Origin of the sequence: Gordonia sp. UCD-TK1 (assembly GCF_001691435.1) — a bacterium.
GTDB lineage: Bacteria > Actinomycetota > Actinomycetes > Mycobacteriales > Mycobacteriaceae > Gordonia > Gordonia hongkongensis.
Window position 1 is genome coordinate 57,672 of the sequence record NZ_LZMP01000004.1, and the last position, 57,671, is coordinate 115,342.

Here is a 57,671-nt window from a genome sequence, read left to right on the forward strand (position 1 = left end):
GGCCGTGCTCGTGAACCTCGTTGATCAGCGATGTCAGCACGTACTCCTCGGCACGATCGCCGTGTTCCTCGACCGCCGCCGCGAGGTCGCCGACGGCGTCCGGGGCCGCCCGGCGCAGTGCCTCGACGAGGTCGGCGAGAAACCGTGCGACGTCGTTGTCGGTGTCGTCGACCGTTAGCCACGCCACCGGCACGCCGTCGACGGCGAGTTCATCGGCCCACTGCGCCGCGACCGTGGTCTTTCCGTAGCCGGTGGGTGCGTGGATGAGCGTGAGACGGCGCAGCTTCCCGTCGCGCAGTGTCTTCAGGAGTCGGGCCCTGGTGACCTGTGCCCGAGGCCGGACGGGTGGGCGGAATTTCGTCGACGGCATGGGCAGCGTCATCGTCGTCCGCCGCCGCGGCGTCGTCGTCGTCGTCGTCGTCGAGGTAGCAGGTACCGTGGCCCCGTCTGGCAGCGCCATCCCGTCGAGTGGCACCCCGAGCCGCCGCTGCGCGTTCCGCAGTTCCTCGCCCAGCTCTGCCGCCGACCCGGGGCGGTCGGCGGGTTCGCGCGCCATCGCATGTTCGATGCAGCCGGACACCTCCGCGGGGAATCCGGCCGACGTGAGATCGGGGACTCCTTCGCTCGCGACGCGGAGGAAGTGCGCGACCACTTGCTCCCCGCTGCGCCTCTCGAACGCCGCGTGGCCGGTCAGCGCACAGAACAGGGTCGCGCCCAGCCCATAGACGTCGGAGGTCACTGATGGCGTCGCACCGGCGAGGAGTTCGGGCGCGGTGGAGGCGGGCGAACCGGTGACCAGATCGGCGTCGGTCTCGAAGCCGCCGGAGATACGGGCGATGCCGAAGTCGGGTCAACTGGGGTTCGCCGTATTCGGTGAGCAGGATGTTCCCCGGCTTGATGTCGCGGTGCAGGGTGCCCGCCCGGTGGGCCGTCTCGAGCGCACCGGCCACCTTGATGCCGAGCCGGAGCACGTCGCGCCAGTCGAGCGGACCGTCCCTGCGGATGCGCAGATCCAACGATGCGTGGGGGTGGTATTGCATCACGATGAACGGAAAGCCCTCGGGCGTGGACCCGACCTCGAGGATGTTGACGATGTTCGGGTGCCCGGAGAGTCGTCCCATCGCACGCTGCTCACGCACGAACCGCTCGAGGTTCTGCGCGTCGAGGTGGTCGGTCAGCACCTTGACCGCGACATCGCGGTCCAATGCGGGCTGGCGGCAGCGATATACGGCACCGTAGCCACCACGACCGATCTCGACCGGATCGGCGAAACCTGCTTCCACCAGTTCACCGGCGACGTCGCGGACGGCATCGCGTTGTGTGGTCAGCGGATCGTTCTCGGCCATGACGTGCCTCGATCGCAGGTCGATCGCGTGGTGCCCTGTCCTGTCTACTCACGCAGACCCCGAACACCCGGGTTTCGTTCTCGAACGGGGTACCCGCGCAGCGGACCGCCCACAACGATTGCGCCCTGCGTTTCCTAACGGTCCTCATCTGTGACAGAGTTGACGGGCGGCCATCGGTCTTGGTGGTTGCGCACACTGAAGAAAGAAGTACAGCAGTATGGCACAGGGAACCGTCAAGTGGTTCAACGGCGAAAAGGGCTTCGGCTTCATCGCTCCCGACGACCAGGGCGCAGATGTCTTCGTCCACTACTCCTCGATCCAAGGTAGCGGCTTCCGCAACCTCGAAGAGAACCAGCGCGTCGAATTCGACGTCGAGCAGGGCGCCAAGGGCCCCCAGGCTACCAACGTCAGCGCGCTCTGAGCTCCTGACTTGCGCGAAACGCCCCGGACGGCCACTCGGTCGGATGGGGCGTTTCGTCGTCTCCGGACCGAACATCATCTGGCCGGACCGGTTACACACGAAAGTCCTCGCGGCGCGTCGGTCGTCCTGACGAAAACCACCCCCCCTCGGCGTAGTCCACGTCACAATTAGGCGGGGCCGGACCCCAGAGACGTGAGGGTGATGCAGGTGACCGATCCGGTGGTGGTGCTGACCAAAGCCCGTACGTCGTGCGAGATGCGGGCGGTACGCGAGTGGACGGCGGCGAACTATCCGGACGCGACGATCTCCCGATCGGCGGAGATCGACTTCGACGGCATGGCGCCGGAGACGTTGCTCGTGCCTGTCCGGGCGGTCTGGCTCCCGGCGGTCCGGCAAGGTGAGCGGCGGGTCACGCTGGGCGACGTCCTGGTGCTGTCCAATCCCCGGCGGCCGCTCGGAGCGGTCCAGCCGCTGATCCGGAAGAGACGTCCGGACAGTCTCCGCGTCGTTGCCGGTGCACCCGCCACGATCGAGGAACTACGCACCCGGTATGCCCATCACCAGGCGCAGGGTGCGCCGTTCGCCCAGTTCGTCCTGTTCCAGGCGTCGGTGTCGGCCGAGCGAGCCGAACGCCAGATCGTCGGTGATCGCTACAAGGTCCCCCGGCTGGTCGCCGAGCAGATCAGCAGTTCGTCGCGATTCCAGACGTCCGCGGCCAAACTCGCAGCCGAACTGGGTCGGCCCACCGATGCGGTGGTCGCCGAGGCCACCGACAAACTCTCGACCTTCGTCGCCACCCAGAGCCGGCTCATGGACGACGTGTTCTCGGCGACCTTCAACCGACTGCACGAGCGGGCCTGGAACGTCACCGTCGACGTCGAGAACCTCAACACCTTGCGCACCCTCAACAGGTCCACCGGCCTGATCTTCCTGCCCTCCCACCGGTCCTATGTCGATCCGCTGGTCCTGGCGAAAGTGCTGCGCAACAACGACTTCCCACCCAACCTCGTGCTCGGCGGGAACAATCTCTCGTTCTGGCCGGTGGGCCCGGTGGCCCGCCGCGCCGGCATGATCTTCATCCGACGCAAGTTCGGCGCGGACCCGGTCTACAAGTTCGCGATGCGCTCCTACCTCGCCTACATCGTCGAGAAGCGCTTCAACCTGGAGTGGTACATCGAGGGCGGTCGCAGCCGGACCGGCAAGCTCCGGAAGCCCAAACTGGGACTGCTCACCTACGTCGTCGACGCGGTGGGGCAGCTCGACGAGGCCGACGTGACGATCGTGCCGACCTCGATCGTGTACGACCAGCTCCAGGAGATCGGCGCGATGGCGGCCGAGGACGCCGGTGGCACGAAGAAGCCCGAGGGCGTCGGGTGGTTGTTGCGCTACGCGAAGGCGCAGCGCGCCTACCTGGGCGAGGCCCGGGTGCGATTCGGGACCCCCATCTCGCTGCGGACCGCTCTCGCCGACGCCGGCGAGGGCCGCGCGCGACTGGAGAAGGTCGCGTTCCGGGTGATGGACGAGATCAATTCCGCCACCCCGATCTCGGCGACCTCGCTGGCCGGTTTCGCCCTCCTCGGCGCGCACGACAGGGCGTATACGCTCGCGGAGATCGAGGCCATCCTGGCTCCCCTGCTCGACTACATCCGCCGGCGCGAGCTACCCGGCCCGGACCCAGCCCTGTGCCGCGGGGTCGGGCTGACCCAGACTCTCCGGGTCCTCGCCGGCAACGGCGTGGTGAGCTGCTTCGACGGCGGTTCCGAACCGGTGTGGTCCATCGTGCCGGACAACCACGCGGTCGCGGCCTACTACCGCAACGGGGCGCTCCATCACTTCGTCGACCGCGCGATCGTCGAGGTCGCCATGCTCGCCGTGGCCGACGGTGACGTCCGGGCCGACGACATCCCGCCGGACGAACACCCCGTCGGATACGACGAGACGGCCGACGGTCCGCTCGCCGACGAGGGGCTGCTCGCGGCGTCGCAACGGGAGGCCCTGCGAATCCGCGATCTGCTCAAGTTCGAGTTCTTCTTCCCGGCCAAGACCGAGTTCCTGCACCGACTCGGTCTCGAACTCGATCTGCTGGCCCCGGGCTGGCGTGCCGTGACGCCGACGCAGGAGTGGACCTACGAGATACTGCACGGCCATACCGGCGGACTCCTCGCCCGACGCACCCTGCAGCCGTTCTTCGACGCCCAACTGGTCTTCGCGACCAAACTCGTGGAACTCGGCACCGCATCGCGCGACAAGGAGGACCTGATCGTCGAATGCCTCGGTCTGGGACGCCAGCTGTCCCTGCAAGGTGTTGTGCGCAGCAAGGACTCGGTTTCCAAAGACCTCTACGACGGCTGTTATCAGCTCGCCGACAACCGCCACCTGATCCACGGCGAGGAGGTCGCGGACCTCGCGACCGCCCGCCGGGACTGGCTCGACGAGGTCGAATCGATGCGCGAGCGGCTGGCCCGGATCGCGTCGATCGAGGATCTCCAGCGTGCCGTGGGCGGAGCCGACACCATGGACACGGTCTGGTCGGAGGGGACACCGTGAGTGCCTTCACCGACCGGATGCGGGCCATCCGGTCGGCACCCACCGGTAAGAAGGTCGCCGCGCTGTTCGACTACGACGGCACCCTGATCGAGGGCTTCTCCGCCGCCGCCATCATGCGAGCACGCTTGCGCAGCATGGAATTCGGTTTCGGCGAACTCGCCGACTTCCTGCTCATCGGATTGCGCGGCGTCGTGTCCGAACAGGACTACGCAGAAGTGCTCGACGCCACGCGTCCCACGTTCGCCGGCAAGACCTACGCCGAGCTGATCGAGTTCGGCGAACACCTCTTCAAATACGAGACGGCGGCCAAGCTGCGGCCGCAGATGTGGCAGATCCTGCGCGCGCATCGGGAGATGGGACACACCATCGTCATCGCGTCGTCGGCGACCCGATTCCAGATCGAACCCATCGCGCGGGAGATCGAGGCCGACTTCGCACTCGCCACCGATGTCGAGGTCGTCGACGGGGTGGTCACCGGCAACATCCGGGGACGCCCGCTCTGGGGTCCGGGAAAAGCCGCTGCGGTACGCACCCTCGCCCGTGAGCACGGCATCGACCTCGACGCCTCCTTCGCCTACAGCGACGGCAACGAGGACATCCCGTACCTGGAGTCGGTGGGCAACCCGGCGGCGGTCTCCCCGCGCCGAATACTGCGGGCGGAGGCCGAATCCCGCGGCTGGCCGATCATCGACCTGAAGAACCCCACGTACAACCGGCTCGGGATGCTGGCCCGAACCGGCGCCTTCTACGGTTCGTTTCTCGCCTCCGCCGCGGTGGGCGTCACCACCGGGCTCGTTCGACGCGATCCCGCCGCACTCGTCGAGGCCCTGCCGACCGGTACCGACGTCGGGCTGTCACTCGCCGGGATCCACGTGCAGGTCCTCGACGGAGGCGAGTACCTCACGTCGGCGCGGCCGTGCGTGTTCCTGTTCAACCACCAGTCGAAACTCGACCTGCCGGTGATGATCAACCTCGTGCGGTCCGAGGCCACGGGGGTGGCCAAGAAGGAGGTGCAACGGGTTCCGGTGGTCGGGCCGATCCTGCAGCAGGCCGGGTTGGTGTTCATCGATCGCGCCGACCCGGGCCGCGCGATCGAACAGCTGGCGCCGGCCGTCACAGCTCTGCGGGACGAGGGAATGTCGCTCGTGGTCGCGCCCGAGGGCACCCGGTCGCCCACACCACGTGTGGGCAGGTTCAAGAAGGGTCCGTTCCACATCGCGATGCAGGCGGGTGTCCCCGTCGTACCGGTGGTCCTGCGTAACACCGGCGAGTTGATGTGGCGCGGTGCGCAACTCATCCGACCGGGGACCGTCGAGGTGATGGTGCTGCCGCCGGTGGACACCAGCGACTGGTCGCCCGACGAGATCGGCGACCGCGCCGAGGAGGTCCGGCAGATGTACATCAGCGCCCTGGCCGACTGGCCGCTGGACTTCTTCGCCGACGACGACGCCCGGCCACCCGTCGAGGTACCGGAAGAGAGGCAAGTGTGAGCGAGGAACCGGACCTGACCGACGGGGTGGACCGACCGCTCGACTGGGCCAACGAGCCCCACATGAGCTCGGTGGACACCATCATGTGGCGAGGCGACACCGATCGCCGGATGCGCGGGACCATCTGCATGCTCGAGGTGTACGACTGCGCCCCGGACTGGGACCGGCTCGTGGCTGCCCACGAATGGGGAAGCCGAATGGCCCCGCGATTCCGGCAGCGCGTCGTCGACTCCCCGTTCGGCATGGGAACGCCCAGCTGGGCAGTCGACCCGGACTTCGACCTGCACTACCATCTGCGCCGAATCCGTCTGGGCGGCAACGGCAGCATGCGTGAGCTGCTCGTCACGTGCGAGCAGCTCGCGATGACCGCGCTCGATGCCGCACGGCCGCCGTGGGAGGGCACGCTGATCGAAGGGCTGCCGGACGGCAAGGCCGCATACTTCCTCAAAGCCCACCATGCGCTCACCGACGGCCTGGGCGCGATCATCGGACTCGCCCAGCTGCATTCGCCCACACGCGAACACAATCCGGGCAAACCCCAGCCGCCGAGTCCCGACCCGGTGAACATCACGCCCGTCGACCTGCTCCGCCGGCAGGTGGGCGAGGAGATCCGGCGGATCCCGCATCGTGTCGACACGACCTTCCGCGGCGTCCGCGCCCTGGCACATCCCCGCCAGGCACTGAGTTCCGTTCTCCGCTATGGTCGCTCGGTTCCACGCGTGGCGGGACTGGTCAGTCCCCCGGGTTCCCCGTTGCTCGCGCACCGGAGCCTGTCGTGGCGTTTCAGTGCGTTCGAGGTCCCGTTCACCGACCTCAAGGCGACCGCGACGGCGACTCGTGCGTCGATCAACGACGTCTACCTCGCCGGGCTCATCGGCGGCTTCCGCCTCTATCACGAGAAGATGGGCACCCCGATCGAGACGATGCCGGTCGCGATCCCGATCTCGGTGCGGCGTCCGGAGGATCCGGCGGGTGGCAACCGGATCGCGGTGGGACGGCTCGCCGGACCGGTCGGGATCGCCGACCCCTTCGAGCGGGTCCTCACCATCCGCGAACAGGTCCGCGTCGCCCGGCACGAACCGGCCGTCGACATCTTCAACACGCTGGGCTCGGTGATGGCCTGGTTGCCCGGATCGGTGCTCATGCAGTTCAGCGGCACGACCAGCCAGAACGATCTGCAGGCCAGCAACGTGCCGGGCATCCCGTGGGACACCTACGTGGCCGGCGCCAAGGTCGAGCGGATGTTCCCGTTCGGCCCGCTGCCCGGTTGCGCGATGATGGCGACGATGATCACCCACAACGGAACGGCCTGTCTCGGAATCAATTCCGACGGCGCCGCGGTCACCGACCTCGAGTTGTTCGCCGACTGCCTCGTCGCCGGTTTCGGTGAGGTGCTGGCTCTCGCCGCCGATGACGACGTCGTGCCGGGGGTTCTGCGACGGGTGGTGTGAGGGAACTCGTGGCCCACGTTCTGTGCATTCGAACCAGTCCGAATGGTCAGAACCGAGTAGAATCGGCTCATGAGAACCCTGAGCAGCACAGAAGCCAAGGCGCGCCTCAACGCCGTGCTGGCTGAGATCGAGAGAACCGGGGAAGAGATCACTATCACCACGCATGGCCGACCCGTCGCAGTACTCAGGCCCGTGGCACCACCTCCGCGTCGATTCGGGCAGTTCCCGGCCATGGTTGTTCCCGACGACTTCGACGCACCGCTGTCCGCCGACGACCTCGAGCGCTGGGAGTCGGGTTCGTGACCGATGTCCTGCTGGACACCAACGCGGTCCTGTGGCTGGTCAGCGAACCGGACCGGCTGTCACCCACCACCTTGGACATCCTCGCGAATCCCGGCAACGCTCTCTACGTGTCGGCTGCGTCGGCCTGGGAAATCGCCATCAAGACGCGGCTGGGCAGACTCGACGGAGCGCCGCTCCTCGCCGCGTGGGAAGAAACCCTCTCGTCCATGTCAGCGACCGACCTCGCCATCGATTCCAGCGACGCGGTGACAGCAGGACAGCTCGCCTGGGAACATCGCGATCCCTTCGATCGCATGATCGTCGCTCAGGCCACCCGCCGAGGTCTGACCATCGCGACGAGCGATCAGGTCATCCAGACCGGCACGCTGACACCTGTCATCGACACTCGCCGGTGAGTCCTCGGTGTCAGTCCCCTCCCCTAGAGAGGAACTCATGGACTTTGATGCGTTCACCACTCTGTGGGAACGCCATCCCGCGTGGCGGCTCCTGCGCGCCCACCACTCCCCGCTCATCCTGACGTTTCTCGGGACATTCTTCGTCGAGGGCAACCGTGGTGCGAGTTCAGCTGGAGAACTGGCCACCGCTCTGGATGATCTGCTCTACGACCTGAACACCTCGCTACCCACCAACGACGGTTCGGTTCGATTTCCCAAAGAACCCCGCGCCTACCTCGAGGATTGGGCCGGCACCGAGGCTGGGTTCCTACGACGCTTCTGCCCCTCCGGCGACGACGAGATCTATTACGAGGTGACGCCGGCTTTCGAGAAGGCGTACGCCTGGATCGTCTCTCTACAGGGCAGAGCGTTCGTCGGTACCGAGTCGCGACTGCACACCGTCGTCGAGCTTCTTCGGCAGATCGTGGACGGCACCGAGGTAGACCCCGAGGTTCGACTGGCAGAGCTGCGGCGGCGTCGCGCCGAGATCGATGCAGAAATCGCCGCGGCCGAGTGCGGCGAACTGACGTATCTGGATCAGACCGGGGTTCGAGACCGCTATCAGCAGGTGGCGTCGACCGCACGTGAACTGCTCGCCGACTTCCGAGAGGTAGAAGACAACTTCCGCCTTCTTGATCRCTCGGCCCGCGAGAAGATCGCGTCCTGGACCGGGCCCAAGGGCGAACTCCTCGCCGACCTGGTGGGCAGCCGATCCGAGATCGCCTCGTCCGATCAAGGTCGTAGCTTCGGGTCGTTCTACGAATTCTTGCTGTCCGATTCGCGCCAGACGGAACTGGCAGACTTGCTTGCGAAGGTGTCGTCGCTGGAGATGATCGACGTCGACGAGCGCATCCGCAGCATCCATCACGACTGGTCCGAGGCTGCCGACCGAACCCAGCGCATGGTCCGACAGATCTCTAAACAGCTACGCCGATTCCTCGACGATCAGGTCTGGCTGGAGAATCGCCGCGTACTCGACCTGGTCCGGTCCGTAGAGGCTAGCGCCCTCGAGATTCGTGGCAGGACACCAGATTTCGGGCTCACTGTGGATCAGACCGGTATCGAGATCGCGCTGCCGTTCGACAGGCCACTCTATCAACAACCCGCCTCTGCGACCGTCGAGAGTCGGGTCGAGGACGCGACCGAGAACCTGGACGCAGACCTGTTGTTCGCCCAGACGTTCGTCGACCAAGCCCGCCTGGCAGCCAACATCCGCAGCATCCTCCCGGAGAGATCGTCGGCACTGCTATCCGATGTGGTCACCATGTATCCGATAGAACAGGGTGCGGCCGAGATCGTCGGTTACCTCGCCCTCGACGATGACGATGTCAGCGTCGACATCGACGACACCGACGAGACCCTGCTCGAGTACGCCGACCCGAGTGACCCGAGCACGGTCAAACGTGCCCGGCTGCCGAGTGTCACTGTGAGGCGACGATGACCGACGACCACGCAATTTCGAGTGCCATAATCCGATTGATGCGGGGCGTGGTGTACCGCGAATCGGACGAGGACATCTGGGCCACACTCGAACGCTCGGGAGCCGGCGTACGCGATCACTTCACCACGATCGGCGTCGATGTCATCGTCGACGAGTCCGAGGGCTACGCCTATCTGCGCTCACACCCGGAAGAGGAAGGCGAAGAGCCACTTCCGCGGTTGGTCCGCAGGCGGGCGCTGACCTACAACGTGAGCCTGCTGCTCGTGCTGCTACGCAAACGCCTGCTGGAGTTCGAGATCACCGGCGGTGAAGGACGACTCGTCCTGTCAACGGATCAGATCGTGGAGATGCTACAACTCTTCCAAGCCGAATCGACGAATGAGGCGCGCCTGGTCGAACAGGCCGATAACACCATCAAGAAGGCCGTCGAACTGGGCTTCCTGCGCCAGTTACGTGGGCAGACCGACCAGTGGGAGGTGCGTCGCATCATCAAGGCGTACGTGGATGCGCAAACACTGTCGGATTTCGCGGGCAAACTGCGCCAATACGCAGGAACCGCGGGCCCCGATGACTGACGGTCTGTTCTCAGCGGTCGAACTCGGGGGTGCCGGAGGCGCCGGGTTCCGATTGCAGCACGTCGAGGTGTTGAACTGGGGCACCTTCGACCGACAGGTGTGGCGGCTCACCCCCGACACAGACACCGCACTACTCACCGGCGACATCGGGTCGGGCAAGTCGACGCTGGTGGATGCGGTGACCACACTGCTGATGCCCGCACACAAGATCGCTTACAACAGGGCCGCGGGAGCTGAGGCCAAGGAACGCACGCTTCGCTCCTACGTCGAAGGCCACTACAAGTCCGAACGACAGGAAGCAACCGGCCGCTCTCGCGCCAAAGGCCTTCGGCAGGAGCGCAATACATACTCGGTCATCCTGGGCGTCTTCAGCAATCGGGGATATGACGAGACGGTCACCCTGGCGCAGGTTTTCCAGCAGCGCGACACCGCCGGACAGCCCTACCGGTTCTACGTCACCGCAACCAAACAACTCGCCATCACGACGGACTTCGCCGATTTCGGTTCAGATTTGCGCGACCTTCGTAAACGCCTACGGTCCGGCGGGGCCGAGGTGGTCGACGAGTTCCCGAAGTACTCCACTTCGCTGCGCCGATTGCTAGGCATCCGATCAGAGCAGGCGTTGGAGCTACTACATCAGACCGTGTCGATGAAGTCCGTGGGCAATCTGAACGATTTCGTGCGCAACCACATGCTCGAGCCGAGCGACGCCGGCGAACGTGTCCGCGACATCATCGACCATTTCGACAATCTCACGAAGTCGTACGACGCGGTCAAACGCGCCCGCGAACTGCTCGAGGCGCTGGATCCCATCGTGGTCGCCACAGAGAAGTACGATGCCGCACTTGCCGAGCGCGAGGCTCTCGACGTACAGCGTGCGGCCATACGCCTGTTCATAGCCGAGAATCGCTCGCGCCTGCTGGCAGACGACATCGCCACCTATACGAGCCAGGGCGAGCAGCTCCTCCGCAACCAGGATGCGGCCAGAGGACGGCTACGCGAGTTGGCCCGCGAACGCGAGTCTCTGATCGAGGAGCGGGCAAGAGCCGGCGGCGATCGAGTCGGCGAACTCGAGCGACTCGCCGCCGTTGCCCGTGACGACGTGGAGAAGCGCCGTCACGGACGATCCCTCTTCGACGCCACCGTCACGGCTGCAGGCTTCGCCCCCGTCACAACGGTTGAGCAGTTCACTGATCTTCACGGCTTCATCACCCGCGAGACCACTACTCGTCGAGGCGAAGAGATCGCTCGATGCTGCAAGCGCCGACGCCATCGGCCGAGAGAAAGAAGCGGCCCGACGTCAGGAGACCATCCGGACCGAGCTCGACGATCTGCAGAAACGCACCAGCAACCTGCCACCCGACCAGGTCCAGATACGCGAACAGCTGGCCACCGACACCGGCCTGACACCTGCCGACCTGCCCTACGCGGGTGAACTGATCGACGTCGTCGAAGACACAGCGAGTGGCGTGGCGCTGCCGAACGTGTCTTGCGTGGCTTCGCACTGTCGCTACTGGTACCGCAGCAGCACTACGATGCCGTGACGAACTGGGTCAACTCCCGCCGACTCACGTTCCACAATCACGGCGGCCGGACTGTCGGTGCCCGGCTCGTGTACGAACGAGTGCCGATCCGTCGAGTTCCCCTGCAGAGAAATGGCTCTGATCTACCGATTCTCGCTGACTGCCTCGAGATCAAGAGCGGGTCGTTCGAGGGCTATCTGCGCGACGAACTCCTCCGGCGCGCCGAACATCAGCGGGCCGCCACCATCGAGGAGTTCCGCGCTGCCAAGCGCGCCGTCACCCGCGAAGGTCAGGTGCGGTCCGGTGGCCGTCACGAGAAGGACGACCGACACCGGGTCGACGACCCACGCCGATGGGTGCTCGGATGGGCCAATGAGCGCAAGATCGCGGTCCTACGAGAGGATCTCGACGAGTCCGACCGCGAGCGCGTGGCTGCTTCGGCGGAGGTGGTGGCGCTGTCGGAGGAACGCGACGCCACCCAGAATCGCAGCGAGTCCCTGGCGCGGCTGGAAGGATTCCATTCCTGGGCCGAGCTCGACATCGAGGAAGCACAACGACGCGTCGCCACCCACGAGGCCGAGCGCGCCCGGCTCGAATCGGGGTCCTCACGCCTTCGCGAGATCACCACGGCGCTGGAGCAGAACGCCGCGCTCGCGGATTCCACGGCTGCCGCGATCGACGACCTCACCGGCAAGCTCGCAACCACCGCCGCCGCGAGTCATCGGGCCGAGCAGGACAAGAAAAGCGACGACGAGTTCGTCGCGGACCACCCGGAGGCTGAACTCGACGCCGCACGAGCATGCTACGACGCTCTGGAACGTCGGCTGGACGGCGGTGTTCCGGCAAGGGCAGCAGACTGCACCACAGCTCAAACGACACTGACCGCGACGCTTCATCAACGGATCGAGCGCCTCACCCGCGAGCTCGGCGGCTTCGGACAGCGCCTAACGCAGCACATGACCGAGGTTCTCCGCCGGTGGCCGGACCTGCGATCGGACATGGATGCCGACGTCGATGCCAGGGCGGATTTCGTCGCCCTCCGCGAACGGGTCGCGACCGACGATCTGCCGCGCTTCGAGTTCGAGTTCAAAGAACAGCTGAACAAGAACGCCATTCAAGAACTCGCCGGCTTCAACAACTGGCTCAACCGGCAGGCCGCATCCATCGACGAACGCGTGCGACGGATCAACGAAGCGCTGGGCGCCGTGCCCTACAACCCCGGTCGGTATATCCGGTTGGAGCGCGAGTCAACCACGAATCAGGATGTGGCACAGTTCCGCTCCGACCTGCGGAACCTGACGAGCGACAGTCTCGCAGTAGACGGCGATCAGTATTCGGAGCAGCGTTTCCTCGACGTCAAACGCATCATCGAGCGTTTCCGCGGACGGGACAATCACGCCGACCTCGACAAGAATTGGACGCGGCGTGTCACCGATGTGCGCAACTGGTTCGTGTTCTCCGCATCCGAACGCGATGTCGAGACGGACGTGGAGTGGGAACACTACAGCGATTCCGACGGCAAGTCAGGTGGGCAAAAAGAAAAGCTCGCCTATACGATCCTGGCCGCGTCCCTTGCCTACCAGTTCGGACTCGAGTGGGGTGTGAAGAAGTCGCGCGACTCCCGGTTCGCCGTCATCGATGAGGCATTCGGGCGCGGCTCTGACCTGTCGACCCGTTATGCGCTGGACCTGTTCGCCAAATTGGGTCTGCAGCTCCTGATCGTCACCCCTTTGCAGAAGGTGCACGTCATCGAGCCCTACGTGAAGGCGATCGGATTCGTCGACAATCCGACGGGCACTTTTTCACGCCTGCAGACGATGACGATCGAGGAATACCGGTCACGCCGTGACGGGCGTCTGCGGTGACCGATCGTTGGACCACCCCGGCCGACATCGCCATCAAAGCCAGACGCCGCTGGGACGACGGGACGCTGCTCCGGACGTTTGCGAACCGAGAACCATTCGAGCCCATCGAGATTCCGCTGCGCGGGCCCACCGCGTCGCAGATAGGAGCAGATCTCGGCGCCGCTCGCGACTGGGTCACGGCGTTGGACGGCGGACGTCGTGGCGACACCAGGTACTCCCTGGTCTGGCAAACAATCGGCGGCCGGCACGTCGGGCGTAACACGCTTCCACGACGGGCGATCATCTCCACCTATGAGCAGGCGTGGGCACTTCTGAACGTGAAGGCAGCGGTACAGCAGTTCGAGAGGTTGCTCGAGCTCGCCGCCGACGATCCCGCGGTCCACGCGTGGCTGTTCCAGAACCCGTTTCGCGCAATAGATCTGGCATCGGAGTTTCCTCGACTGATCGACGCGCACCGATGGCTTGACACGCATCGGGACTCCCGACGCTACCTGCGTGAGATCAGCGCACCTGGGGTCGACACCAAGTTCACCGAAAGGCACCGGGGAGTCTTGGCGTCGATACTCGGAGTGTCGTCGACGGCGTCCGGTTTCGTGACCGGGCTGGGTTTGCAGACGAAACCAGAGTTCGTGAGACTACGACCGTCACCGTCGCTGGGACTTCTCGAGCACGTTTCGGAGGTGAGCCTCCGAGCTGACGAGCTCACCCGGATCGACTTGCGTCCCTCGCGCGTCCTGGTCATCGAGAACGAGATCACCTATCTCAGCGTCGATGTTCCAGCCCACGGAGCCGTGTTCTGGGGCAAGGGATTCGAGGTCGACAGAATCGGGCGCCTTCCCTGGCTGACCGACGTGCCTGTTCGGTACTGGGGTGACCTCGACACACACGGCTTCGCGATTCTCGACCGGCTACGTGCCTGGCTTCCGCAGACCGAATCGATCTTGATGGATCGCGAAACACTGTTCGCGCATCGCGATCGATGGGTTACCGAGCCGAGCCCCACCACAGCCGCACTCCGCCACCTCTCACCCGCAGAACACGACCTGTACGCCGACCTCGCGGACGACTCGCTCGGTGAGCGGGTTCGGCTCGAGCAAGAACGCATCGACTGGGCGTGGGCTCTGGAGCACCTCGAAAGGTAGACGCGTGCCGACGATCAGATCTGCCACTGCACCGGCTGGGAGATGATGTCGCGGAGCCGTCGGCGGTAGTACCGGGCGGACTCCTGGTTGAAGACGTCCATCGCGGCCGCGGTGGCCTCGACATCGCGAGCGCGCATGGCGTCGAGGATGTCCTGCTGGAGTTCGAAGGCCGCGAGCCGCGTCGCGAGGGGATGCTCGACGGGTTCGGCGTCGCGAACGAGCAGCCACAGCGTCTCCATGACCACCCGCAGTGCGGGATTGCCCGCCGCCTCGTACACCCCGCGCTGGAATGCGGCGTTGTTCTCCTGGAAGTTGGCGTGGTCCTCTGGATGGTCGCGCATCCGGTCCAGTGCCCGCTGCATCGACTCGATCTGCTCGTCGGTGACGTTCTGCGCCGCGGCCCGCGCGACCATCGGTTCGAGCATCAACCGGACGTCGATGACATCACTGATGTTCGCGCCGTTGATCTGGAGGAACAGCTTCATGATGTTGCCGAGCGAATCGAGTTCGGGCCGTTTGGCTATGGGCCCGCCGCCGATTCCCGCCTTGATCGTCACGAGGTCTCGGCTCTCGAGGAGCCGCAGTGCCTCACGCACCGTCGTGCGTGCCACGCCGAACTCGCTGACCATCTCCTTCTCGGTCGGCAGGCGCTGACCCTCGACGATGCCACCGCCGAGGATCTGGTCGGCCACCATGTTGGCCACCCGCGCGGACATCTTCTGTCCGCGCGGCTGCCGGGTGGCGGGCTCGTCGGCGACGGTCATGTGACTCCCGTGGTCGGCTGATCGGTCGGTGCCGACACCTTACCCGCCCGGACCTGCCCTCCAATTCGGATCGGGGTGGCAATGGTCGTCCCCGAACGATCGGCGCGGCGGCGAGACGACCCATCGTCGTAACTGTGTACATATTTTCCTCGCTCGATTACCGTGAGTCCCGTTCCGTTCGTTCGCGCCGGGGCCCCGACCGCCCGTCGGCGCAGTCCACGACAGATAGGCACCCATGCAGACCACCTCCCCGGCCTCCGGGAACCTCTCCGTCACCGTGCACCAGCCCGGTATCGCACTCGTCGAGCTCTCGCGGGGCAAGGTCAACGCCATCGACGGGCAGATGTACGAGGACATCGCGGCGACGTTCGACGCGCTGTCCGACGACCAGGATGTGCGCGTGATCGTGCTGACCGGTCAGGGCCGCATCTTCAGCGCGGGCAACGACATCAACGAGTTCCGGACGATGTCCACCGTCAGCGGCGACATCGCGATGCGGCGGGCCCGGCGGGCGCTGTTCAGCGTGCGCGAGTGTCACCTCCCCGTGGTGTCCGCGGTGAACGGCCCGGCCCTGGGAAGCGGGTTCGGACTCGTCGCGCTCTCCGACCTCGTGGTCGCGTCCGAACGCGCCACCTTCGGACTGCCCGAGATGAACGTCGGGGTCCTCGGCGGTGGTCGCTTCACCGCCCGCATGTTGCCCCAGCAGGCGATGCGCCGCATGTTCCTCACCGCCGAACCGGTCGACGCGTCGACCCTGGAGCGGTGGGGAGCACCGATAGAGGTCGTCGCCCACGACGATCTCCTGGAGATCGCGACCGCCCGCGCCCGCTCCATCGCGGAGAAGAGCAGGCACGCCATCGTGCTCGCCAAACAATCCCTGAACGGCTGCGAAGATCTCGACATCCGTCGCGGTTACGAGCTCGAGCAGTCCTTCACCGTGCGACTGTCCGAACACCCCGACTCCAAGACCGCGGTGGAGGCCCAGGTCGCCGACCTCGCACGCAAGTGACGACGTCGGGTCCGCGCCGGCACAGCGCGGACCCGACAAACGTCAGTCCGTCGCGATGGTCAGCAGGAGATCCCCGCCGTCGACCTCGGTCGATCCCGACACCGCGATACGCTGCACGATCCCGGTGACCGGCGCGGAGATCGAGGCCTCCATCTTCATCGCCTCGATCGTGCCGATCGGTTCACCCCGGCGTAGTTCGTCGCCCTCCTTCACCGACAGCGTCACCACACCGGCGAAGGGTGCGGCGAGTTGCCGCGGGAGGGCGGGGTCGGCCTTCTCCGCGGTGCGTGTCGTCGACTCGACCGAGCGGTCGCGCACCCGAACCGGCCGCAGTTGCCCGTTGAGGATGCAGAGCACGTTGCGCATCGCGGACTCGTCCGGGTCGGAGATCGCCTCGAGCCCGATGAGCAGTTCGACGCCCTTCTCCAGCTCCACGCGATGCTCTTCGTCCTGACGCAGGCCGTAGAAGAACTGGTTGGTGGACAGCCGAGACGTGTCACCGTAGGTCTCGCGGTGCTCGCGGTACTCGCGATTCGGTCCGGGGAACAGCAACCGGTTGAGCGCATCACGACGCTCCGCCGACGTACCGGCGAGCGCCGCGAGGTCGCTCTCGGTCAGGGCGGTCACCGGGCGGGGGTCGGTGCGGCCCTCGAGGGCGCGCGTGCGCAGCGGCTCCGGCCACCCGCCCGCGGGTTCGCCCAGATCGCCCCGCAGGAAGTCCACCACCGAGTCCGGGATGTCGTAGGCCGTCGGGTCGTCCGCGAACTCGACGGCGCTCGCACCGGCGCCGACGAGTGCCAGCGCGAGATCGCCGACGACCTTCGACGACGGTGTCACCTTGATCAGTCGCCCGAGCACGGTGTCGGCGCCCGCATAGGCCGCCTCGATGTCCTCGAACCGGTCCGCCAGCCCCAATGCCAGGGCCTGCTGCCGCAGGTTGGACAGCTGGCCGCCGGGGATCTCGTGGGCATAGACCCGGCCGGTGGGTGCCGGCAAGCCCGTGTCGAACGGCAAGTACGCCGCCCGGACCGCCTCCCAATATGGCTCGAGAGCGCAGCAGGCCGCGAGGTCGATCCCGGTGTCGCGGTCGGTGTTCGCCGTCGCGGCGACGATCGCCGACAACGGTGGCTGACTCGTCGTGCCGGCCAGCGGTGCGCTCGCCCCGTCCACCGCGTCCACCCCGGCCTCCCAGGCGGCGAGGTAGGTGGCCAGCTGCCCGCCGGCGGTGTCGTGGCTGTGCAGATGGACGGGCAGGTCGAACCGCCGTGCGGTCGGTTCACGGTGACGTCGGCGAGATACCGCAGGATCCGGGTACCGCGGTCGGCGGAGGCGTGCTGCTCGAGCAGGTCCGGTCGGGATTCGATGAACGAGGTGGTGACCCGCCACGCGCCGAAGTCGTCGTCGGCGAGAACCGCCTGCAGGAACGGGATGTTGGTGGCGACGCCCCGGACCCGGAACTCGGCGATCGCACGACGTGCGCGCGCCCGCGCGGTCTCCAGGTCCCGGCCGCGACAGGTCAGCTTCACGAGCATCGAGTCGAAGTGGGAGCCGATCTCGGACCCCAGTCCGACGCTCCCGTCCAGACGGACACCCGAGCCACCGGGCGTGCGGTAGGCGGTGATCCGCCCGGTGTCGGGCCGGAAGCCGTCGGTCACGTCCTCGGTCGTGATGCGGCATTGCACTGCCGCGCCGCGGATCTCGATCGAATCCTGGGTCAGTCCCAGCTCCCGCAGCGTCGCACCGGATGCGATCTGCATCTGGGTGGCGACGAGATCGACGTCGGTGATCTCCTCGGTGATCGTGTGTTCCACCTGAATGCGCGGGTTCATCTCGATGAACACGTGCCGACCGTCGGAACCGAGCAGGAACTCGACGGTCCCGGCGCAGGTGTACCCGATGTGCCTGGCGAAAGCCACTGCATCCGAACAGATCCGATCACGGACAGCCGGGTCGAGCGCGGGTGCGGGGGCCACCTCGACGACCTTCTGGTGGCGGCGCTGGAGCGAACAGTCGCGTTCGTAGAGATGGATGACCTCGCCGGTGGCGTCCCCGAGGATCTGCACCTCGATGTGCCGGGCGTCGACCACCGCCCGCTCCAGGAAGACCGTGCCGTCACCGAAGGCCGTCGTGGCCTCGCGCGAGGCCGCCTCGATCGCCCCGCGAAGCCGCGACGGCTCATCGACGCGACGCATGCCGCGCCCGCCACCACCGGCGACCGCCTTGACGAACAAGGGGAAACCGACCGCATCAGCCGCGGCCACGAGCTCGTCGACATCACTCGACGGGGTCGACGAGGTCAGCACCGGGAGACCGGCCTCGGCGGCGGCCGCCACGGCCCGGGACTTGTCGCCGGCGAGTTCGAGCACCTCGGCGGACGGGCCGATGAAGGTGATCTGTCGGGTCGCACACGCGCGGGCCAACTCGGCGTTCTCGGAGAGGAAGCCGTACCCGGGGTACACCGCATCGGCTCCGGACGTCGCCGCGACGCGGACCATCTCGTCGACCGAGAGGTATGCGCGGACCGGATGCCCGCGTTCGCCGATCTCGTAGGCTTCGAACGCCTTGGCCCGATGAACGGAGTTGCGGTCCTCGTGGGGGTACACGGCCACCGTGCTCGCGCCGAGCTCGACCGCGGCACGAAAAGCCCGTACCGCGATCTCGCCTCTGTTCGCGACCAGCACCTTCTCGAACATGGGTTTCCTTTCGTCACCGGATGCGCCGGAAGTAGCCACGCGAGAAGCGGGCGGCGCGGGAAGGATGTGACCCACATCTCTGGGTCTGGCGTCAGTTTACTCTACTCCGAGTAAAGTTACTTAGCGCCGCAACCGGCAAAGGCTTTACCTCCAAACTGCTGAGAAATATCTCTGTACATGTTTCCATCTGTCCCAGTTTCTATAGTGTGACTTGACATACAGCCTGTCACCTCGGTGAGGAGGAACACATGAGTGACGAGCAGTCCGCGGGGGCGGTCGACATCGATCGCTGGACCACCGACTGGGAGTTCAGCAGCCGATACCCGGTGTACACACGCGCCAACGCCGGCGAAGTGCTGCCCGACCCGTCGAGTCCGCTGAACGTCACGATGGTCTGGAACAAAGGCCTCAACATCGGCTGGCGCCAGGGCTACGTCGACAACCTCGGCACTCACCTTGCCGAGGAGATCGACGAGGTGATGCCCGAGATCATCGGCAACTTCGGCGGCTACCACTACACGAACTTCTCGATGACCGAGCTCAACGGCGCCCGGCTCCCGGGGCTGACCGTGCCGGTGTGGAACAGCCTGTGGGTGGGCGACCACCCCGACATCCCCGAGTACGTACCCAAGCCGGGCGACGAGAACGCCGAACTGACGGCCGGTCTCGCCGAGAAGACCGCCTGGGCTCTCACGACCGATGAGTTCCCCGAAGCCGAGGAGGCCAAGCGCCGCGCCGACCGGGCACGCGACCAGCGTCCCGATCTCGCCGCGATGAGCGATGCCGAACTCGTCGAGCACGCTCGCTCGCTGCTCCCCGACCTCATCTACTGCTACGCCTATCACCCGGTCACCACGACGCTGTCGACGATGGGTCCGGCCGTGGCCGGTCAACTCCTCGAAACCATCGGCGAGGCAGACAAACTCGGCGATCTGCTCAGCGGACTGGGCGGCGTGGACTCGGCCGCCCCGTCGTATGCGATGTGGAAGCTCGGGCGCCTCGTCGCCGGTTCGTCCGAACTGACCGGGATCTTCGACGACGGACTCGCCTCCGCCCTCGACGCGATCACCGCGAGTGACTCCGCCGACGCCGCGAGGTTCCGAGAGGAGTTCGACGACTTCCTCTACCGCTACGGCTCGCGCGCACCGAACGAATGGGACATCCGATCGGACAGCTGGGAGACCAAACCCGTGCTGGCACTGATGGCCATCAACGGGATGCGCAACAGCCCGCCGGAGGCCGATCCCGAAGCGATCCTGCGCCGCAATCAGGACAAGCGTCTCGCCCTCACCGAGGACCTCGCCGCGAAGATGCCCGACGTGGAGTCGGCCACCGCGTTCCGCAACGCGGCGAAGTCGATCACCAAGTTCATGCCGTGGCGGGAGCGCACGAAGACCGCGTGCGTGAAGATCATGGGCGAGATGCGGGCCGCCCTCTACGAACTCGGACACCGGATGGTCGGACGCGGGATCATGGACGACCATCACGACATCACGATGCTCGTCGACGACGAGCTCGATCGCTTTGTCGCCGAACCCGAGTCGTTCGCGGACACCATCAAGGAGCGACGCGAGCAGTATCTCGCCCTGTTCGATCTGCAACCGCCGTTCTTCCTGTTCGAACCGCTCCCCCTCTCGCAGTGGCCCCGGCGCACCGGGCAGCGGGTGGACCCCGCGGTGCCCGGTGACGTCCTCTCCGGAGTCGGCGGCGCCCCGGGCGTCGCCCGGGGACGTGCGCGAATCCTGCACGACCCGTACGAGGCCGAGCAGCTGGAGGAAGGCGACATCCTCGTCGCACCGCAGACCGATCCCGCCTGGACGCCGTTGTTCGTCTTCGCGGGCGGTGTCGTCGTGAATGTCGGCGCGACGATCACCCACTCGTCCATCGTGTGTCGTGAGCTCGGAATCCCATGCGCCGTATCGGTTCAGGACGCGACGGCCCGCATCCCGGACGGCGCGATGATCGAGGTCGACGGCAACACCGGGTCGGTGACGATCCTCTGATGGCGATGACTGACGGCGCCCGCGGCACGACGATCGGGCTCGCCCTCCCCCAGCTCGGCGAGCACGTCGATGCCGCGGCCGTCCGCGACTTCGCGGTGGCCGCCGAGGAACTCGGATTCACCGGACTGTGGGCGCAGGAACACCTCTTCTACTCCGAGCAGAACGCGTCGGTCTACGGTGGCCGGCACACCACGGCGGTGCACCCCGCCTACCGTTCGGTGCTCGGGGCCACCGAGCTCATGGCATTCGTCGCGTCGTGCACCCGGCGGGCGCTGATCGGGAGCAGCATCCTGGTTGCCGGGTACCACCGTCCGGTCGAGCTCGCACAGCGTCTGGCCACTCTCGACGTGCTCTCCGGCGGACGTCTCGTCGCCGGGCTGGGCGTCGGCTGGTCCGACGAAGAACATCGACTCATGGACGTCGACCCCCGGACGCGCGGGCGCCGGATGGACGAACTCGTCCGCGCCGTCCAGGCGTGCTGGGGACCGGATCCCGTCGAGTTCGACGGGGAGTTCTTCACCATCCCGACCTCCACCGTGCGGCCGAAGCCGGTCCAGACACCACATCCGCCGCTGCTGTCCGGGCTGCGGTCGGAACGCGGTCTCGCCCGCACCGCGGCACTGTTCGACATCTGGAATCCCAGCAGCGGCACAGCCGAGGCCCTGCAAGCCCAGCTCGACGGGATGGCCGCGCAGCGTCCCGCCGGACGGGCCCCGGTCCGGCTGTTCCTGCGGTCCTACCTCCAGCGCCCCACCGACCCGGTGGGATCCGGCGGACAGGGCATCGACGGTGTGGCCGCCGATATCGCCACCGCGAAGGCGGTCGGTGCGGAACACTTCATCATCGAATGCAATTTCTCCGACGACATCCGGTCGCCGGAGGACTGGGCCACCATGCCCGAGCGGCTGGCGCCGCTGATCCAACTCGTGCGCGACGACAGCTCCGCGGTGCCCGACTCGTCGGGCGCCGCCCGGCCCCAGAAGGAGAACGCATCATGAAAGCTGCTGTCTGGGAGGGCAGTACACCGACACTCACCGTCGAGGAGATCCCGCGCCCGACGCCCCGTCGTGGCGAGATCCTGCTCAAGGTCACCGCGTGCGGGGTCTGTCACACCGACCTGCACGTACTGAAGTCCGAGGTGAACTTCCCCGCTCCCGCGGTCCTCGGCCACGAGGTCTCCGGCGTGGTCGAGGAACTCGGCGACGGCGTCGACACCCTCGCGGTGGGCGATCGGGTCGTGTGCAGCTTCATCACTCCGAGGTACCGAGGCGCCCCCGCATGGACGGATCGACGCTCATGTAGCGGTTCTCGACGAGGATCTGATCGCCCCGCAGGGGACCGACCTCGGTCTCGCGGACCTCGAAGTTCTCCGGTCTCGGCACACCGTCGTCGGGTCGCTTTCGGAGAAATACCGTTCGTGTGGTGGTTGCCACGCCGCTGGTCATGAGTTATCCGCCGCGGCCGGCAGTTCGAGGATGGTGACGGTGCCCTTCGACCCGTCGACCTCGACCAGCGTGCCGTCGGGAATACGGCGGGTCGCGGCGGGAACGCCGGCAGCACAGGGAATACCGAGCTCGCGGCTGACGATCATCGCATGTGACCCCATGGCGCCGACGTCGGTGATGGCGGCGGAGGACACCATGAACAGCGGCGTCCAGGACGGATCGGTCTGGGGCGCCACCAGCACTTCGTCCACCTCGAAACTGTCCAGATCTTCCATCGAGGTGATGGTGCGGGTGCGTCCCCGAACCACACCGGGCGATGCCCCGGACCCCTGCAGGACCTCGCCGGAGGTCACCCCGTCCACCTCGACCTGGTCCTTGCGACGCAGACTCGACAGCGGCGGCAGCGGCTCTCGGGTGTCGAGGAAGGTCGGCAGGTCCAGCCCGAACAGGCCCTTCCACGCGCGATGCCGTTCGGCGAGGGTGTCGGTGAGGGCGGACGGTTCACTGGCCAGGAGACCCAGCTCTTCGTCGACCGCCATGAAGACGTGGTCGGCGGAAGCCAGGTGTCCCTGTTCGTGGAGCCGTCGACCGAGCTCGGCCAAGGGCACCCGCGCCTCGTGCAAGACCTTGATGCAGTTGGTCTTCGCCCGTTCACGCCAGGCCGCGAACCGACGTGCCGAGGCGAGCGCGGCGTCGAGCGTCGCCCGGGCCTCCGCGTCGTCGCCGACGATCGCGCGTGCCCGCTCGAGCGCGGCATCGGTGTCTCCCGCATGCTCGGCGAGGCGGGCGGTCGGTGAGGCGGAGTCGTCCTGCAGGCGCAGACGGTCGATGAGCCCGAGCACCAGTTCCGGCTTGGTCTCCCACGATGTCGAACCGAGGTCCCATTCGTTCGGCCCCCGGTAGCCGAACTCGGCGAGGAAGTCGGCGAACGAGGCGTCGAACTTCGGGTCCACCCCGGCCACCCGAGCCGCGAGGCCCTCGATTCCCTGATCGAACGCCGCGGTCAGGCGCTCGTCGGCGCGAACCATCCGCCCCAACTCCCAGAGCGCGAACGACGGCAGTGCCGAATCGACGTCACCCGCCGAACCCACGAGGGTGACGACGAGGTCTTGATTGTCGGGCCCGAGAAGCTGACCGAGCACCGACGGGCCGACGGCCGCACCGTTGGTCGCCGCCACTTCACCACGCCATGCGGCGCGCTCGAGCGGCATGACCGACCGGGCGCGTGCGACGAGTGCAACCGGGGTCAGACTCGACAGATCGGGGCGTTCCGTGCGCAACTTGTCGGCCAGTTCACGGTCCTCGTCGAGTTCGGGGAAGGTCTCGGTCGACATGATCCAGGCATTCCGAGCGGCCAACCGGGCGCTGGCATCGGCATTCTCGTCATCGGGATGCCCGACGTACTCCGGGATGTTCGGATCGCCACCGTAGAACAGCTGGTCGACGAGCTCAACCGACAGGCCACCACGTATACCCACGAGCCGCGACATCGACAGATTGATGTACAGGTGTCCGTAGAAGATCCCCGACGATGCCGCCACGTCCGGCTTCTCCACCAGCGAGTAGCTGCCGTGGAAGGCGTAGCCGGCGTTCCACCCGGGCAGGATGTTCTGAATCCACCCGAGGTCGGCGCCCAGTGGTGTGATCGGATCGGACAGCACATCGCTGGCGTTGAGCCGCGTGTAGATGGGTAGGCGGGCACTCGGTTCGGTGTCGACCAACCAGCGCTGTTCGGACATGTCGTTCTCGTCTCTCCTGGGACCGCTCGGGATAGGCGGCCATAGTTTCTTCACAGGGTATACACGTGGGCTGTGATGTGTGACGCTCTACCTGCAAGACTGTAGGCGTTGGCAAGTAACTCGTCTCGGTCTCTCGTTCAGGAATCAAGGAGACGTTCGATGAAGTTGCAGGACAGAGTAGTTGCCGTCACCGGCGGGACCCAGGGAATCGGCCGCGGGATCGCCGAGGCCGCCCTCGCGGAGGGCGCGAAGGTCGCCCTCAACGGCCGATCCAAGGAGAAGGGCGATAAAGCTCTGGCCGATCTCGGCGTCGGCGACCAGGCCGCGTTCTTCCAGGGCGACGTGACCGTGCAGGCCGATGTCGAGGACTTCATCGAGCAGACGGTGGCGACTTTCGGCCGCATCGACGTCCTGGTGAACAACGCCGGCGGTGCGAACGATCTGCAGCCCACCGCGCAGCTGTCCGACGAGGAGTGGAACCTCGTGATGAACTGGAACCTGAACTCGAACTTCTGGGCGACTCGGCGCGCCCTCCAGCACATGATCCCCAACTCCTACGGACGGATCATCAACATCTCCTCGGTCGAGGGCAAGCAGGGCAAGCCGGTGTTCACCGCTTACGTCGCCGCCAAACACGCGATCAACGGGATGACGAAATCCATTGCGCGCGAGGTGGGTACACAGGGAATCACGGTCAACGCGATCTGCCCGGGGCTCGTGATCACCGACATCATCAAGAACAACGGCCCGCAGACCGCCGCGGCGATGGGCATGAGTTTCGAGGAGATGGTCGACCTGTTCTCACAGGAATCGTCCATCAAGCGCCCCAACACCGTCGAAGAGGTCGCCGCAATGGCGATGCTGCTCGCCTCCGATGCGGGCGCCGGCATCACCGGTGCCATCCTCAGCGTCGACGGTGGTACCGCGTCGTACTGATCGAGATCGTTGCTCCCTTATCCGAAAGAGCCATACACCCCTTGGTCCCTGAGGTGCGAGGAGCGCTAGCGACGAGCCACGAAGGGCCTGGTGAGGCCCTTGCGAGGCCCTTCGTGGCTCGCTTCGCTCGCACCTCAGGGAGCATGGAGTTTTGGCGCTCACGAGCGTCTTTCGTGGTCCACGACGGCCGCCAGGCCGCAGATGCTGAGGAGTGAGCTTGCGACCGTCACGAGGGGTCTCACCACCTCGGTCGCCGGACCCTTCGTGACGCGCCCTCCGCAAGCTCCGGGCGCTCCTCAGGGAGCAGAGGGGTGCCGCGCCTCAGGAGGTGTAAGTGTTTGGCCCTCAGAACGTCCCGCGTACCACCCACGCCACGCAGCGGCCGAGGATGGTCCGGTACTCCGGCACCTCCCAGCTCCCCCGGTCGACCCGTCCGAGATCGTCGATACCCAGGTCTTGGACATCGAACCGGCCGCGGCAGTGCCCGAGCGTGAAGTAGCAGACGGTTCCGGCGTCATGTCTCTTGAGATAGAGCACCGGCAGCGGATCGTCGGAGGTGGTGTGTCCCTCCGCGAAACCCGTTGACTCGCCGACAAACCGGGTGTGCGCGAGAACCTCGATCGGCTCGAACAGTTCGCTCACGTAGAGCTCGTCGACGGCATCGAAGGCCTCGACACCGACGACGAGCGGATGGTCGGGGTCGCTGATCTCGACCCGGTACGGCGCGATCGGTGGATGCCCGAGGAATTGACTGCCGACGAGCTGGGGCAACACACCCATGGTGCGTGGCGTGACGTACTTGCTCGGCGACCCGGGCGGCGTCGGCTCGATAGCGGAGTTGGTGGCGTGCAACGCCAGCCATCGACCGCCGCGCGCGAGGAACTCGGTGAGCGACCGCTGCGCGGCCTCGTCCGGAATCCGGTTGCACGTGTAGGTGATCAGCAGATCCGCGTCGTCGATGGCCGGGATCGCAACCGCGTAGTCGTCGAAGACTCGCGTTCGCACCACTTCGTGATCGGCCAGCAGCGTGAGGATCTGCAGTCTCGCGTAGTCGAAGTCGTGCCATTGCCCACCGCAGATGACGACCGCGTCGAGGCGGCCGGCGGGTCCGGACATGTCGCTCCTCGAGATCTCAGGCGTGTGCGTGCAGGGGTTTGCCCGCCAGCGCGAGGTGGGCTTCGCCGAGCGCCTCGGCCTGGGTCGGATGCGCGTGCACCAGGTTCGCGACGTCGTCGGCGGTCGCCTCCCAGTTGTAGATCAGCTGTGCCTCACCGATGAGCTCACCGACCCGATCACCGACGAGATGGATTCCCACGACGGGTCCGTCGGACCCGGCACGGACAAGCTTCACCCCACCCGGCGTCTGGAGGATGCGGCTCTTGCCGTTGCCACCCAGGTCGTAGATGGCGGTGGTGACGTCACCGTGCCGTTCGACGGCCTCGGCCTCGGTCAGCCCGATCGACGCAACCTCGGGGTGGGAGTAGGTGACGCGGGGAATCCCGCTGTCGGCGACCGGCACACAATCGAGGCCGGCCAGTTGCTCCGCCACGAAGATCCCGTTCGCGAACCCGCGATGGGCGAGCTGCGGTCCCGGCACGATGTCGCCGACCGCGTAAACGCCCGGCACAGTGGTCTGCAGCGCATCGTCGACCTCGACGAACCCGCGGTCGAGTCGGATGCCCGCCTCCTCGAGCCCGAGACCGGACGTCCGCGGACCACGCCCTACCGCCACCAGCAGGATGTCGGCGTTCAGCGACTCGGAGTCGCCGAGGTCGACGGTGACCCCGGCATCGGTCACGCGCGCGGCGGACAGCATGGCCGCGGTCCGAACCGTGATGCCGCGCTTGCGGAACGCTCGGGTCAACTGCTTCGACGACCACTCGTCCTCGGTCGGGACCAGTCGTGGTGCCGCCTCCACGACCGTGACCTCGACGCCGAGGGACGCCCAGAGACTGGCGAACTCGCAACCGATCACGCCGCCGCCCAGGACGATCGCCGACCTCGGGATCGAATCCAGCTCCAGCGCACGGTCGCTGGTCATGATCGGACCGCCGATGTCGATGCCCGGCAGGATCCGCGACTGCGATCCGGTGGCAAGGACAAGGGCCTCACCCCGGTGTCGCGAGGTCCCCCCGTCCGCGAGATCGACTGCGACCGTTCGGTCCCCGACGACGCGGCCGTGACCCCGCACCACGCGGATCGCCCGCGAGGCGATCAGTCCCTCGAGGCCGCGGTATAGACCGTCGACGACCTTCTGCTTGTACGCATGCACCGCGGTGATGTCGACACCGTCGAGCGAGGCCTTGATTCCGAAATCGGCTGCAGAGCGCACGGAGTCGACGATCTCCGCGGCATGCAGCAGCGCCTTGGTGGGGATACAACCGTTGTGCAGGCAGGTACCGCCGAGCTTGCCGGACTCCACCAGGACGACCGACATGCCGAGCTGCGCGGCGCGCAGGGCACACGAGTACCCGCCCGAACCGCCGCCGAGGACGACGACGTCGGCGGTCTCGGTGGAGTCCGCGCTCATCTCAGAAGTCGAATCGGTTGGTGAAGCCGCCGTCGACGACCAGGTTGGTGCCCGTGATGTGACCGGCGGCGGGCGACGCCAGGAACGTCACCGCGTTGGCGACATCCTGGGCGGCGGCCAGCTTGCCCAGCGCGGCGGACGACAGCGCCGCGTCATAGAGTTGCGGGCGCTGCTCCTTGATGGTGTCCCAGGGTCCGCCTTCGAAGTAGACCGGACCGGGCGACACCGCGTTGACGCGAATCCCCTTGGCTCCCAGGACACGTGCCTGCGCCGAGGAGTGCTGCAACACGGCGGCTTTGAGCGCGCCATAGCTGTTGGCGGTGGTGATCGGGCCGGCCTCGATGGCCGATGTCGTACTGATCGTGACGACCGACGCGGCCGAGCTCTTCTCCAGGTGCGGTGTGGCTGCCTCGATGAAGCCGACCAGGCTCATCAGATCGACGTTGAAGCTGTTCTCCCAGGCCTCGCGCCCCTTGCCGGTCATGGCCGATGCGTTCACGATGACGATGTCGATCCCGCCGAGCGACTCGGCCGCGTCGTCGACGAAGGACGTCACAGCCGCGTAGTCGCCGACATCGACGGACTTCCAGAACACCGTGCCGGACTCGGACAGCTCGTCGGCGACGGTCTTGAGTTGGGCTTCGCCGCGGGCGCAGATGCCCACCGATGCACCCTCGGCGAGGAGGGTCTTGGCGATGGCGAGGCCGATCCCCTTGCTCGCGCCGCTGATGAGGGCGCGCTTTCCGGTGAGGTCGAGATCCATGTCTGGTCCTTCTTCTTTCGGTCGTGCTGGCGGTTCGGGGCTGGTTGTTCTGGCGGGGTCGGACTAGAGGTTCATCGCGCCGACGGAGGTCTGGAAGTCGAGCACGTGTGTGAAGTCGTTGACGGACTGCACCGCACGGCGGGTGTCCGCGCCGCGCAACACGTTGACCGACGTGTGGTGAACGCGGACCGGCATGTCGAAACCGCTTCCGAGCGCGTCGGCGAGCACGGCATTGATCACCCCGCTGTGGCAGGTGACCACCACGCGCTCGCCGAGGTGCGCGTCGACGATCCGGCCGATCTCGCCGAGCACTCGCGCACGGAAGGCCACCGGGTCCTCCGCGTACGGGAACGGTTCGTAGCTGCGGGTCCTGATGTGTTCGCGGAAGATCCGGGATATCTCGTCGTGCGGAAGGGTCTCGAACGGCGATTCGTCGGCAGGGAAGGACTGCCACGGCTCGTACTCGGTCAGGGTGTCGCGGACGATCGGTTCCAGACCGTGATGGGCGGCGATGGCCCGGCCGGTGTCGAGGGCCCGGCGCAGCGGCGAACTGTAGACGGCATCAACGGTGTGGGTGGCGAGCCGGTCGGCCACGGCGCGCACCTGTCGCTGCCCGAGGTCGGACAGAGGCGGATCGACGGTCTCGGCTGCGCTGAGCTCCTTGCTCAGCGCCTGCTCGCCGTGGCGGATGAGCACGAGTTCGCACAGTCCGGCCAGCGGCGCGAACGGGTTGTCGAGATCGATCGAGCGCGCACGAGTCTGGTTGGGCACGGCTCCAGTGAACCACAAACTAGGTTCTCTATAAAGATACTATCGCGAACCGCCTGCTCAGGTGAACGATCACACGTCGAAGCTATAGGTTCGAGGGTGTCACATCACACGCTGGCGATGTCGGCGGCGAGCTCACGCACCTCGTCGGAGAAGCGCCGGCGCCCCAGGTTCGCGAGGACGACGTCCTCGGTGAGCCACGACGACGCGGACACCTCGAGGAGGCTGGACAGTGCCGTCGCCGCAGCGGCCTGCTTGGCCTTGGACGTGATGCGGTCCCGCACCCGCAACTCGGCGGAGAAGATCGCGAGCATCTCGAGACGCACTTCCCGGCGCAGCGCCTCGATCGACAGACTCCATCCGGGCGACCGCACGAAGTAGACCAGCGACGCCGCCCGGTGGGCGTCGGTCCATTCGAGGACCGAGATGATCACGTCTCCGAGCGAGGCGTCGGGATCGGCGTCGATCTCCGTGCGCAGTTGGGTGAGCATCTGCTCGGCGAAGATCCGCAGTCCGCCGAGGAGTACCTCCTCCTTGGAGGGATAGTGGTAATACACTGCCGCCGAGGTCATCTGCGCCTCAGCGGCGATGTCGGCGACGGTGACGTCCTCGATCGACCGCATCGAGTACAGGTGCATCGCCGCCTCGACGACGACGTCGCGTCGAGACGGCCGGTGCGCGGCCCGCTTCGCGCCGCTGCCGCCACTCGGAGCGCTCGCCGACGCGCGCCCGGCGTTGCGTCGGCCGGAAGTGCTTCGTCCTGAGGGATTCTTGCCCGCCATGCGATAGATCATGACAGCATCGGGGGCTGCCACGGGCTGTGCCATCCTGATGGCACGCCGTGAACGGAACCGGGAGGTCTGCGCCACGGCGGATCGGGACGGGGAGCACGGCGAGGAGGACGTATGGCGAGATCGAGGCGAGACAACGCCCGGCCGGCCGACGGCATGTCGGAGTCGGACGCCGACTGGCTCGGCTGGGATTCGACCCCGGCTGCCGACGACATCGCACTGGCGGCCGCGGATCCGGGGGCGGGCACCGGCCCACAGGAGGACGTCGATCCCGACGCCGCACCCGACATCTCGCCGGTGGAACACGAGGCCGGCGCCGAGGGCGCACCGCCGGACTCACCGGTCCAGAACGGAACGGGCGCCGGCAACGGCACGACCGCGCACCGTCCGTCGCGGCGGCATCTCATCGTGAAGGCCGCGGTTCGGGTGTTCTCGCGAAAGGGGTTCGCGGAGGCCTCCATCCAGGAGATCGCCACCGAGGCGGGAATGGTCCCGACCGCGGTCTACTATCACTTCGCCAGCAAAGAGGAGCTCTTCGAGAGCGCACTCGGCTATGCGATGGACGCGAGTTCGGCCGCGGCGCAGTCGGCTCGACCGGACGATGTGTCCGCGAGCGCGGACTCGTTCAAGGACGTCGTCGCCGCGGTCTGGGACTGGACCGCCGAGCACCCCAATTCCGCCCGCATGCTGTTCCTGCAGATGGCCGGCGGCGCGACCCCCGGGACCCGGCTGCTGACGAAGGAGTACGAGGAACGGCACATCCGACGTGCGTTCGACTACTTCCCGGCCGGTGAGGACCCGCCCAACCGGCGTGCGGCCACCGCACAGCACGCGGCGCGCACCCTCCGGGTCCGGACGATGATCGCGATGACCATCGCCATCCAACCCCTGCGTATCGAGGGTGGGCCGCTGTCGGACATCCCGGTCCCCAGTCTGCGCACCGCGACGACCGACGTCTGCACCAAGATGATCGAAGGCCGCTGACCCGAGCCGAGCCCGTCGAGTAACTTTATTTCCGAAACAGTTACTCCGATGAAGGTTGGACTCGAACATGCGCATCCTCGCGATCACCGGCGGCCACTCCTTCGACCGAGCCGCCTTCGCCGATCTCCTCGACGCCCTTCCCGGTGAGGTCACCTGGCGCGAACATCCCGACGCCGCGATCGGGCCCGACGACCTCGCCGACCACGACGTGTCCCTTCACTACGACATGCCGGGCACCCTGCCCGAACCGTACGACCCGCCGGAGTCGTTGCTGGACTGTCTGCGCGCGGCCCGCGAGACGGGGCACGGATACGTCGTCCTGCATTATGCGATCGCGAGCTGGGCCACTTGGGACGAGTGGTCGGAGTTCGTCGGCGGCCGCTACCTGTACCAGCCCGGAACCGTGCGCGGGGCACCGCGCCCCGACTCCGGCTATCGGCATGCGGTGGAGCAGCGGATCACCATCGAGGACAGCACCCACCCGGTGACCGCGGACCTGCCGGCACATCTCGACCTCGTCGACGAGACCTATCTCTGCGAGGTGTTCGAGGACTCCGTGACGCCGTTGCTGCGGACGAACGCACCGATGACCGACGACGTGCACTTCTCCACCGCACTGGCCATGTCCGGGCGGCGGGATGAACGGGAGGGGTGGCAGCACGCCGAAGGATCGTCGCTGGTCGGCTGGTGTCGCACCAACGGTGCATCCCGCCTGGTCTACCTCCAGCCCGGCGACACCGCGGCCACCCTCGCCCACCCGGACTATCGGTCCCTGATCGCCAACTCACTGCGGTGGGCAGCCCGTTCCATCTGAACTTTTTTTACAGCGAATACAGTTCGATGTGTTGCCGCTCACTCTCGGTGCTACAGTTAGTGAATACGCTGCCAAGTAAGAGGCGCGCCAGCCCCACCGAGGAGAACCCGATGCGTCAGATCCAGCATCCGATGAGTCGAGCCATCTACGAATTCGACGAGGACTTCAACGTCCTCGTGACCACCAAGGACGGCAAGACCGGCACCTTCGACCCCGAAGGCCGGTATCTGCACGGCGAAGTGAAATCCGTTGACCCGGAGATGGCCCGCTGGGTCGGTCTCGGTCCGCGCGAGCCCGTCCCCATCACCCAGAACCGTCGCTTCATGGGCGCTGCCAAGCTCCTGGAGAAGATGCAGGCGGACCGACTCGCCGACGAAGCCCGCAGCAATCGCCTGGCCGAAGGAGGCAAATTGTGACCGAGATCGACACACGCACCCCCGGATCGTCGGCATCCGACGACGAGCAGGCCGACTACGTCGCCAGCTACCAGCGACTGCTCGACACCGACACCCACCCGGTCCCGCAGGTCCTGCGGGAGGAGACCCACGACCTCTACGAGGATCAGAACTTCATCCCGGTCTCGCGGTACATCAGCCGCAAGTATCACGAGCTCGAGCGAGATCGTATGTGGTACAAGGTCTGGCAGATGGCGTGTCGTGAAGAGGAGATCCCCGAGCCCGGCGACACGCACATCTACGAGATCTGCGACAAGTCGATCCTCGTCGTGCGCGGCAAGGACATGTCCATCCGCGCGTTCTACAACTCGTGCCTGCACCGCGGCCGGATGCTCCGCGAGGAGAGCGGTCCCGCGGGCAACGACCTGCGTTGTCCGTTCCACGGCTTCTGCTGGAACCTGGACGGATCGCTGAAATCCATGACGTGCGAATGGGATTTCCCCCACGTCGACAAGGATGCGATGAACCTTCCGCAGGTCAAGGTGGACACCTGGGGCGGCTTCGTCTTCATCAACATGGACCCGCAGTCGGAGTCGCTTGCCAGCTTCCTCGGCGACCTGGGCAAGCACTTCGAGGCCTGGCCGCTGGAGGATCGCTACATCCAGGCGCACGTCGCGAAGGTCATCGACGCGAACTGGAAGATCGCCCAGGAGGCGTTCTCGGAGGCCTTCCACGTCATCACCACCCACCCGCAACGTGTTGTGGGAACCGGGGATTCGAACAGCCAGTACGACTCGTGGGGCAACTTCAACCGCGGGATCACCGCCAACGGCGTGCCCAGCCCGCACATCAAGTTCACCCCGAGCGAGCAGGAGATGTTCGACTCGATGGTGGATGCGCGCATCGACGAGGACCCGATGGTCACCCTGCCCGACGGTGTCACCGCGCGCGAGATGTCCGGCCTGCTCGCCCGCGAGGGGCTCCGCGACGTCATCGGTGATGTCAAGGCGGACAACATGTCCGACGCCGAGTCACTCGACAGCATCTACTACACGGTGTTCCCGAACTTCCATCCGTGGGGTGCTTACCAGCGCATCGTCTACCGGTTCCGGCCCAACGGCGACGACCACAACACGTCGATCATGGACGTCTACCTGCTGGCGCCGTTCACCGGGCCGCGTCCGCCGGCCGCCAAGGTGCAGTGGCTGACGCCCGAACAGACCTGGATCGACGCCACGGTCCTCGGCAGCTCGGCCCGCGTGTTCGACCAGGACGCGTACAACATGCCGAAGGTGCACCGCGGCCTGAAGACCACCACCCAGAAGTACCTGCCGATGGCGGCGTACCAGGAACTCAAGATCCGCCACATGCACCACCTGCTCGCGAAGTGGGTGGGCGAGGAAGTCGACTGATCCCCCCGTCGTCGATGATCTCGACTCGGCGCTGCGACTTCGGATGAAGCCGCAGCGCCGACTTCGTTCTGTACCCGTCGACTGTGCACCCCCGCTGGTTGAGCTGCCCCCACTGGTCGAGCTGCCCCCCGTTGGTTGAGCCGCCCCTCGCTGGTTGAGCTCCCCCCCGCTGGTTGAGCTGCCCCCCGCTGGTTGAGCTTGTCGAAACCACTCCCTGCTGATCGGCATGATGGTGGGTGTGTTGATGATGACGCTCGTGCTCGTCGTCGGGGCCGCGGCGGCCGGGTGCGCGATGACGGCGGCGTACGTCTACCTGCGGCCCGGTGACGACCATGTGCGCACCGAACGGCTCGCCCGGCGGTGGCTGATCGTGACGGCGGTCCTCGGTGTCACCGCGCTCTGCCTGCGATTCGGGTGGCTGTTGCTGAGTTGAGATCCAGTACGTAGGCCACGCAGCGCAAAATGCGGGATCCGTGTCGGAAACCGTTACGTATCCCTCACTCTGTTCTGCTGAGGCATACGATGCCGAGCAGTACCCGACCCACGGATTCGGAGTCATGATGCGACTGGGACTACACGCGCTGGGCATCGGGACCGGGGCACGCCGCGACATCATCGACGCCGTGGCCCGCGAAGCCGAGGCACGTGGTTTCCGCACACTGTGGTGCGGCGAGCATGTCGTGATGGTCGACGACCCGGCGTCGCCGTACCCGTACACCCCCGACAAGAAGATCGCGGTTCCCGCCGAAGCGGACTGGCTCGACCCGACGATCGCCCTCTCCTTCGCCGCCGCGGCCACCACCACGATCCGGCTCGCCACCGGGGTGCTGCTGCTCCCCGAACACAACCCGATCATCATGGCCAAACAGGCCGCGTCGCTCGACCTTCTCAGCGGGGGACGAGTGACCCTTGGCGTGGGGATCGGTTGGTCCCGTGAGGAATTCGACGCACTGGGGGTGCCGTTCGCCCGACGAGGTGCCCGGACCGACGCCTACGTGGACGCGATGCGCGTGCTCTGGCGCGACGAGATGGCCACCTACCACTCGGAATTCGTTGCCTTCGAGAACATCCGGGTGAATCCGAAGCCGGCGGCCGGCCGTATCCCGTTCGTCGTGGGCGGCAACAGCGACCGGGCGCTGCGCCGGGTCGTCGACTGGGGCGACGGCTGGTACGGATTCAACCTCGACGACGTCGACGCGGTGGCTGATCGGATCCGCACGATCGACCGGTTCTGCCAGGAGAGCGGACGGGACCGTTCTGATCTCGACATCGCGGTCGCGCTGCGGAATCCGGCTCCCACGGACCGCGCCGGTCTCGACGCTCTCGGCGTCGACGAACTGGTGCTGGTGGAGTCACCGCCCGCGAATTCCGATGCGGTGCCGGGATGGTTGGACGAGCTGGCGGACCGCTGGGCGGTCTGAGGCGGACGGAACTAGCGCGACCACCGTTCCGGCTCCTCACGCAACAGAGGCGCACGCACCTTGCGGCGATAGCGGTAGATCTGGACCGCGCCCAGCCCCCAGAGCATGAACTGCGCCGACATCGCCCAGGTGAACGCCTCCGGCGGATATCCCTGGACCCCGTCCGGGGTTCGCCAGTCGAGGATGAGACCGATGAGCCCTGCGAGGATCAAGCTGGCAATGAACCCCGCCTGGTTGATGATCCCGGTGGCCGTGCCCGCCCGCGATGCCGGATTGGAGGTGCGGCCGACATCGAAACCGATCATCGACGCCGGACCGCCCATTCCACAGACCACCACCAAGAGCACGAGGAGCGCGAACGGCGCGCCGCCGGGCCACGCCAGTACCACCGTCCAGGTGGCCGCGATTCCGGCGAGCACCGCCAACACCAGCGTCGACCTGTGCCACGGCCACCGGGTGATCAGCCCCGCGAAGATCGGGCCGAACGCCATGATGGCGAACACCATGATCGTCAGGAGCAGGCCCGCCGCACCGGCGCTCATCCCCTCGCCCTCGACGAAGAAGGGGTAGCCCCACAACAAGCCCAGGACGGTGGCGCTGAAGTGGGTCGAGAAGTGCATCCAGAAACCCAGTCGGGTGCCGGGGTGATCCCACGACTCGCGAAGGTTTCGCCGGATACCGGTCAACCCGAGCATCGGTCCCGACACCGACCGGACCGCCGCGGAATCGCGCACGACGACCAGTGCGACCACGAGCAGAACGGCGCCGATCCCAGCGGTGGCCAGGTACGCGCGACTCCATCCGAAGGTGGACAGTGCCCAGGTCATCGGTATGGCGGCCGTGACCGCGCCGAGTTGGCCGAGCACGCCGGTGAGCTGCGTGATCAGCGGGATCCGCCGCGCCGGGAACCAGCTCGTCACCAGTCGCAGGACACACACGAAGGTCATGGCGTCGCCGACCCCGAGGAAGAACCGCGACGACAGCGCCCACGTGTAGTTGTCCGCGAACGCGAAGCTGATCTGGGCAAGCGTGAGAATCAGCGTTCCGCTGAGGAGTACCCGACGCGGACCGAACCGGTCGACGACGAGCCCGACCGGCACCTGCATCAGCGCGTACACCAGCAGCTGGAGCACGACGAAAGTCGACAACTGCGAAGCGCTGATCTCGAAACGCTCGGCAGCCAGCAGGCCGGCAACGGCCAATGAGGAGCGCTGCAGCACCGCAACGAAGTAGACCGCGACCCCGACGACCCAGATGGTCATCGCCTGCCGCGAACTGACCGGCGAGGTCATCGTTGGGCCTCGCCGTCCGGTCCCACCGACAAAACTCTTTCGATCACCTAACTATTGTCCGGTACGGGGTGTGGGACCTTGTCCGGGCCCCGCTTTGAGCGCGATCAAGACTCTAGAGTGAGGTATCTGTACCGGAAACCGAGACGAATCCCGCACTCTGCGCGGTCGACTACCCCCGCGCCATGTCCACGAACCGACTCAGATGTAGCTGGTGCGCAACGGTAATGGTGGCAGTGGGCCCATTACGGTGCTTGCCGACGATGATGTCGGCCTCGCCCGCGCGCGGGTCGTCACGCTCGATGGAGTCGGGGCGGTGCAGCAGGATGACCATGTCGGCGTCCTGCTCCAGCGAGCCGGACTCACGGAGGTCCGACACCTGGGGCTTCTTGTCGGTACGTTGCTCCGGACCACGGTTGAGCTGACTGATCGCGATCACCGGGACCTCGAGTTCCTTCGCCAGCAGCTTCAACTGGCGGGAGAACTCCGACACCTCCTGCTGCCGGGACTCGACCTTCTTACCCGACGTCATCAGCTGCATGTAGTCCACCGCAACGACTTTCAGGTCGTGTCGCTGCTTGAGACGGCGCGCCTTGGCGCGGATCTCCATCATCGTGAGGTTGGGTGAGTCGTCGATGAAGAACGGCGCCTCCGAGATCTCACCCATTCGACGTGCGAGCCGTGTCCAGTCGTCGTCGCTCATGGTGCCGGCACGCATGTCGGCGAGCTTGATCTTCGCCTCCGCCGACAGTAGGCGCATGACGATCTCGGTCTTGCTCATCTCCAGCGAGAACATGGCGGCGGTCAGACCGTGTCCGATGGCCGCGGAGCGCAGGAAGTCCATCGCCAGGGTCGAGTTGTGCGTCGGGACCATCGCTTCACCCGCGAGATACAGGTGGTCGGCGTTGTCGACCTGGACGCAGCGCACCGGGACCGGGTCGACGGGGCGAACGGCGACGACGCGTCGGACACCGGCCCGGCGACGCAGCTCCTTGTGCCGAATCGCCTTGTGGTGCACGGTGAACACGTCTTCGTCGGCGTCGACGCGCAACCACCCCGTGGCCGACCGCTTGTAGTTGAAACCGAGCCCTGCCACGAGGTCGGCGACGACCGCCGTCATGTGCCGCGTCGCGGCGGGCACGGTGATCCAGCCGTCGTCGTCCACCGAGGCACGGGCATCCAGCAACCCCGCGAGCAGGGCACGACGCTGCGCGATCGAACCACGGAGATACTCGTACGGAATCCGGCCACCGAGGTCCGCCATCAGCGTCATGACGTCGACCGGGCCCTCCGCGTCGATGCGCATGCTGATCTCGGGATCGTCGAAGGCCATCCCGGCCAGCGCCGCCACCGTGTACGGGCCGTACGCGAACCGCTTGCGCGGCAACTCGAGCGGCGCGGTGTTGCGCACGACCGCGCAGCCGACGTGCGCCCGCAGGCCGGCGGTCGTGATGACCCGCCGCTCGCCGTCGATCTCGGCCGCCCACTGGTGTTGCTCGTCGGCGACGATCGTCGCGCCGTCGTTGAATTCGATTTCGTAGCAGGGCCGTTCGGTCATCACCTCGGTGGCGGCGACGACCCGGGTGGGCCGGCCGTGGGCATCGAGCAGGAGATCGCCGACCCCGACCTTGCCCATCGTGGTCCAGCCGGTGGGCGTCGGCAGCGGGGTGTCGAGCGCGAGCGCCTTGCCGACACCAGGACGTGCGGCGACGATGATCATCTGACCGGGGTGGAGCCCGTTGGTGAGCTTGTCGAAATCGGCGAAGCCGGTCGGGACACCGAGCGAGATGCCGCCTCGCGACGCGATGGAGTCGATCTCGTCCATCGTCGGCTGCAAGAGATCCTCGAGCGGGACATAGTCCTCGGCGGTGCGCTTCTCGGTGACCTCGTACACCTCGGCCTGGGCGCGGTCGACCACCTCGGCGACATCCTGCCCGTCGGCGCCGGCATAGCCGTACTGGACGATGCGTGTGCCGGCCTCCACGAGTCGACGCAGCAATGCCTTCTCGGCGACGATCTCGGCGTAGTAGCCGGCGTTCGCGGCGGTGGGCACCGTGGAGATCAGCGTGTGCAGGTACGGCGCACCACCGATGCGCTTGAGCTCGCCCGCCCGCTCGAGTTCCGCGGCGACCGTCACCGCGTCGGCGGGCTCGCCTTTCGAGTACAGGGTGAGGATCGCCTCGAAGACCGCCTGATGGGCCGGACGGTAGAAGTCGCCGGTGCGGATCTTCTCGACGACGTCGGCGACCGCGTCCTTGGACAGCAACATGCCACCGAGCACCGATTGCTCGGCGGCGAGGTCCTGCGGGGGCTGCCTACCGAAGTCCTCGGCGGGGATCTCGTCTTCCCGGCCTCGCCCTCCGGCGGCGGGGCCGCGCCCGCGGTCATCCACAACAGCCACGCGTGTCAAACCTCTCGCAACGTTCGATCCCACCCGACATCGAATGAGTACGACTCTGAGTCTGGTGTCGGCCCCGGTAGGCCACGTCGCGAGTCCCCGGTGTCGACGTCGTGTTCTGGTCAGTCTCTTCCTATCGGGTGGCACCGACAGCCAAGTGTCGTGTGCGCCGAGACGGGCGGAGACGCTGAGGCGTGACACTAGGACGTCTGCGACCGCTACTCAAACCGACCTGTTGACGGATCTGGGGAACACTTGTGGACGGTGTGTGAGTTGCGCGGGGACGAGTTGTGCAGCCTTTGTGGACAACCTGAGGAATCAGGGTGTGAACAACACAGTTTTAGCAGGTCAGCGCCCTCACTAATTTCCACAATCAAGTAATTGGAAATCGTTTGGACTTCTTCGGCGCGTCGTCTTGCGGGCGTGTTGCGGACACCTGTTCAACTCCCCGTGGCGAATATTCGGGTGAACATCCGGTGTGGTCTGCGTTACACCTGGCCAGACGGGCGGGCGACGCCGCTTCGCACGATTCTGCGGCGATCGCCGAACGACGCCCCTTCGGGTGTGATGCAATGTCGATCGTGTCGAGGTTGGGGTTGAGGTCCGTCGTCGTCCGTCGTGCGGTCACCGTGCTGGCGGCCGTGACCGCTGCCGCCGGGCTGGCGGTGGCCCCGCCGACGTCCGCCGCGCCAGGCCCCTCGATGCCCCTCGAGTTCGATCTGTCGCGTTATCAGCCGGTCGCCCCCACGACCTTCCGATCGCTGGCCTATGTCGACAACGGACGGTCTTTCTTCACCACCGGTAGGTGGGTGTGCGAGATCGGTCCCGGCTACCGTTACGTCGGCTGCGCGGGCCGTCCCGCGACCGCCCCGCCGAACGCGACCGGCGCGGTGATCTCCGATGATCAGCAGGGCCCGTGGTGGGCGCGTGCCGATCAGACCTACCGGTTCGGCCCGGAGAGCGGCTTCCGGCCACCGGTCCTCGGTGTCGGCAAACGGGTCACCATCGAAGGCGTCACGTGCACCGTGCCCCGTCGCGACACCGTCGCCTGCCGCACCGGCGACCGCGCTCTCATCTTCACGCCCGCCTGGCACAAGTTCTTCTTCCCGTCCTGGGACACCCTCGGTCCGGGCAACAACGCGGTCGACCACAGCGCCAACCCGGCACCGCAGTACCTTCCGCCGCGACTGCAGTACTGGAACCAGCTGCCGGCCAGTCCGCCTGCGCCGAAATAGGGGCTCAGCGGAGGCGCTCAACAGACACGACAAGGCCGGGTGGAGGATCTCCACCCGGCCTTGTGTATGTAGAACGCTGAGGTCAGCTCGCGGCGACGACGGCGAGCTGGACGGTCGCCGAGACCTGCGGGTGCAGGTTGACGACGACCGGGTAGCTACCGGTGGCCTTGATGTGCCCCTTGGGCAGCTCGACGCTGCGCTTGTCGAGGGTCGGACCGCCCGCGGTCTTGATGGCACCGGCGACGTCTGCCGCGGTGACCGAACCGAAGAGCTTGCCCGAGTCGTGGGTCTTCACGTCCAGCGAGACGTCGGCGAGGCCCTCGAGGGCCTGCTTCAGCTCGTTGGCGTGCTCGAGACCGCGGACCTCGCGGGCCTCCTGTGCCCGACGGATGCCTTCGACCTGCTTCTCGGCGCCGCGGGTGGCCTTGATGGCCAGGCCGCGGGGCAGCAGGTAGTTGCGGCCGTAGCCGTCCTTGACCACGACGATGTCGCCGGCTTCGCCGAGGTTCTCCACGGCGGCGGTGAGGATGAGCTTCATGTCAACTGATCCTTCCGCTTATCGGCTGGTCGAGGTGAAGGGCAGCAGGGCCACCTCACGCGAGTTCTTCACTGCCACAGCGACGTCGCGCTGATGCTGCACGCAGTTACCGGTCACGCGACGCGACCGGATCTTGCCCCGGTCGGACAGGAAACGACGCAGCAGCGCGGTGTCCTTGTAGTCGATGACGGCCTTCTTGTCCTTGCAGAAGCTGCACGCCTTGGTCTTGGTGACCTTCTCGACGCGAGGCTTCCGGCTCGGCTTTGCCTTTGCCATGTGTGTGTTGCTCCAGTCAATGCTGTCGGGGACGGTCGCTGCCGTTCCCGGGCTGTTCGGGGCGGATCATCGTGCCCCGACCGATATCAGAAAGGTGGTTCGTCGTCCCCGCCGCCGAACGATCCCCCGCTGTTGCTGGCAGGCGCGCTGCCCCAGGGATCGTCGGCAACCTGCTGGTTCGAACCACCGCCGCGGCCACCGCCGCCGCCCGATCCGAATCCACCGCCGCCACCGCCACCGCCGCGCGAGGCCCGATTGACCTTGGCGGTGGCGTAGCGCAGCGAGGGGCCGATCTCGTCGACCTCGAGTTCCACGACCGTGCGTCGTTCACCCTCTTTGGTTTCGTAGGACCGCTGCTTGAGCCGTCCCTGCACGATCACCCGGGAGCCCTTGGTCAGGCTTTCGGTCACGTTCTCCGCGGCGTCGCGCCAGATGTTGCAGCGGAGGAACAGCGCTTCGCCGTCCTTCCACTCGTTGGTCTGGCGGTCGAAGGTGCGCGGGGTGGAAGCCACCGTGAAGTTGGCAACCGCTGCGCCGGACGGCGTGAACCGCAATTCCGGGTCGGCGGTCAGATTGCCGATGACGGTGATGACCGTGTCGCCTGCCATGTGTGTTTCCCCTCGGGTCGTTGGTGGGCACTCGCTGATCGACATGCACCGGATTCTGGGCTCAACCCTAGAACCCGGTACCGACGTCTTCACACGATCAAGAAACCCTGTGGATTACTTCCGCAGGACCTTGGTGCGCAGAACCGACTCGTTCAGCTTCAGCTGACGATCGAGCTCGGAGACCGTGGCGGGCTCGGCATTGAGATCGATGACGGCGTAGATGCCCTCGTTGTGCTTGAGGATCTCGTAGGCGAGTCGGCGCTTGCCCCAGATGTCGACGCCGTCCACCGAACCGCCGTCCTTACGGACAACGTTGAGGAAAGTATCGAGTGAGGGTGCGACGGTGCGCTCGTCCAGATTCGGATCGAGGATGACCATCAATTCGTAGTGACGCATAAGACCACATCACCTCCTATGGGCTAGGTCGGCCACGGACTGTCCGTGGCAGGAGGGTCGCCTGCGTCGGCAACCGGTCCAAGATACATGACCTGCCCGTTCGCAGAGAAATCCGTGGTCGCGGGCCGCCTCGGCGACACATCATGGGACCACCTACGCTGTTGCCCATGTCGGAGCGGCGGACAACCCCGGGCCGGTGGTCGGCGCGGCTCTCCGGCCGTGGTGAGACGGCCGTGATCGTCCTCGTCTCGGTGTTGGCGACAGCCGCGACGATGTTCTGGAGTTTCCAGGCGAAGCTGCGGTGCGGCGGCGCCCCGTTCGATGCACTCGGACGTAGCGACAACTGGCCGACCGGCGATCCGGACGCGGTGATCCCCTGCTACTCGGACCTGATGTATCTCTGGCTCGGTCGCGACATCAACACCCACGTCTTTCCCTACATCCACGGTGGGATCACATCGGACGGCACCCTGTTCGGTGGCGTCGTCGAATATCCGGTCCTCTCCGGCGTGCTCATGTTCGCCGGTGCGGTCGGCGCCGACACCGACACCGAGTTCTTCACCCAGTCCGCGCTCCTGTTGGCGCCGTTCGGTTTCGCGATCACCGTGCTGCTCGCATCGATGGTGCGCTGGTGGGCGTTGCTCTGGGCCGCAACACCTCCGCTGGTGCTGTACTCCTTCCACAACTGGGAACTCCCGGTCGTTGCCACCGCCGTCGGGGCCGTCGCCGTGATGGCATGGGGCGCGTCGGTCCACCCCGTAACCCGTGGACGACGACTGCCGCTTCGTACGAGCGCGGTGATCGCGGCGGTTCTGCTCGCGATCGGATTCTGCCTCAAGCTCTACCCGGGGATCTTCGTATTACCTTTGGCGGCATACGTTCTCACCCGCGGAGCCGGCGGAGCGCGCATGGTCGAACGACGACGAGACGCCCGCGGCGGTCTCGACTGGACGGGCGCCGGTTGGGTAGCGGGCGCTGCCGTCGTGACCGTGGTCGCGATCCAGTTGCCGTTCATGGTGCTCGGATTCGACGGGTGGAAGGCGGCGCTGTCGTTCCAGAGTCGACGACGAGCCGACGTCGACACCAATTCCATCTGGTACTGGGGGCTGCGCTATCTCACCGGGACCGGTGACACCTACCACTCGCTGGTCAGTGTGCTGTCGCCGCTGCTGATCCTCACGACGTTCGGGGTCGCGATGTACCTCGGGTGGCGCCGCTTCGACCGCGTCGACACCTTCCCCTGGATCGGCGTGAGCGGCGCGATGCTCGCGGGTTTCATGCTGTTCCACAAGGTCCACTCCCCGCAGTACACGCTCTGGATCCTGCCGTTCTTCGTTCTGATGAAGGTCCGGTGGTCGGTGATCCTGACGTATCTGCTCACCGACCTCGCCCTCGACCTGACGATTTTCCGGCTGTTCCCGATCCGCGATGCCGGCGAGCCGCTGCCGTGGTGGATCGTCACCGGCGTCGCCGGTTCGGTGTGGGTGCACGCCGCCCTGCTGGCCTACCTGATCGTGACCCTCCCGCGGACCCCGCTCCGGGAACCGTTGGCCTCCAGGGTGGCCGCACACGTGCACGATGCCACCGATCAGGGGTCCGCTGACGCACCCCGGCACCCCGCCGCGAGACGCGATGGCGAGAGGCTCGTCATGAGTTCCTGGTTGGCGACCGGCCCCCTGGTGCACGGACGAGTCACGTTGCGACCGATCAGCATCGAGGACATCGGACCGTTGGCGCGCGTGGTCGACGACCCGACCCGATTCCGGTGGGTCCCCGGAGTGCCGACGGACGAGGACAGCGCCCGTCGGTTCGTCGACTCGGCGCTCCGGTCCCGGGTGGCGTTCGCCGTGGTCGACAACACCGACGGCAGTGTCGTCGGGTCGACGAGTTTCTACGACATCGACGAGGCCAACCGGGCCGCGTGCATCGGGTACACCTTCTACAGCGAACGCGTCCAGGGAACCGCGGTGAACCCCACCGCCAAGTTCCTGCTGATGCGCCATGCGTTCGAGGAGCGCGGCGCCGTCCGCCTCACCTGGCACACCCACGAGAACAACACTCAGTCCCGCGCCGCGATCACCAAACTGGGTGCCAACTTCGAGGGTCTGCTGCGCAAGCACCGCCGATTCGGCGACGGCTGGCGCACGACAGCCTTGTACGCGATGACCGACGACGAGTGGCCGTCGGCGAGAGATCGCCTGTTACAACGAATCTCTGTCTGAGGCCTAGGGATTCGCGGTGTGCTCGGGATGGCCCTGGGTGCGCCGGTCTTCCTTCATCCGCGCCTCGTGCACGTGTCGCTGGCCGTCGGTCAGGTCGGCTCGAACCCGGTTGACGTACTCACGCAACGGGCCCCAGTAGGTGTCGTCGAATTCCTCGACGACCTGGAATGTCCAGCGCCCCTCGAGAACGTTGCGACCCACCAACTCGGTGGACAGCTCGTCGGCGAACTCCCCGTGTCCGGCCTTTCGTAATTCGTCCACTGCTTCCCCGAGCAGCAGATCGCCGCGTCCGATGAGTTGGTGGAACGAATAGAGGTGGCCGCGGGCGCGCTCGATGTACTCGAGCGCCTCCCCCACCTTGCCGACCGCTTCCGCGGTGTCGTCCGAGATGTGTGGTGCGGTATCCGACATGATCCGTCATTACCCACCGGAGCGGTCACCCAACCGTCAGTACTCCCCGTGGTAGGAGTGCCGGTAGCGATCGCCCTCGAGCGACGCCCTGATCTCACCGACCTCGCCTCCTAGTGCGGTGTTGATCTTGTGCCCCAGCCGCTCGAACTCCTCGTGTGCGGCAGCCGATCTGGAGGTGAGCGCGGCGAGCGTGGACAGCCAGCGGTGTACGGCGCGCAGGTCGTCCGTCGTCAACGGTCCCCTCACCCAGTTCTCGCGTTCCCACGTCTGTCGTTCCCATGCCTGCCACGGATGATCCCAGCCGCTCGGCGGCGAGATGGCGAAGAGGCCCCGCACGATGACGTCGTTGCGGTCGATGCCCGCATCCGCACGCCACCCGTCGACGACCCTCGAGTAGGCGACGTAATCGGCCGCGGTCCACGTCGACTCGCGAAGGTCCCGCCAGCCGGCACGGCGCAGCGACCTGGCCACTTTGCTCTCGAGGACCGGACTCGGATGTTTCGGCTCCCCGGCGCCCGCGAAGTAGAGAAACCAGGTGAAACCGGCCGGACCCAGACGCTCGATCATGTTGCCGCCCTTGTCGGGCCGAAGCATCGCATACGCCGCGCCGGGCTCCTCGCGGCCCGTCTCGGCCGCGTCTCTCAGCAGCCCGCCGAGGTACTTCCGGTCGGCGGACACCGCGGCGATCCGCTTCTTGCCGTCGGAGGTGCGGCGGCCGAGACAGAACGCGACGACGTTCCACAGCAACGCAATCGCGTCGTCGGGCGAGTCGGTGGCCCGAGACCCCAGCGCGAACAGGTCTGCTCTGCTGATCTTGTTGCCGAGCAACGAATCCGGGAGCCCGTGTTCGGCGAGCGCGTCCGTCCACCACTGCCGGTCGACGGCGACGGTGTCGGAGTGCAGTTCGGCGGCCCGGTCGCCCGCCGAGAGCCAGTCGGTGAGATCGTCGGGGAGAGCGAGTGTGGTGTGCTTCATGGTCGTTTGGACGCAGCGGGGCCCGGTTCGGTTCCGTCGCGTTCGGTGACCGTCATCCGCCCACCGGGGCCGGTTCCCGAGGACCATCCGCCGTGCCGAGCGTCCTCGCCCGGCGGCCGATCCGGTCGGGAGCACCGTCGAGGACACCACCGGCCGGGTCGTCGTACCATCGGCCGTCGTTCCCGCGGCGGACGAGGTCGTCGCGCGGATGCCAGATCTGCCAGAGGACGACGGCACAGAGGACCAGCACCATCAGTCCGCGGAGCACGACGGCTGCGGTGAACCACTGGTCGGGAAGCCAGCGACGTTCGGCCTCGAGGAACAGACTCATCCGCGGCACCCAGATCAGGGCGTCGAGCGTCATCCAGGCCAGCAGCAGTCGAGTATGTGGAATGGCAAGCACGGCAAGCGGAACCAGCCACAGCGAGTACTGGGGACTCCACACCTTGTTCACCAGCAGGAAGCCCGCCACCGCGAGAAAGGTCAGTTGGGCCACGCGGGGTCGGTGCGGCGCGAGGATTCCGATCGCGGCCACCGCCGCGATCACGGCGACCGTCAGACCCACCGACAACGCGTTCAGATAACCGATGTTCCATGTGAAACCAGCCGAGTCGGCCACGATCCGGTAGATGGTGTCGGGGTCCGCCGACCGATCGCCGTTGAATCGGAAGAACTCCCACCACCCCGTCGGGTACGGGATCAGGATCGGCAGGTTGACCGCCAGCCAGGCGCCGATCGCCGTCGCAGCCGTGATCCCGAACTCGCGGACTCTCCCGCTGCGCAGACAGAGCGCACCCAGCACCACCAACAGGAGTGCGGGATACAGCTTCGCGGCCGCGCCGAGCCCGATGAACAGGCCGGCCACCCAGAACTTCTCCCGCGACCAGGCCAGCAGGGCCACCGCGACGGCCGCGGTGGCGATGGCGTCGAAGTTGGTGAACGCGTGGACGACGACGAGGGGGGACAGCGCCACCAGCCATACCGTCCACATGCGGGTTCGCGCGGTGAGGGCCGTCGCCCAGACGGTCACGAGCCAGAACGCCGCCAACGCCAGGGCGGCGATGGTGAAGAACAGCACGACGTCGAGCGCGCCGGGGACACCCCAGTTGGCCTCGGCCCAGACCCAGCCCTGCGTCAGCTGCGCCGCGCCGTACATGAACATCCCGGTGACGACCGGATACTCCATGTACCGCTTGATGGTCTCGCCTTCGGAGCCCTCCTGGAACCAGAAGTCGCGGTAGGGCAGCGCTCCCCGGTTGAGGCGTTCCGCCCCGAACAGGCTGATCACGTCGGAGTAGCAGAGGTTGGTGAACTGACGCTGATCGTCCCAGTCGAGCCGCATCTCGGCGCTCGCGCCGGCGGCCCCGGAGTCGGCCGGCGCCTGTTGCAGGCACCCGGCCTTGCCGAACCAGCCGAGCGCGAGTCCGCACAACGCGAGCGCGAAGAGCACCCGCAGCGGAGTCAGATGCCGGCCGCGCCCGATGACGGCGTGCGCCCCGACCGGCCCGCCGACGAGCGAACTCGCCTCTCGCACCAGACCGTCCGTGCGCGTCGGCAAGATGCGTGTATCGTCGACACGCTGATCGCTCGCCAGTGGTGCAGGGCTGTCCCAGACGGGTTCAGAGCCGCTCGCCGCGGAGTCGGCCGGGTCCGGGTCAGCCGATGGGCGGTTCAGGGACTCCTCCGCCACCGTCTCCACCGCCGCCGGGTATCCCGCCGAGGTCGCCACCGTCGCCACCGCCGGTGTCGCCACCACCGTCGCCACCACCGGGGCTGTTCCCGCCGCCGGCGCCACCACCGCCGCCGTTGCGCGGAGCGCCCGGGATCGGGATCGTCACGCCTGGTGCGAGGGTGAGGTTGCCGTCACCGCCCTGGTCGGGGATGTCGAAATTCGGTATGGAAGGCCCACGCCGGGGCTGCGACGGCGCGTACGTGGTGGCCGGTGCCTCATACGGCACGCCCGCCACGCCGCCGACCGATTCCGGCTCCGGGAACTGCTTGATCTCCTTGCCCTCGAGCGCAGCATCCATCGCCGACTTCCAGATCGACGACGGCAGGCCGCTGCCGTAGATCGACGCGCCGTTGTAGTTCGTCAGGGCTGTGCCGTCGCTGGTGCCTACCCAGACCGCGGTCGACAGCTGCGGGGTGTAACCGACCATCCACGCGTCCTTGTTCTGCCCCGTGTCGCCGAGCTGGACGGTGCCGGTCTTGGCCGCCGACGGCCGCGAACCGAGCGAGGAGTCGTAGAGCGAGTTGCCGTTGGAGTACGCCGCGACCGGTTCGAGGGCCGCGCTGACGTTGTCGGCGACCTTCGCGGGGAAGACGCGCTTGCCCTCGGTCTTGCGCTCGTAGAGGACCTGCCCCTCGGCGTCGACGACCTTCTGGACGAAGTGCGGCTCGTGGTAGACACCCGAGGCCGCGAGCGTGGCGTATGCCGAGGCCATGTCGATGACCCGGGACTGATACTGGCCCAGGACCACACCGCCCTCGGGCTCGCCGTTGGCCTCCTGCAGGGTGTGCTCGATGTTGCCGAAGGACTCGGCCACACCCGCGCGGTGCGCGGCGTCGGCGACCGCCCGGGCACCGCCGTCGAGGTCCATCATCAGGCGGTAGTACACCGTGTTGAGGGACATCTTCATCGCCGTCGCGAGGTTGCAGGTACCGCAGCTCTCGCCGTCGGAGTTCTCGACGGTGAGTCCGCCACTGGCCTGGAACGGTGCGGAGCTGTAGGTCTTCGACAACGGGATGTCCTGTTCGAGCGCCGCGACGAGCGCGAACACCTTGAACGACGACCCGGTCTGCAGGCCCGCCTGGGCGAGATCCCAGCCGCCCGGGTTGTCGCCGCCGTAGTAGCCACGGACCCCGCCGGTCTGCGGGTCGATGGACACCACCGACGCGAGCAGGTCGTCGGGTTCGCCGTTCAGCTCGCCTTCGGGGCACTTGTAGATCCGGTTCTTGCGGCAGGCCGCCTGGACGACGCCGTTCTGGACCTGCGGATCGATCGTGGTGCTGATCTTGAGACCGCCGGTCCGCAGTTGCTTGTCGGTGATGCCGATGCGGTTGAGCTCGGCGAGGACCTGTCGCTTGATGAGACCGTTGGGTCCGGGGGTCTCGTCGGAGTCGCTGACACGCGCCTTGACGGTCTTGGGGAAGACCGCGTTGTCGGCCTGCGCGCGGGTGATGGCACCGGTCTCGACCATGCCGTCGAGGACGTAACGCCAGCGCGCCTCGGTGACCTCGCGGTTGGTGTCCGGGTCGTAGTAGGACGGCGCGCGGATGACCGCCGACAACAGCGCGGCCTCTTCGAAGGTGAGCGGGTTGCGCTCGGCGCGACGCTTGTCGGTGATCGACTTGTTGAAGAACTTCTGCGCGGCCACCGCGACGCCGTAGGCGCCCCGGCCGAAGTAGATCGTGTTGAGGTAGGCCTCGAGGATCTTCTCCTTCGACCAGCCGTGCCGGTCGTTCATCTTCGCGGCGATCGCGAGCTCTTTGAACTTCCGGGAGTAGCTGACCTCGTCACCGACGATCGCGTTCTTGACGTACTGCTGCGTGATGGTCGAGCCACCGCCGGCGGTCTGGTTGCCGGTGATCTGACCGATGGCAGCGCGGGACAGGCCGCGGGGCGAGAAGCCGTTGTTGGTCCAGAACTCCCGGTCCTCGGCGGCGACGATCGCCTGCTTCATCGTCTCGGGGATCTCGTCGAACGGGACGACCGTGCGGTTGCCGTCGGGCGAGGTGACGTCTGCGAGGGTCCGCCCGGACGTGTCGACGATGGTGGCCTTCTGGCTCACCTCCGGTTCGGGGATCTCGGCGGTGAAGTAGGTGGCCGCGAACGCGATGATGAGCACCAGCACGATCGCCGGCACGATGGCGCCCACGATCCCCAGCGCCCACGCGAACCGTCGGTGTCGTGTCGCTGTCTGACTTCTGTTCTGACCGCCGCCGCCCGGACCGGGTCGGACTCCGGTGCGTCGCGGCGTGGGCGAAGAACCACGTGCCTCGCTCATCGTCCACCTTCCTACCGGGTCGCACGGACATTCGTCATCCGGCGAGCACGGTCAACTTCTCTGGCCTCGTGCCGCTCCACTGTGACAGCAGGCCACCGCCCCGGGCAAAAAACCGCAGGCCGGCGCGCTACTTGGCCACGCGTCGGGAGCGACGCGTGGTCTGCGGCGGCAGCCCGGCAACGTACGACTGGACCAGATGGTTCCAACTGCAGGTCCGGCACACCTCGACCACGTGCACCGAGAACTCCTCGGCGGTCGTCGCGAGCCGGGCGATCTCCTCGTTGCTGCGTGCCGACCCGCTCACCTGACCGAGGCGGTCGCCGAACACCCAGGACACCAGCGTGACCTGCTCTTTTCGGCAGATCGGGCACATCGTGGTGCTGGGTCGACCATGGAATTTCGCGGCGCGCAGGAGGTAGGGGCTCGCATCGCAGACCTCGGCAACGGCGGTCCGGCCCGCGTGGACCGAGGACAGCCGAGCGCGCCGCTGCAGGGCGTAGTCGACGATCTGGCGTTGCACGGTTCTCAGGGTACGTGGTCTCCGCCGGGGCGTCGGGCCGACGGGGTCCGGCACGCGGGTCCGACGGACCCACACCCGGGATGGTCGATCGCCGCGTGGTGGCGTCGTCGCGTGTCCGTCCTCCCGCCGACCGACCGCTCGTGGACACAGTTATATCGGTGCGATACATTGGCAAACACATCGGAACGAGGTGTCGGCTCGTCAGAGCGTGCCGGCACATCGATCCGAGGAAGTAGTGACAGTCATCGGCAGGACCGCGAAGGGGGGTGGCGAAGTGCTCGAGTTGGCCATTCTCGGACTGCTTCTCGAATCCCCCATGCACGGCTATGAGCTGCGCAAGCGGCTCACCGGCCTGCTCGGCGCCTTCCGTGCGTTCTCGTACGGATCGCTCTACCCGACGCTGCGTCGCATGCAGGCCGACGGCCTCATCGACGAACCGGAGACGCCCCTGGGCGTGAAGGTGCGGCGTGGCCGGCGCGTGTACCAGCTCACCGACGCGGGCCGGGAACGGTTCGCGGAGTTGGTCGCCGACACCGGACCCCAGAACTACACCGACGACGGTTTCGGTGTGCATCTGGCGTTCTTCAGCCGGACCCCCGCGGTCGCGCGCATGCGCATCCTCGAGGGTCGCAGGCGGCAGGTCGAGGAGCGTCGAGAAGGGTTGCGGGAGATCGTCGGGCGGTCCAACCGGGCCGTCGACCGGTACACCCGTCAGCTGCATCAGCTCAGCCTCGAATCGAGCGAACGCGAGGTCCGCTGGCTCAACGAGCTGATCGCGGCCGAGAGCTCCCAGCAGGGCGGGTCGCCGGACCCGTTCGACGACGATCTCGCCGACGGCGAACGGTCACCGTTCGATCCGGGGCGGCCCGCGGCCTCCACCGGACGAGCCGATGACGAACATCAAGACCCGGACTCGACGCCGAGCCGGGACGAACAGCTCGACGAACCCGAGCAACGGAAAACACCGGTTGCGCAGCGAACGACTGCGATGCCGCGAGAAGAAGGAGAACCCGACCATGGGTGAGCCCAATAAGGTGCGCGTTGCCATTGTGGGCGTAGGAAACTGCGCTTCATCCCTGGTGCAGGGCGTGCAGTACTACAAGGACGCCGACGAGAGCTCCACCGTTCCCGGCCTCATGCACGTGAAGTTCGGCCAGTACCACGTCCGCGACGTCGAGTTCGTCGCCGCGTTCGACGTCGACGCCAAGAAGGTCGGCTTCGACCTGTCCGACGCGATCTTCGCGAGCGAGAACAACACCATCAAGATCGCCGACGTGCCGCCGACCGGCGTCACCGTCCAGCGCGGCCACACCCTCGACGGCCTCGGCAAGTACTACCTCGAGACCATCACCGAGGCCGACGGCTCCGGTGTCGACATCGTCCAGGCCCTCAAGGACAACGAGGTCGACGTCCTCGTCAGCTACCTCCCCGTCGGCTCGGAGCAGGCCGACAAGTTCTACGCCCAGTGCTGCATCGACGCGGGCGTCGCTTTCGTCAACGCCCTGCCGGTGTTCATCGCCTCGGACCCCGAGTGGGCCCAGAAGTTCGCCGACGCCGGTGTCCCGATCGTCGGCGACGACATCAAGAGCCAGGTCGGCGCCACCATCACCCACCGTGTGATGGCGAAGCTGTTCGAGGATCGCGGCGTCACCCTCGACCGCACCTACCAGCTCAACGTCGGCGGCAACATGGACTTCAAGAACATGCTCGAGCGTGAGCGTCTGGAGTCGAAGAAGGTCTCCAAGACCCAGGCCGTCACCTCCAACCTGAACGGTCCGCTGGCCGGCAAGATCGCCGACAAGAACGTCCACATCGGCCCGTCGGACCACGTCGAGTGGCTCGACGACCGCAAGTGGGCCTACGTCCGCCTCGAGGGTCGCGCCTTCGGCGACGTGCCGCTCAACCTCGAGTACAAGCTCGAGGTCTGGGACTCCCCCAACTCGGCCGGCATCATCATCGACGCCGTGCGCGCCGCCAAGATCGCCAAGGACCGCGGTATCGGCGGACCGGTCATCCCGGCCTCGGCCTACCTGATGAAGTCCCCGCCGAAGCAGCTCGCCGACGACGTCGCACGTCAGCAGCTCGAGGAGTTCATCATCGAGGCCTGAGCCTCGGCGAATCCCTGTTACGACAGATCCGACGAAGACCGCCCATCGGAGGCGGCCGACGACTCCGAGTCGACGGCCATGCCGCCGGTGGGCGGTCTTCGTCGTGAACACATGGAGCATCGGGGTGAACTGCTGCCGCCGCGAGCCTCACAGCGAGGCGAACGCGCAGGTCATCCAACCAAATCAGTGACCGCGCCAGACCCTTCACATAGAGTGTTGTCGATTGCTCCGAGTGGCCCGTATCGGGCACATCGGACATCACGAGACCCTGTACCAACAGAAAGGCGCAAACCATGGGCGTGAGCCTGAGCAAGGGCGGAAACGTTTCGCTGAGCAAGGAGGCTCCGGGCCTGACTGCGGTCTCCGTCGGCCTCGGCTGGGACATCCGAAGCACCACCGGTACCGACTTCGACCTCGACGCCAGCGCCATCGCGCTCGGCGCGGACAAGAAAGTCCTCTCCGACCAGCACTTCATCTTCTTCAACAACCTGCGTTCGCCCGACGGCTCGATCGAGCACACCGGCGACAACCTGACCGGTGAGGGCGAGGGCGACGACGAGGTCATCAAGGTCGACCTCGCGGGCGTTCCGCCGAACGTCGACTCCATCGTCTTCCCCGTCTCGATCTACGACGCGGACGCACGGTCGCAGTCGTTCGGCCAGGTCCGCAACGCGTTCATCCGCGTCGTCAACCAGGCCGGCGGCGCCGAGATCGCCCGCTACGACCTCAGCGAGGATGCCTCCACCGAGACCGCGATGGTTTTCGGTGAGCTGTACCGTCATGGGTCGGAGTGGAAGTTCCGCGCGGTCGGCCAGGGCTATGCCTCGGGTCTCGCGGGCATCGCCCGCGACTTCGGTGTGAACGTCTGAGTCTCTCGTAGACTCCGGCTGTCCGACTGAACGTGCTTGTGGATGCCGCACCCGTTGTCGAACGGGTGCGGCATCCGCGCGTCACCACTCCTCTCCGACAATGCGGTCGGCTGGTTTCCACGCACCCTAGAAAGGCCACAAGCCAGTGGTAGTAAGAATTTTCGGCCTCTCGGTCGTCGTGACGATCGTGTCGCTGATCATCGCTTTCCTCTATGGCGGCGTCGAAGCGCTGATCCTGACCGCCATCCTCGGCGTCTTCGAGATCTCGCTCTCCTTCGACAACGCGGTCATCAATGCCACGATCCTCCGCCGGATGAGCGAGTTCTGGCAGAAGATCTTCCTCACCATCGGCATCCTGATTGCCGTCTTCGGTATGCGACTGGTGTTCCCGCTGGTCATCGTGTGGCTCGCGTCGGGTCTCAACCCGGTTGAGGCGCTCGACCTCGCACTGAACCCGCCGCCCAACGATGCGGCGTACTTCCCCAACGGCGATCCCAGCTACGAGACGATCATCACCGACGCCCACCCGCAGATCGCGGCCTTCGGCGGCATGTTCCTGCTGATGCTGTTCCTCGGCTTCGTCTTCGAGCAGAAGGAGCTCACCTGGCTGACCTGGATCGAGCGGCCGCTCGAGAAGATCGGCAAGCTGGAGATGCTCGAGGTCGTCATCGCCATGACGCTTCTCGTCCTCACTGCGACCTACATCGCCGCGCCCGACGAGCGGTCGACGGTCATGATCGCCGGCTCACTCGGCATGATCACCTACATCCTGGTCAACGGCCTCGGTGAGTACTTCAACGTCGAGACCGCGGAAGATGACGAAGCGGCCGAGCCCGGCACCGACGCCGCGGAGAAAGCGGCAATCGAGAAGAACAGCGGGAAGTCGGGCCCGTCGGACCTGGCCAAGGCGACAGGCAAGGCCGGCTTCTTCCTGTTCCTCTACCTCGAGGTCCTCGATGCGTCGTTCTCGTTCGACGGCGTCATCGGCGCGTTCGCCATCACGGCGGATCCGATCATCATCGCCCTCGGCCTCGGCCTCATCGGTGCGATGTTCGTCCGTTCGCTCACCGTCTACCTGGTGCGCAAGGGCACGCTGTCGGAGTATGTGTACCTCGAGCACGGAGCGCACTGGGCGATCGGCGCGCTGGCGTTCATCCTGCTGTACTCCATCGGCACCCACGTCCCCGAGATCATCACCGGCCTGATCGGCGTCGCGCTGATCATCGCCGCACTGATCTCCAGCATCGTCCGACGCAACCGCCTCGCGGCGAAGGGCGAAGAGGAGAAGGTCAACATCTGACCTGCCCTCCAAGAGGTGCGAAGCGAAGCGCGCTCCTGGGACGTGCGAGCGAAACGCCTCCCTCCTTTAGGTACGAGCGAAACGCCTCCCCCTGCCCCCTGAGGTGCGAGCGAAGCGAGCCTCGAAGGGTTTGGTGACTTGAGTCGCCAGGCCCTTCGAGGCTCGTCGCTTTCGCTCCTCGCACCTCAGGGAACAGTGGCTATGTCGCCCTTCGGATTAGGGAGCGGAGAAACAGCTGCGCCGCAGGACCCCGAAGGTCCTGCGGCGCAGTGGTTTCGAGAGCCCGACTCAGCCCTGCTGCTGCCCGAGTTGCTGGGTGATCTGCTGGTTGATCTGGTGCAGGCTCGGCACCGACATGCCCGGGAGATGACCCTGGATGGTGCGCAGGACCGACGAGTCGTCGCGCACCTTCTCGCTCGATTGCACGAGAACCGTTCCCGCGCCGGTGAAGTCGAACTGGCGCTCCTCGCCCGAGTTCAACCCCATCCGCCGGCCCGCGGCCGCGATGAAACCGTTGACCCACGCCTCGTCGTAGTGGTGACTGGGCGACGGGCAATCCGACCATCCGACAAGCGCTTCGGGATCGACGCGCACGGGCGGTTCGACGAACATCACCGGGCCGTTCGACGACGCGAGGAACTTACCGGTGCCGATGAGCGTCAGGAACCCCGGCACGATCGACTGGTTGAGCGACAGGTTCGGCTGGAAGGCAAGAAGATTGGCTGCCCGGATGGTGAGGTTGCCGTCTTCGAGGTCGTAAGCGTTGATGTCGTATCCGCGGTCGCCGATGATCAGCTTGCCGTGGCCCTCGGCGACGACGTAGTCACCGAGGTACAGCGGGGCGGAGAACTGCTGCGCCACCATCTGCAGCATGTTTCCCTGCAGACCCTGGGTCAGTGCGGTGAACTGCATCTGACCGTAGTAGGCGATCATCGCGCCCTTGGACATGAACCACGGCTGGTTGAGGTCGATGCAGAAGGAGTAGTTGTTGTCCGGCACGTTGTCGTCCGACGGCAAATTCATCGGACTCCACACGGTGTTGAGTTGACTCATAGCTTCTCCTCCGATGCCTGCACGTACACGATGCCCTGTCCGGAGCACTCCAATTGCATTGCCTCACCGCCGGTTCGACCCACGTTGCGCCAGCTCATCGCCGACCGCAGGCTGGTGTTGACCTGACCGGCCGACCCGACGAACGCCTGCGGGTCGACGGTCACCGGCGGCTTGGCCGGGGACACCTCGAGCTCGAAGACCCCACCGTGCCCGAGCAGCACCGCCGAACCCGGACCCGACAGCTGCGTCGTGAACATGCCCTGACCGGTGACGGCTCCGGCGGCAGCGGACCGCAATGCACCGAAGAGGCCGCCACCACCGCCGCCACCACCGCCCTGTGAGGCGACCGAGACGACGGAGGCCTGCAGGTTGGCCGCGTAGGCGAGCAGCCGCGACGCCTCGACCCGGATCGTGCCGCCGACCGCTGCGAGATCCACGACGTGCACCTCGATGCCGAGGAAGCCGTAGTGCACCTCGCCGTGCCCCTGCGCGATCATCGTCGACTCGTGCTCGCCGGCGAGCATCCGGCCGGCCATCCCGCCCATGCCGCCCAGTCCCGGCATCCCGCCGCCCATACCGCCGGCTCCCGCGATCTGGTGGGGCTGGAAGTGCACGTTGCCCTTGTAGAAGAGCATCGCCCCGCGTCGCGCGACGACCGGCCCGGTACGGCCGATGTCGACGGAGACGACCTTGCTGTTGACCTTGGTGAACATTCTCGCTACCTCACCCTCACCGCTCGGTCGGCTGGATCGACACGACGCCGCTGCCATCCCAGCGCAACGAGAACGCCTCTCCGCCACCCTGTCCCAGCGCCGACCGCCAGGAGACATCGGTGACGAAGGACTGACTCAACTGGCCGCGGGCGCAGACGAACGCGTCCGGGTCGACCACGAGCGGATACTGCGGTGACACCTCGAGGTGGATGAGCGGGCCGCCGTTGGACAACAGTGCGATCTGTCCGTGGCCGCTCACCGTCGTGGTGAACAGACCCTGACCCGACGACGCTCCGCGCAGACCGGCGAAGGTGACGTTGGTCTGCAGGTTGCCGTTGAGCACCATCAGCTGCTCGGACTCCACCTGCAGGGTCTCGTTGTTGAGCTCGATGACGGTCGTCTCGGCGGCGTTGTGCGCGAAGTACACGATGCCGTTGCCCGAGGCCTCCATGAGCGACAGCGCCTCCCCGGTGGCCCGCTGCTTCAGGCCCGCGAGCACGCCGTCGCCGCCGCCGAAGCCCGCCGATTTGAAGGTGACCTGTCCCTCGTAGGCGACCATCGACCCGCTGATCGCGCGGACCGCGGAGTTGTTCAGCCTGGCTTCCACCACGCGTTTGGACCGTTGTACCAACTGCATTCGACGTGCCTCTCTCGCGCCGTGGGGAGGCCGCCGATCGACCATCCCTCGTTCGTCTCCCGACGCCATCCCCGCACCGCGGCACCTGCCGGCATCTCGGCATCCCAGCTCGCCGTGAGCCGGGGAATCCGGCCTCATACCGAGATGAAAATAGCCGATAGCATCGAGTGGTGCCCGGAAACTTCGTACGTCGTTGGTTCGGGAACGATTCACGCACGAATTCCGCGCCACCTGCATCATCGGAACAAATGACGGCAGCGTTCCTGGAGTCCGAATCCGTCCTGGCCGAGATCGATCCGGCCGTCGCGGTGACCGCCGCCCTCGACCCGCGGTCGCGCCTGCGCGCCTCGTGGTCGGACATCCGCGAGCAGCACGCCCAGGCGACGTCGGACTACCTCCGGCTGGTGTCCCCCCCGGCCGGCACACGCGTCGACCCCCGGGATCTCGACCGGTCGACACAGGCGCTGCGGTCGATCACCGCCTCCATGCGCGACTTCGCCCGGACCAACGCCGAGACCCTCGAGCGGGCGCGGGCCACGGTGCGGGCCGCCGACGCCCAGGACCACGAGGCGCGGGTGGCCGCCAACCGGGCGATGACCGCCCTGGAGAACGCCGCACCGGCGGTGGCACGACTGCAGTCGGTGTCGGATGCCACCGACGACCTCGCTCGTGCGCTCACGGCTTTCGACCAGGGCGCGGGGCTGCGTGCCCGGCAGACCGCCGCGGCAGCCGTGCTCAGTTCGGCGCGTCGCCTCGAACAACTTCTCGCCGAGGCCCCCGCCTTCGCCGACCGCGCACAGCAGGTCATCCGTTCGGTGGAAACGCGCCGGAGCGCGGTGTCCACCCGGAGCGCGCAACTCCCCGACACCCTCTCGGCACTGCGCCGGGAGTTCAGTGCCGATTGCTCCCTCGATCTACAGCGCAACGGCTCGGTCGTCGACGAACGGCTCGAACACGCCGACGCCGAGCTCGCGGCCGCCCGCGCGATGGTCGATGCTGCCCCCGACCAGGCCATCGGCCGCGCCGACGCCGCCCGCGACGACCTGGCCGTCGCGGAGAAGGCCGTCGACGCCGTGCTCGACCGGTTGCGACTCCTGCGGGAGGTGCGCGC

The 57,671-nt window shown here is 66.7% G+C and carries 48 protein-coding genes and 5 pseudogenes (2 of these 53 cut by a window edge); 29 read left to right on the forward strand and 24 right to left on the reverse strand.

The features are described from left to right. Positions 1 to 1,346, reverse strand: a pseudogene (locus A9310_RS03960) (protein kinase); it reaches 2,099 nt to the left of the window's first position. Between the two features lie 217 nt (positions 1,347 to 1,563). On the opposite strand from A9310_RS03960, the gene A9310_RS03965 reads away from it, so the two are divergent. The 10 genes and pseudogenes from A9310_RS03965 (at position 1,564) to A9310_RS04010 (ending at position 14,538) form a co-directional block, all read left to right on the forward strand. Beyond that, on the forward strand, positions 1,564 to 1,767 hold the full coding sequence (locus A9310_RS03965) for a cold-shock protein (protein ID WP_058252822.1): 204 nt from the start codon (positions 1,564 to 1,566) through the stop codon (positions 1,765 to 1,767). Between the two features lie 201 nt (positions 1,768 to 1,968). After that, positions 1,969 to 4,314 (forward strand): glycerol-3-phosphate 1-O-acyltransferase, encoded by a 2,346-nt coding sequence (locus A9310_RS03970; protein WP_065629466.1) that lies wholly within the window; start codon positions 1,969 to 1,971, stop codon positions 4,312 to 4,314. Then, positions 4,311 to 5,804 (forward strand): HAD-IB family hydrolase, encoded by a 1,494-nt coding sequence (locus A9310_RS03975; protein WP_058252824.1) that lies wholly within the window; start codon positions 4,311 to 4,313, stop codon positions 5,802 to 5,804. Before A9310_RS03970 ends, A9310_RS03975 begins: the two co-directional genes overlap by 4 nt. Next, on the forward strand, positions 5,801 to 7,255 hold the full coding sequence (locus A9310_RS03980; protein ID WP_065629467.1) for a wax ester/triacylglycerol synthase domain-containing protein: 1,455 nt from the start codon (positions 5,801 to 5,803) through the stop codon (positions 7,253 to 7,255). Before A9310_RS03975 ends, A9310_RS03980 begins: the two co-directional genes overlap by 4 nt. 69 nt (positions 7,256 to 7,324) lie before the next feature. Beyond that, complete coding sequence (locus tag A9310_RS03985) at positions 7,325 to 7,558, forward strand: type II toxin-antitoxin system Phd/YefM family antitoxin (RefSeq protein ID WP_065629468.1); 234 nt, start codon at positions 7,325 to 7,327, stop codon at positions 7,556 to 7,558. Beyond that, positions 7,555 to 7,953, forward strand: coding sequence for a type II toxin-antitoxin system VapC family toxin (locus A9310_RS03990; RefSeq protein ID WP_065629469.1), 399 nt, complete (start codon positions 7,555 to 7,557; stop codon positions 7,951 to 7,953). The genes A9310_RS03985 and A9310_RS03990 overlap by 4 nt, the downstream gene beginning before the upstream one ends. Before the next feature lie 37 nt (positions 7,954 to 7,990). Continuing rightward, a complete protein-coding gene (locus A9310_RS03995) occupies positions 7,991 to 9,433 on the forward strand; it encodes a DUF3375 domain-containing protein (protein WP_065629470.1) in 1,443 nt (480 codons plus the stop codon). Beyond that, positions 9,430 to 10,008, forward strand: coding sequence for a DUF4194 domain-containing protein (locus tag A9310_RS04000; RefSeq protein ID WP_065629471.1), 579 nt, complete (start codon positions 9,430 to 9,432; stop codon positions 10,006 to 10,008). The genes A9310_RS03995 and A9310_RS04000 overlap by 4 nt, the downstream gene beginning before the upstream one ends. Beyond that, a pseudogene (locus A9310_RS04005) lies at positions 10,001 to 13,396 on the forward strand (ATP-binding protein). The gene A9310_RS04000 and the pseudogene A9310_RS04005 overlap by 8 nt, the downstream one beginning before the upstream one ends. After that, on the forward strand, positions 13,393 to 14,538 hold the full coding sequence (locus A9310_RS04010; protein ID WP_065629472.1) for a Wadjet anti-phage system protein JetD domain-containing protein: 1,146 nt from the start codon (positions 13,393 to 13,395) through the stop codon (positions 14,536 to 14,538). The pseudogene A9310_RS04005 and the gene A9310_RS04010 overlap by 4 nt, the downstream one beginning before the upstream one ends. Positions 14,539 to 14,552: 14 nt before the next feature. Here the strand turns inward: A9310_RS04010 and A9310_RS04015 are convergent, their stop codons facing one another. Continuing rightward, positions 14,553 to 15,302: a FadR/GntR family transcriptional regulator gene (locus tag A9310_RS04015; RefSeq protein ID WP_065629473.1), complete on the reverse strand. Its 750-nt coding sequence runs from the start codon at positions 15,300 to 15,302 to the stop codon at positions 14,553 to 14,555. Between the two features lie 235 nt (positions 15,303 to 15,537). Between A9310_RS04015 and A9310_RS04020 the strand changes: the two genes are divergently transcribed. Next, entirely contained in the window at positions 15,538 to 16,311 is a 774-nt protein-coding gene (locus tag A9310_RS04020) for an enoyl-CoA hydratase-related protein (protein ID WP_058252827.1), read from the forward strand. Positions 16,312 to 16,353: 42 nt separating this feature from the next. Here A9310_RS04020 and A9310_RS04025 read toward each other — a convergent pair. After that, a pseudogene (locus A9310_RS04025) lies at positions 16,354 to 19,004 on the reverse strand (biotin carboxylase N-terminal domain-containing protein). 248 nt (positions 19,005 to 19,252) lie between these two features. Here A9310_RS04025 and A9310_RS04030 point away from each other — a divergent pair. From A9310_RS04030 to A9310_RS24995, 3 genes and pseudogenes are all read left to right on the forward strand, one after another. Beyond that, complete coding sequence (locus A9310_RS04030; protein WP_065629474.1) at positions 19,253 to 21,007, forward strand: PEP-utilizing enzyme; 1,755 nt, start codon at positions 19,253 to 19,255, stop codon at positions 21,005 to 21,007. Then, the gene (locus A9310_RS04035) at positions 21,007 to 22,005 is read left to right on the forward strand and encodes a TIGR03619 family F420-dependent LLM class oxidoreductase (RefSeq protein ID WP_223259033.1); all 999 of its coding nucleotides are present in this window, start codon (positions 21,007 to 21,009) and stop codon (positions 22,003 to 22,005) included. Before A9310_RS04030 ends, A9310_RS04035 begins: the two co-directional genes overlap by 1 nt. Beyond that, positions 22,002 to 22,259 (forward strand): annotated as a pseudogene (locus A9310_RS24995) (alcohol dehydrogenase catalytic domain-containing protein); the annotation flags it as partial. The gene A9310_RS04035 and the pseudogene A9310_RS24995, both read left to right, overlap by 4 nt. On the opposite strand, the gene A9310_RS04040 reads toward A9310_RS24995, so the two are convergent. Then, a complete protein-coding gene (locus A9310_RS04040) occupies positions 22,258 to 22,452 on the reverse strand; it encodes a hypothetical protein (protein WP_065629475.1) in 195 nt (64 codons plus the stop codon). The pseudogene A9310_RS24995 and the gene A9310_RS04040 sit on opposite strands and share 2 nt — an antisense overlap. After that, positions 22,449 to 24,191 carry a PEP-utilizing enzyme gene (locus A9310_RS04045; protein WP_065629476.1) on the reverse strand — a complete coding sequence of 581 codons (1,743 nt, stop codon included), beginning with the start codon at positions 24,189 to 24,191 and terminating at the stop codon, positions 22,449 to 22,451. The genes A9310_RS04040 and A9310_RS04045 overlap by 4 nt, the downstream gene beginning before the upstream one ends. Positions 24,192 to 24,350: 159 nt before the next feature. Between A9310_RS04045 and A9310_RS04050 the strand changes: the two genes are divergently transcribed. Beyond that, a complete protein-coding gene (locus A9310_RS04050; RefSeq protein ID WP_065629477.1) occupies positions 24,351 to 25,127 on the forward strand; it encodes an SDR family NAD(P)-dependent oxidoreductase in 777 nt (258 codons plus the stop codon). A gap of 345 nt (positions 25,128 to 25,472) precedes the next feature. On the opposite strand, the gene A9310_RS04055 is transcribed toward A9310_RS04050, so the two are convergent. The 5 genes from A9310_RS04055 to A9310_RS04075 all read right to left on the reverse strand — a co-directional run bounded on the left by A9310_RS04055 (position 25,473) and on the right by A9310_RS04075 (position 30,003). Further along, a complete protein-coding gene (locus A9310_RS04055) occupies positions 25,473 to 26,243 on the reverse strand; it encodes a ThuA domain-containing protein (protein WP_065629478.1) in 771 nt (256 codons plus the stop codon). A gap of 16 nt (positions 26,244 to 26,259) precedes the next feature. Next, positions 26,260 to 27,657, reverse strand: coding sequence for a dihydrolipoyl dehydrogenase (gene lpdA, locus A9310_RS04060; protein WP_065629479.1), 1,398 nt, complete (start codon positions 27,655 to 27,657; stop codon positions 26,260 to 26,262). A 1-nt stretch (position 27,658) separates the two neighbouring features. After that, positions 27,659 to 28,420: an SDR family NAD(P)-dependent oxidoreductase gene (locus A9310_RS04065; protein ID WP_065629480.1), complete on the reverse strand. Its 762-nt coding sequence runs from the start codon at positions 28,418 to 28,420 to the stop codon at positions 27,659 to 27,661. A 63-nt stretch (positions 28,421 to 28,483) separates the two neighbouring features. Then, on the reverse strand, positions 28,484 to 29,191 hold the full coding sequence (locus tag A9310_RS04070; protein WP_065629481.1) for a histidine phosphatase family protein: 708 nt from the start codon (positions 29,189 to 29,191) through the stop codon (positions 28,484 to 28,486). A gap of 104 nt (positions 29,192 to 29,295) precedes the next feature. Next, entirely contained in the window at positions 29,296 to 30,003 is a 708-nt protein-coding gene (locus tag A9310_RS04075) for a TetR/AcrR family transcriptional regulator (RefSeq protein ID WP_223259032.1), read from the reverse strand. Positions 30,004 to 30,093: 90 nt separating this feature from the next. On the opposite strand from A9310_RS04075, the gene A9310_RS04080 reads away from it, so the two are divergent. The 6 genes from A9310_RS04080 (at position 30,094) to A9310_RS04105 (ending at position 35,005) form a co-directional block, all read left to right on the forward strand. Further along, entirely contained in the window at positions 30,094 to 30,963 is an 870-nt protein-coding gene (locus tag A9310_RS04080) for a TetR/AcrR family transcriptional regulator (protein WP_065629483.1), read from the forward strand. Between the two features lie 67 nt (positions 30,964 to 31,030). Next, the gene (locus A9310_RS04085; protein ID WP_065629484.1) at positions 31,031 to 31,777 is read left to right on the forward strand and encodes a ThuA domain-containing protein; all 747 of its coding nucleotides are present in this window, start codon (positions 31,031 to 31,033) and stop codon (positions 31,775 to 31,777) included. A 110-nt stretch (positions 31,778 to 31,887) separates the two neighbouring features. Continuing rightward, positions 31,888 to 32,193, forward strand: coding sequence for a hypothetical protein (locus A9310_RS04090; protein WP_058252858.1), 306 nt, complete (start codon positions 31,888 to 31,890; stop codon positions 32,191 to 32,193). After that, the gene (locus A9310_RS04095) at positions 32,190 to 33,584 is read left to right on the forward strand and encodes an SRPBCC family protein (protein WP_083207250.1); all 1,395 of its coding nucleotides are present in this window, start codon (positions 32,190 to 32,192) and stop codon (positions 33,582 to 33,584) included. Before A9310_RS04090 ends, A9310_RS04095 begins: the two co-directional genes overlap by 4 nt. A 244-nt stretch (positions 33,585 to 33,828) precedes the next feature. Beyond that, positions 33,829 to 34,017: a hypothetical protein gene (locus tag A9310_RS04100; protein WP_249356290.1), complete on the forward strand. Its 189-nt coding sequence runs from the start codon at positions 33,829 to 33,831 to the stop codon at positions 34,015 to 34,017. A 127-nt stretch (positions 34,018 to 34,144) separates the two neighbouring features. After that, positions 34,145 to 35,005, forward strand: coding sequence for an LLM class F420-dependent oxidoreductase (locus A9310_RS04105; RefSeq protein WP_065629522.1), 861 nt, complete (start codon positions 34,145 to 34,147; stop codon positions 35,003 to 35,005). A gap of 11 nt (positions 35,006 to 35,016) precedes the next feature. Here A9310_RS04105 and A9310_RS04110 read toward each other — a convergent pair whose 3' ends face one another. Both A9310_RS04110 and dnaB read right to left on the reverse strand, forming a co-directional pair. After that, on the reverse strand, positions 35,017 to 36,297 hold the full coding sequence (locus A9310_RS04110) for a nitrate/nitrite transporter (RefSeq protein ID WP_065629485.1): 1,281 nt from the start codon (positions 36,295 to 36,297) through the stop codon (positions 35,017 to 35,019). Between the two features lie 169 nt (positions 36,298 to 36,466). Beyond that, on the reverse strand, positions 36,467 to 38,695 hold the full coding sequence (dnaB, locus tag A9310_RS04115) for a replicative DNA helicase (RefSeq protein WP_065629486.1): 2,229 nt from the start codon (positions 38,693 to 38,695) through the stop codon (positions 36,467 to 36,469). A 569-nt stretch (positions 38,696 to 39,264) separates the two neighbouring features. Here dnaB and A9310_RS04120 point away from each other — a divergent pair. Then, a complete protein-coding gene (locus A9310_RS04120) occupies positions 39,265 to 39,927 on the forward strand; it encodes a hypothetical protein (RefSeq protein WP_065629487.1) in 663 nt (220 codons plus the stop codon). A gap of 82 nt (positions 39,928 to 40,009) precedes the next feature. Here A9310_RS04120 and rplI read toward each other — a convergent pair whose 3' ends face one another. The 4 genes from rplI to rpsF form a co-directional block, all read right to left on the reverse strand. Further along, entirely contained in the window at positions 40,010 to 40,465 is a 456-nt protein-coding gene (gene rplI, locus A9310_RS04125) for a 50S ribosomal protein L9 (RefSeq protein WP_058252880.1), read from the reverse strand. 18 nt (positions 40,466 to 40,483) lie between these two features. Next, positions 40,484 to 40,741 (reverse strand): 30S ribosomal protein S18, encoded by a 258-nt coding sequence (rpsR, locus tag A9310_RS04130; RefSeq protein ID WP_004020662.1) that lies wholly within the window; start codon positions 40,739 to 40,741, stop codon positions 40,484 to 40,486. A gap of 86 nt (positions 40,742 to 40,827) precedes the next feature. Next, the gene (locus A9310_RS04135; protein WP_058252881.1) at positions 40,828 to 41,349 is read right to left on the reverse strand and encodes a single-stranded DNA-binding protein; all 522 of its coding nucleotides are present in this window, start codon (positions 41,347 to 41,349) and stop codon (positions 40,828 to 40,830) included. A 114-nt stretch (positions 41,350 to 41,463) separates the two neighbouring features. Then, complete coding sequence (gene rpsF, locus A9310_RS04140) at positions 41,464 to 41,745, reverse strand: 30S ribosomal protein S6 (RefSeq protein WP_058252882.1); 282 nt, start codon at positions 41,743 to 41,745, stop codon at positions 41,464 to 41,466. Between the two features lie 167 nt (positions 41,746 to 41,912). On the opposite strand from rpsF, the pseudogene A9310_RS04145 reads away from it, so the two are divergent. Both A9310_RS04145 and A9310_RS26205 read left to right on the forward strand, forming a co-directional pair. Further along, a pseudogene (locus A9310_RS04145) lies at positions 41,913 to 43,307 on the forward strand (hypothetical protein); the annotation flags it as partial. An 87-nt stretch (positions 43,308 to 43,394) separates the two neighbouring features. Then, complete coding sequence (locus A9310_RS26205) at positions 43,395 to 43,967, forward strand: GNAT family N-acetyltransferase (RefSeq protein ID WP_254661172.1); 573 nt, start codon at positions 43,395 to 43,397, stop codon at positions 43,965 to 43,967. A gap of 3 nt (positions 43,968 to 43,970) precedes the next feature. Here the strand turns inward: A9310_RS26205 and A9310_RS04150 are convergent, their stop codons facing one another. The 5 genes from A9310_RS04150 to A9310_RS04170 all read right to left on the reverse strand — a co-directional run bounded on the left by A9310_RS04150 (position 43,971) and on the right by A9310_RS04170 (position 49,880). Further along, complete coding sequence (locus A9310_RS04150) at positions 43,971 to 44,378, reverse strand: hypothetical protein (protein ID WP_058252885.1); 408 nt, start codon at positions 44,376 to 44,378, stop codon at positions 43,971 to 43,973. A 36-nt stretch (positions 44,379 to 44,414) separates the two neighbouring features. Further along, positions 44,415 to 45,353 carry a hypothetical protein gene (locus A9310_RS04155; RefSeq protein ID WP_065629489.1) on the reverse strand — a complete coding sequence of 313 codons (939 nt, stop codon included), beginning with the start codon at positions 45,351 to 45,353 and terminating at the stop codon, positions 44,415 to 44,417. Between the two features lie 52 nt (positions 45,354 to 45,405). Beyond that, positions 45,406 to 46,947, reverse strand: a complete 1,542-nt coding sequence (locus A9310_RS04160; RefSeq protein WP_223259053.1) for a glycosyltransferase family 87 protein — start codon at positions 46,945 to 46,947, stop codon at positions 45,406 to 45,408. A gap of 61 nt (positions 46,948 to 47,008) precedes the next feature. Next, complete coding sequence (locus A9310_RS04165; protein WP_065629490.1) at positions 47,009 to 49,360, reverse strand: transglycosylase domain-containing protein; 2,352 nt, start codon at positions 49,358 to 49,360, stop codon at positions 47,009 to 47,011. Positions 49,361 to 49,487: 127 nt separating this feature from the next. After that, positions 49,488 to 49,880: a DUF5318 family protein gene (locus A9310_RS04170; protein ID WP_065629491.1), complete on the reverse strand. Its 393-nt coding sequence runs from the start codon at positions 49,878 to 49,880 to the stop codon at positions 49,488 to 49,490. Positions 49,881 to 50,154: 274 nt separating this feature from the next. Here A9310_RS04170 and A9310_RS04175 point away from each other — a divergent pair, with 274 nt between their 5' ends. From A9310_RS04175 to A9310_RS04190, 4 genes are all read left to right on the forward strand, one after another. Then, positions 50,155 to 50,904: a PadR family transcriptional regulator gene (locus A9310_RS04175; RefSeq protein WP_065629524.1), complete on the forward strand. Its 750-nt coding sequence runs from the start codon at positions 50,155 to 50,157 to the stop codon at positions 50,902 to 50,904. Beyond that, on the forward strand, positions 50,897 to 51,988 hold the full coding sequence (locus A9310_RS04180) for an inositol-3-phosphate synthase (protein ID WP_065629492.1): 1,092 nt from the start codon (positions 50,897 to 50,899) through the stop codon (positions 51,986 to 51,988). The genes A9310_RS04175 and A9310_RS04180 overlap by 8 nt, the downstream gene beginning before the upstream one ends. Before the next feature lie 293 nt (positions 51,989 to 52,281). Continuing rightward, the gene (locus A9310_RS04185) at positions 52,282 to 52,857 is read left to right on the forward strand and encodes a TerD family protein (protein WP_058252891.1); all 576 of its coding nucleotides are present in this window, start codon (positions 52,282 to 52,284) and stop codon (positions 52,855 to 52,857) included. A 145-nt stretch (positions 52,858 to 53,002) separates the two neighbouring features. Beyond that, positions 53,003 to 54,157, forward strand: coding sequence for a DUF475 domain-containing protein (locus A9310_RS04190; protein ID WP_065629493.1), 1,155 nt, complete (start codon positions 53,003 to 53,005; stop codon positions 54,155 to 54,157). A gap of 288 nt (positions 54,158 to 54,445) precedes the next feature. Here the strand turns inward: A9310_RS04190 and A9310_RS04195 are convergent, their stop codons facing one another. Genes A9310_RS04195 through A9310_RS04205 form a run of 3 tightly spaced genes read right to left on the reverse strand, consistent with a single transcriptional unit; the run spans position 54,446 to position 56,560 of the window. Beyond that, a complete protein-coding gene (locus tag A9310_RS04195; RefSeq protein WP_058252893.1) occupies positions 54,446 to 55,210 on the reverse strand; it encodes an AIM24 family protein in 765 nt (254 codons plus the stop codon). Then, complete coding sequence (locus A9310_RS04200) at positions 55,207 to 55,923, reverse strand: AIM24 family protein (RefSeq protein WP_065629494.1); 717 nt, start codon at positions 55,921 to 55,923, stop codon at positions 55,207 to 55,209. The genes A9310_RS04195 and A9310_RS04200 overlap by 4 nt, the downstream gene beginning before the upstream one ends. Before the next feature lie 16 nt (positions 55,924 to 55,939). Then, a complete protein-coding gene (locus tag A9310_RS04205) occupies positions 55,940 to 56,560 on the reverse strand; it encodes an AIM24 family protein (RefSeq protein WP_065629495.1) in 621 nt (206 codons plus the stop codon). Between the two features lie 248 nt (positions 56,561 to 56,808). On the opposite strand from A9310_RS04205, the gene A9310_RS04210 reads away from it, so the two are divergent. Further along, positions 56,809 to 57,671: the 5' portion of a hypothetical protein gene (locus A9310_RS04210; protein WP_065629496.1), read on the forward strand. Its footprint extends 250 nt past the window's final position; 863 of the gene's 1,113 nt are visible here — the first part of the coding sequence; it begins with the start codon at positions 56,809 to 56,811; its stop codon lies beyond the right edge, outside the window.

Excerpts from the sequence above, each read along its gene's own strand:
- A9310_RS04185 (WP_058252891.1), top strand. The coding sequence starts at position 52,282 with ATGGGCGTGAGCCTGAGCAAGGGCGGAAACGTTTCGCTGAGCAAGGAG.
- rplI (WP_058252880.1), bottom strand. The coding sequence starts at position 40,465 with ATGAAGCTCATCCTCACCGCCGCCGTGGAGAACCTCGGCGAAGCCGGC.
- A9310_RS04085 (WP_065629484.1), top strand. The coding sequence starts at position 31,031 with ATGCGCATCCTCGCGATCACCGGCGGCCACTCCTTCGACCGAGCCGCC.
- A9310_RS26205 (WP_254661172.1), top strand. The coding sequence starts at position 43,395 with ATGAGTTCCTGGTTGGCGACCGGCCCCCTGGTGCACGGACGAGTCACG.
- rpsF (WP_058252882.1), bottom strand. The coding sequence starts at position 41,745 with ATGCGTCACTACGAATTGATGGTCATCCTCGATCCGAATCTGGACGAG.
- A9310_RS04120 (WP_065629487.1), top strand. The coding sequence starts at position 39,265 with ATGTCGATCGTGTCGAGGTTGGGGTTGAGGTCCGTCGTCGTCCGTCGT.
- A9310_RS04180 (WP_065629492.1), top strand. The coding sequence starts at position 50,897 with ATGGGTGAGCCCAATAAGGTGCGCGTTGCCATTGTGGGCGTAGGAAAC.
- A9310_RS04155 (WP_065629489.1), bottom strand. The coding sequence starts at position 45,353 with ATGAAGCACACCACACTCGCTCTCCCCGACGATCTCACCGACTGGCTC.
- A9310_RS04090 (WP_058252858.1), top strand. The coding sequence starts at position 31,888 with ATGCGTCAGATCCAGCATCCGATGAGTCGAGCCATCTACGAATTCGAC.
- A9310_RS03965 (WP_058252822.1), top strand. The coding sequence starts at position 1,564 with ATGGCACAGGGAACCGTCAAGTGGTTCAACGGCGAAAAGGGCTTCGGC.
- A9310_RS04150 (WP_058252885.1), bottom strand. The coding sequence starts at position 44,378 with ATGTCGGATACCGCACCACACATCTCGGACGACACCGCGGAAGCGGTC.
- rpsR (WP_004020662.1), bottom strand. The coding sequence starts at position 40,741 with ATGGCAAAGGCAAAGCCGAGCCGGAAGCCTCGCGTCGAGAAGGTCACC.
- A9310_RS04050 (WP_065629477.1), top strand. The coding sequence starts at position 24,351 with ATGAAGTTGCAGGACAGAGTAGTTGCCGTCACCGGCGGGACCCAGGGA.
- A9310_RS04200 (WP_065629494.1), bottom strand. The coding sequence starts at position 55,923 with ATGTTCACCAAGGTCAACAGCAAGGTCGTCTCCGTCGACATCGGCCGT.
- A9310_RS04065 (WP_065629480.1), bottom strand. The coding sequence starts at position 28,420 with ATGGATCTCGACCTCACCGGAAAGCGCGCCCTCATCAGCGGCGCGAGC.
- A9310_RS03985 (WP_065629468.1), top strand. The coding sequence starts at position 7,325 with ATGAGAACCCTGAGCAGCACAGAAGCCAAGGCGCGCCTCAACGCCGTG.
- A9310_RS04055 (WP_065629478.1), bottom strand. The coding sequence starts at position 26,243 with ATGTCCGGACCCGCCGGCCGCCTCGACGCGGTCGTCATCTGCGGTGGG.
- A9310_RS04080 (WP_065629483.1), top strand. The coding sequence starts at position 30,094 with ATGGCGAGATCGAGGCGAGACAACGCCCGGCCGGCCGACGGCATGTCG.
- A9310_RS04035 (WP_223259033.1), top strand. The coding sequence starts at position 21,007 with ATGGCGATGACTGACGGCGCCCGCGGCACGACGATCGGGCTCGCCCTC.
- A9310_RS04100 (WP_249356290.1), top strand. The coding sequence starts at position 33,829 with ATGATGACGCTCGTGCTCGTCGTCGGGGCCGCGGCGGCCGGGTGCGCG.
- A9310_RS04020 (WP_058252827.1), top strand. The coding sequence starts at position 15,538 with ATGCAGACCACCTCCCCGGCCTCCGGGAACCTCTCCGTCACCGTGCAC.
- A9310_RS04195 (WP_058252893.1), bottom strand. The coding sequence starts at position 55,210 with ATGAGTCAACTCAACACCGTGTGGAGTCCGATGAATTTGCCGTCGGAC.
- A9310_RS04205 (WP_065629495.1), bottom strand. The coding sequence starts at position 56,560 with ATGCAGTTGGTACAACGGTCCAAACGCGTGGTGGAAGCCAGGCTGAAC.
- A9310_RS04040 (WP_065629475.1), bottom strand. The coding sequence starts at position 22,452 with ATGACCAGCGGCGTGGCAACCACCACACGAACGGTATTTCTCCGAAAG.
- A9310_RS04165 (WP_065629490.1), bottom strand. The coding sequence starts at position 49,360 with ATGAGCGAGGCACGTGGTTCTTCGCCCACGCCGCGACGCACCGGAGTC.
- A9310_RS04015 (WP_065629473.1), bottom strand. The coding sequence starts at position 15,302 with ATGACCGTCGCCGACGAGCCCGCCACCCGGCAGCCGCGCGGACAGAAG.
- A9310_RS04105 (WP_065629522.1), top strand. The coding sequence starts at position 34,145 with ATGCGACTGGGACTACACGCGCTGGGCATCGGGACCGGGGCACGCCGC.
- A9310_RS04030 (WP_065629474.1), top strand. The coding sequence starts at position 19,253 with ATGAGTGACGAGCAGTCCGCGGGGGCGGTCGACATCGATCGCTGGACC.
- A9310_RS04045 (WP_065629476.1), bottom strand. The coding sequence starts at position 24,191 with ATGTCCGAACAGCGCTGGTTGGTCGACACCGAACCGAGTGCCCGCCTA.
- lpdA (WP_065629479.1), bottom strand. The coding sequence starts at position 27,657 with ATGAGCGCGGACTCCACCGAGACCGCCGACGTCGTCGTCCTCGGCGGC.
- A9310_RS04000 (WP_065629471.1), top strand. The coding sequence starts at position 9,430 with ATGACCGACGACCACGCAATTTCGAGTGCCATAATCCGATTGATGCGG.
- A9310_RS04110 (WP_065629485.1), bottom strand. The coding sequence starts at position 36,297 with ATGACCTCGCCGGTCAGTTCGCGGCAGGCGATGACCATCTGGGTCGTC.
- A9310_RS04135 (WP_058252881.1), bottom strand. The coding sequence starts at position 41,349 with ATGGCAGGCGACACGGTCATCACCGTCATCGGCAATCTGACCGCCGAC.
- A9310_RS03970 (WP_065629466.1), top strand. The coding sequence starts at position 1,969 with ATGCAGGTGACCGATCCGGTGGTGGTGCTGACCAAAGCCCGTACGTCG.